The organism is Bartonella sp. AP7XZML, assembly GCF_042195745.1.
Taxonomy (GTDB): domain Bacteria; phylum Pseudomonadota; class Alphaproteobacteria; order Rhizobiales; family Rhizobiaceae; genus Bartonella.
In genome coordinates this window covers 1-57,671 of sequence record NZ_JBHIOT010000024.1, presented here as the reverse complement: position 1 = coordinate 57,671, position 57,671 = coordinate 1, and the positions used below count along the sequence as shown (strand labels likewise).

Here is a 57,671-nt window from a genome sequence, read left to right as displayed (position 1 = left end):
TTCTCTTGATATGGGGGGACTTGTTGCAGGTACACGTTATCGCGGTGATTTTGAAGAACGCTTAAAGCAAGTTATTAAAGAGTTTGAGCTGTATCCAGATGCTATTTTATTTATTGATGAAATTCATACCTTAATTGGAGCAGGAGCGACATTAGGGGGAAATATGGATGCAGCAAATCTTTTGAAACCTGTGTTATCTTCTGGAACTATGCGATGTATTGGTTCGACGACTTACAGAGAATATCGCAAATTCTTTGAACAAGATCGTGCTTTAGAGCGTCGTTTTCAGAAGATTGATATTAATGAACCTTCTGTTACAGATGCGATTAAGATTTTGCAAGGGATGAAGCCTTACTTTGAAGATTTTCATCAGATTAAATATACAGATCAGGCGATGAAGGCATCTGTAGAATTATCTTCACGTTATATAATTGATCGTAGGTTACCTGACAAAGCAATTGATATTATTGATGAAAGTGGCGCAGCGCAAAAGCTTTTGCCACAAAAACAACGCAAGAAGAGTATAGGTGTTAAAGAAATTGAAGCGACTGTTGCTACAATTGCAAGAATTCCATCAAAAACAGTTTCCCGGAATGATCAGAAGATACTGAGTAAGCTTGAAAGAGAACTCAAACATGTTGTTTATGGTCAAGATCAGGCAATTTCCGTCTTAGTTTCATCCATAAAATTGGCGCGAGCAGGTTTACGCGAACCGGATAAACCAATAGGAAGTTATTTATTTTCAGGACCAACAGGTGTAGGAAAAACTGAAGTTGCAAAACAGCTTGCATCATCTTTAGGCATTGAATTATTGCGTTTTGATATGTCAGAATATATGGAACGGCATACGGTAGCACGTTTAATCGGAGCACCTCCAGGTTATATAGGGTTTGATCAAGGAGGTCTCCTTACAGATGCGGTTGATCAGAAACCTCACGCAGTTCTATTGCTAGATGAGATTGAGAAAGCGCATCCAGAGTTATTTAATATTTTATTGCAGGTAATGGATTATGGTAGATTAACAGACCATAATGGTAAGAAAATTGATTTCCGCAATGTTATTTTGATTATGACAACCAATGCTGGTGCTTCAGATATGGCAAAATCAGCTATTGGATTTGGGAAAGTACATCGTGATGGTGAGGATATAGAAGCAATCAATCGGTTATTTACACCAGAATTTCGTAATCGGTTAGATGCAATTATTCCGTTTGCACCGTTATCTCATTTAATCATCAATCAGATAGTGCAAAAATTTATTTTTCAGCTTGAAGCACAATTAGCTGATCGGGGAATTTGTTTTGAATTAAGCCCTTCTGCAACTTTATGGCTTTCTAATAAAGGATATGATTCTCAGATGGGAGCACGCCCATTAGGGCGTGTTATACAAGAATATATTAAAAAGCCATTAGCTGATGAAATTTTATTTGGAAAGTTACGCAATGGTGGGACCGTTCGCGTATTGACACAAAAATCAAATGGTAAAAAAGAAAGCTTACAGTTAGAAATTTCATCTTCCGATATATCTGTAAGTTCAAAGAAAAGTAAAATGGAAAACTTTACAAAAAAACGTGTAGGAAAAAAAAGCACAACAACTTAAGAGTGTGTTATAAAGCTGAACGGATTTTTTTTGCATTCTCTTCAAGTATTTCTGGAGACGTTATCATATCATTATGAGGAGTAAGCTCTATTCCCTCCATACGTGGTATAATATGAAAATGAAGGTGATAGACGGTTTGTTGACTAGCTGCTTCATTAAATTGCATGACAGTTATGCCATCTGCTTGAAAGGCTTTTTTGACAGCATTTGCAATTTTTTGAACAGCTTTAATAACAGGAAATAATGTTTCAGGATCTGCATCAAGTAAGTTTCTAGAGCCTTTTTTAGGAATGACCAGCGTATGACCTGGTGCCTGTGGCATGATATCCATAAATCCAATAACATCATCATCTTCGTAGACACGAACAGAAGGGATTTCATTGCGAATCAATTTAGCAAAAATATTGTTATTGTCATAAGCTTGTTTCATACAAATATTTCCTTTTATCGTAAGTTTAAGATTCTAATTTAAAAACGAAAAAATGCAAGGTTTATCAGAGTGTAAGACAAAGAAGTATTTTGACTTCAGTTATATTTAGGATAATGCACTGTCTTAATGAAGGTTTAGATTTCTATGATGGCTTCAACTTCTACAGGAACATCCATAGGAAGAGAGGCAACACCAATAGCAGAACGGGCGTGTTTTCCAATTTCACCAAGGATATTGACGAATAAATTAGAAGCTCCATTGGCAACAAAAGGAATATCGGTAAAATGAGAATCTACAGCCACAAAAACAGTAATTTTGACCACACGTTTTATTTTATTTAAGTCACCCAGAGTTGCCTTGAGTTGCGCGAGAATATTGAGAGCGCAAGCTTCAGATGCTTTTTGGGCTTGTTCGGTATTCACAGTTGCACCAACTTTACCGATGGCTATTGGTTTTCCATTAATAAGAGGGAGTTGTCCAGAAATAAAGAGTTGATTGCCACTTTGTGAAGTGGTGATGTAATTGGCAAGGGGGGAGATTACTTCAGGAAGAGTGATTCCAAATTTTTCTAAGTTTTTTTCAATCATATTGGTCATAATTTTAACTCCATAGCTGCTCTATAATATATTCATTGCATAATCTATTTTTTGATTTAAGAAAATGTGTGGTTAATTGAGAAATTAACCTTTTTTGCCTTATTGTATGATGTTATGCAACGGGGATAAAGTTCGGAAGTTGGGAATGATTAGATCATTATTTATAATAATTTTATATATTGTTTTTTTATGTACCGCGAGAGCTGAAGAGCCCATTTTTATTGTGCCTCATCGAGCAATTTATGATTTTCATCTCGATAGTGTTTCTCATGAAATGACAATTTCTGCGATGTCAGGACGAATGGTTTACGAGCTTACTGGTTCGGCATGCCAAGGCTATAGCACACGTTTTCGTTTCATTAGCCGTGTTCACATTGAAGATATGCCAGTACGTTTGACGGATCAACAGACGACGAGTTATGAAACAGGAGACAGCCGTACATTTCGTTTTAATATTACAGATCAAGAGGGAGAAGAGGTTGTGCATCGTGCCGAGGGGGTTGCGGAGCGTACGCAAGATGGTATCACAGTTACCTTAAAAAAGCCAAAGGAAAAAGAGTATAAGCTTGCAATGGCTGAATTTCCAATGATGCAACTAAAAAATATTATCCGCCATGCAAAAGCAGGAGATCATTTTTACAATGTTACTGTATTTGATGGGACAAATAAAGCAGATAAAGTTATAAAAGAAAGTATCGTCATAGGGGAAAAGAAGACGCTTTTATCTGATAGCGAAACGGAAAAAGTAAGAAAATTGGATGAAGAAGAATATTGGCCTGTTACAATTTCTTATTTTGATGATGGAGAAAATAAAGATGGTTTGCCGGTTTATCGTAGCAGTTTTCTCTTACATGAGAATGGTGTCATGCGTGATCTTCATATAGATTATGGAACTTTTTCAGTGCGTGCAAAATTGAACAGTCTCGAATTCTTGGAACTTGGAAAAGATCTTAATCAATGTGAAAATGCAAATATTAAATGATTAAAGAAAATAACTTGAAAAAGAATCAAATATTAGTATGTTTGCGCTATTCCACACGCGGTGTCTGGGTGTTTGCAAATGATCTGTGAGAAACTTCTAGCAAGCATCCGCCGGTAGCAGGTCTTCCTGCTTTTTCCGCGGAGGTTGAACCGGAAAGGATAAGATTTATGGCACTACCCGATTTTACTATGCACCAGCTTTTAGAAGCCGGTGTGCATTTTGGTCACCAGACTCATCGCTGGAATCCCAAAATGACTCCCTATATTTATGGTCAGCGTAATAATATCCATATTATTGACCTTGCTCAGACCGTTCCACTTTTACACCAAGCACTTAAACTTGTTTCAGATACTGTAGCGCGTGGTGGTCGTATTCTCTTTGTTGGTACGAAACGGCAAGCATCTGACATTATCGCAGATGCGGCGAATCGTTCTGCTCAGTATTACGTTAATGCACGTTGGCTTGGCGGCATGCTCACAAACTGGAAAACGATTTCCAATTCGATCTATCGCTTGCGGAAGCTTGATAAAATTCTTGCTGCTGAAGCGCAAGGCTTTACTAAAAAGGAACGTTTAAATCTTGAACGTGATCGTGAAAAGCTTAATCGTGCGCTTGGTGGTATTAAAGATATGGGTTCTGTTCCAGATCTTATCTTCGTTATCGATACGAATAAAGAAAATATTGCACTCCAAGAAGCAAAACGTTTAGGTATTCCAGTGATTGCTATTATTGATACCAATTGTGATCCCGATGACGTAACACATCCAATACCAGGTAATGACGATGCTTCACGTGCAATTTCTCTTTATTGCGATCTTTTTGCCCGTGCTGCTCTTGATGGTATTGCACGCCAGCAAGGAGCAATGGGTATCGATTTAGGAGCTCAAGTTGATGCACCTGTGGAGCCTATTTTGGAAGAAAATGCAGTTTCAGAAGTTTCTGAATAATATAAAATGCCTAATTAAGGTACTTTTATTGTCTAAAGAAGAAGTTATAGGCGTGCAGAGGGGTTTTGCACGCTTTCACTGTTACAAAATAAAGAGGCAAATATGAGCATTACTGCTGCACAAGTAAAAGAACTTCGAGAACTATCTGGCGCTGGTATGATGGACTGTAAAGCCGCCCTAGCAGAGACCAACGGTGATATGGAAGCTGCTGTTGATTGGCTTCGTAAAAAAGGAATAGCTAAAGCAGATAAAAAGGCTGGTCGTACAGCAGCTGAGGGATTAATCGGAGTCGTATCAAAAGATTCACATGCAGTTTTGGTTGAGATTAATTCTGAAACAGATTTTGTTGCACGCAATGATGGATTCCAAGACATCGTGCGTAAAGTAGCAACTGCTGCCTTAGATACATCAGGGGATGTTGAATCTGTTTCTGTTTCTCTTTATCCAGGCTCTGAGAAGACTGTAGAGCTTACGATTAAAGATGCAATTGGTACAATTGGCGAAAATATGACATTTCGTCGTTCCGCTAAATTGTCTGTTGAGAATGGTGTTGTTGCGACTTATATACACAATAGTGTGGCTGATGGGCTTGGAAAACTTGGTGTTTTGGTTGCGATTGAAACAACAGGAAATAAAGAGGCTGCTCTTGCTTTTGGTCGGCAGGTCGCGATGCATATTGCGGCAACCAATCCATTAGCACTTACAGCACAAGATGTTGATGCTGCTGCTGTTGAACGAGAAAAAGCAATTTTTTCAGATCAAGCACGTCAGTCTGGAAAACCTGAAAATATCATTGAAAAAATGGTAGAAGGACGTATGCGTAAGTTTTTTGAAGAGGTTGTTTTGCTTTCTCAAGCTTTTGTTATGAATCCTGATATAACTGTTGAGGCCGCTTTAAAGGATGCTGAGAAATCAATTGGTGCTCCAGCAAAAATTACAGGCTTTATTCGTTTTGCATTAGGTGAAGGTGTGGAAAAAGAGGAGTCTGATTTTGCTGCAGAGGTTGCTGCTGCTGTAAAAGGCTAGTTATTGCAAACTCTTGATCAGAGATTTAAAGTCATATCATTGGTTGTAGAATCTCTGAGGGGAACAATGTAATTGTTGAGAGGGCGTCACGTGAAAAAAGTGGTGCCCTTCGTGATGTCAAAAGCAAAAAGTAAATGGGCTTTTGGGGAGATTATTAATGGCATTAGCACTTCCGTATAAACGTATTCTTTTAAAGGCTTCTGGTGAAGCTCTTATGGGAGGGCAGAATTTTGGCATTGATGTTTCTGTTGTAGACCGTATTGCCGCTGATATTGCAGAAGTGCGCACAATGGGGATAGAAGTTGCGGTTGTTATCGGTGGGGGAAATATTTTTCGTGGCGTTGCTGTTGCTTCGCATGGTGGGGACCGAGTGACAGGTGATCATATGGGAATGCTTGCAACTGCTATTAACTCTTTAGCATTGCGAACATCTTTGACAAAATTAGGGGTTGAAACTGTTGTACTCTCTGCGATTGCTATGCCACAAATTTGTGAAAGTTTCTCGCAACGTAAAGCAATAGCTTATATGAATCAGGGAAAAGTTGTTATTTTTGCAGGTGGTACAGGAAATCCATTTTTTACCACTGATTCTGCTGCTACTTTACGTGCAGCAGAAATTGGTGCGGATGTCCTTCTTAAAGGAACACAAGTTGATGGTATTTATTCAGCAGATCCAAAAATAGACCCTACGGCTAAGCGTTTTGACCAATTAACACATGTTGAAGTTTTGCAATGGGGATTATCTGTTATGGATTCAACGGCGGTCACTTTAGCACGTGAGAACAATGTACCGATTATTGTGTACTCCATTCATGAAAAAGGCGGTTTGGTTAAGGTCTTGAATGGAACAGGACGCTTTACAATAGTATCGGAATAAGGGTAAGCTTCAAAGGACAATTGAAGGAGACAGAAATATGAATGTTACATCAATTATGGATGATCTGAAACGTCGCATGGATGGTGCCATTACGGCTTTTAAACATGAATTAGGTGGTTTGCGGACTGGACGTGCATCGGCCAGTTTATTAGAACCGTTGACCGTTGAATCTTATGGTTCTGTTGTGCATATAAATCAGGTTGCTAATATTTCTGTTCCCGAACCTCGGATGCTTTCTGTTTCTGTATGGGATAAAACGATGGTCGGAGCTGTAGAGCGCGCTATTCGCGATTCTGGTCTTGGTTTAAATCCCATAACTGATGGTACGAATCTACGTATTCCTTTGCCTGAGTTGAATGAAGAGCGCCGTAAAGAACTTGTAAAAATTGCGCATCACTATGCAGAGCAAGCGCGTGTTGCTACACGTCATGTTCGTCGGGATGGTCTGGACAATTTGAAAAAGTTAGAAAAAGATGGTGAAATTGGACAAGATGAAGCCCGTAGTTCGTCTGAAAAAGTTCAAAAACTCACGGATGAAACTATTGCTGATATTGATAAAATTTTAGCCGTAAAAGAATCTGAAATTATGCACGTTTAAGACGATTTTGTCACTAGAAAAAGGATATTTATTCCCAGCCTGTAAATTGTTTCTAGGGATAATAGGAGGGGTGGTGTGTTCTGTGATAGCAAGGTATGATGCAGGAAGGTATTCTATCATTTTGATATGGGAGAGACTGATTTGAAAGGGCAGATGTTTAAATTTTTTAATCTGCGTGGTAAATCATGCCCTTTGCTGGAAGACACTATTTAACAGCATAGTGTGGGCTTTTAGTTGAGTACGTCTTTGTTAAACTGCATAATGAAAGCATTATTAGAAATTATTCAAATATTCTAAGATGAAGGTTGGGGAAAGAATATAATGCAAAAAAACAAGTCTAACCTTTCTCTCATTTCTCATTATAAAACATGTGAGTATAATTGATCAAGCAGATGTTATGTGGCGTAATTCATTTTTTAATGACGAATAGTTGATAGAAAAGTGTTTTTATACGAAACCTATATTAGTTAATTTGTATGGCGCAGAGGTAACTGCTTTTTCATTTTATATTTGAGAAAATATTAAAAAAATATTTTATAATTTTGACGGAGATTTTTGAAGCTGTTTTCATTGATTATTAGTTTCATAAGCGCTATCTTAGTAGACTGAATTATTTATGATAAATTATAAGAGAAATTATACAGGTATGAGATAAAAATACTGCGTAGGGGAGTTTTTCTTGCGTTAATTTTAGAGCTTGTATTTTCTATTTTTATTGTTTGGATGTTGTTTTGTCTAATTTGGTTTATCGTATTCTGACAGCTTTTGTTTTTGGCATTATTGCGTTGTATCTAACATGGTTGGGAGGAAACTTCTTTTTTTTATTTGTATGGTGTATTGGCGGTTTTGTTCTTTATGAGTGGATGAGTATTACTAAAGAGAAATGGTGTATTTTACAAAAAATATTAGCAAGTATCTTTTATTTAATCTTTGGCTTTTTTTTAGTATTGAGTGTATCTGCTTCATTGATTTTTTGTGTTTTAATCGTTTTAGCTACAGTGTTAGCTATTATATCTATAAAAAAGAGTGGTTGGGTTTTTTGTGGTTTTTTATATGCATCTTTTCCTGTTGTTGCTTTATGCTTTCTACGGGATCATGAAATGTTGGGGTTCCAAGTTGTTATTTTCTTATTTACGATAGTGTGGGGAACAGATATTGGTGGTTATTTTATCGGACGTGCATTAGGGGGCCCTAAATTAGCACCACAATTTTCTCCTAATAAAACATGGTCAGGAGCACTTGGTGGTACATTTGTCGGAGTTTTCGGTGGTATATGGGTTGCTTTTGGATTTTTTGATATAAATTTAGCCAGTTTTTTTGTGCCACTCCTTACACTTGTTTTGTCAATTGTTTCACAATTGAGTGATTTAGGGCAATCATGGCTCAAAAGACGGTTTTCTGTTAAAGATTCTAGTTCTTTATTGCCTGGACATGGTGGTTTTATGGATCGTATAGATGGATTGGTAGGGGCAGCTTTTCTTCTTTATTTAATTGGTTCATTTATGTCTGATATGGATGCGCCTTTTAATCTTTTTAGTATGATCTAATTGGGAGAAGATAGTTTGGAACTTTTAAATCATATCGTCACTATGGGTGATTTTCTTTTAAGAAGTTTGAGTATTCTTTTCATCATTATGATTATCATTTTTGTGCACGAATTTGGGCACTATCTCATTGGTCGGTGGTGTGGTATTAAGGCGTTAATTTTTTCGCTTGGATTTGGACCAGAAATAGCGAGTTATACAGATAAGCATGGCACGAAGTGGCGTTTAGCACTTATCCCCTTAGGAGGTTATGTAAAATTTGTTGGGGATGAGGAAAAAATCGATACGGAATCATCCCAATCATCTCTGATTGTTGATGGTTCATTTGCTAGTGCGCATGCTTGGAAAAAAGCAGCAACTGTTTTTGCCGGTCCTTTCTTCAATGCCCTTTTTACTGTTGTTATTCTAACATTTTTTTTCTTTATCTATGGTCGTGTAGCCATTGAGCCCGTTGTTGGTTCTTTGGTAAAAGATAGCCCTGCTCTTCAATCCGGTTTGGAATTAGGTGATCGTTTTGTTGAAATGGATGGACGACGGGTTGAAAGCTTTGAAGATTTGATGAATTATGTAGCTTTTCACGGAAGAGAACCCATAGAGTTTAAAATAGAACGCATGGGGCGAGTCTTTACAACGATGATTACCCCGAAAGTCGTTGAGCGAGATGATGGATTTGGTAATCGAACACGAAGTGCTATGATAGGTGTAGGTGTTCCTGTTGATTTAAATAATCCTGCACGTTTAGATCCAACTTATATAAAACATATTCGCTATGGTTTTGTAACAGCTGTAAGAAAAGCGTCAGATCGTACTGTGTTTATCGCCACTCAAACCGTTCTTTTTATGAGTCGTTTAATAGGAGGCAAAGAGGATCGTTGTCGGCTAAGTGGACCTTCTAAAACCGTTAAAATTGCTTGGAAAGTGAGCGAGACAGGTTTTATCTCTTTGTTGAATTTGGCAGCTTTTCTTTCAATAAGTGTTGGGCTTATTAACCTTTTTCCGATTCTACCGCTTGACGGTGGGCATCTTTTATTGCATGTCATTGAGGTCATTACTGGGAGGAAAATATCTGCTAAAATTCAGGGAATCGTTTTTCGTTTAGGTTTTTCCATTCTTCTCCTTTTTATGATTTTTGTCTTTTTTAATGATTATTTTTGTTGGTTTAGCTAATTAAATTATGGAAAACGCTTTATAAATTAAGTAATAATAGCAAAAACAAATTGAAGGTTGTTTACCATGTCTACAAAATGTTGTGGCGTTGTACATTATAATGAGTAATTAAGGAATGAAAAGTCTCGCTGTAAAAAGGTTGTTATGGCAGTTAGCTTTTAAGGCATCATGTCCAAGGAACGAGAGTAAGGTAAAAAAGCCAATGACTACGAATTCAAAGTTTTTAAATGCAGCATCTGTATTGGTGTTAAAGATGGGGATGATTGCCCCAGCAACGGTTTTTATGTCAATTGCTGCGGTCGGAGAAATACAAGCGTCTGTAGTCCGCTCTATTGAGGTTCGTGGGAATAAGTTTGTAAGTTCTCAGGCGATTCGAGACAATATGGGGATTAAGGTTGGGCAAGGTGTTTCCAGTGGTGATGTTGATAGAGCTGTGAAGAACCTTTTCGAATTGGGTTTATTTTATGATGTTAAAATAAATCCGGTGGGTGATAAATTGGTTGTATTCGTAAAAGAATATGAGGTTGTCAATCAAATATTGTTTCAAGGAAATAAATCTTTTAAAGACCCAGATCTTAAGCGGTTTATTTCTTTAAAACCGAATGAGCCTTTTAATTCTGCTAAGCTTTCTGCTGATATAAATACAATTCGTGAGGCTTATAAAACTCTTGGTCGTAATAATATCACTGTTAACGTTCAAACGATTAACCTTGGAAAAGGGCGGGTTAATGTGGTATTTAATGTCGTTGAAGGGAAAAAAACAAAGATTGGTGATATCACTTTTAAGGGAAATAATGTCTTTGGAAGTCGCCGTTTGCGTGATGTGATTTCAACAAAAACTTCGGGAATTTTTTCGAAGTTGTTGGGAGGTGATGTTTACAGTGAAGAGCGCCTCGCTGTTGATGAAGAAGCTTTACGTCGCTTTTATTATAACCGTGGTTATGCAGATTTTCGTGTAGTTTCTTCTAAAGCAACTTTTGATGCAGCAAGCAATACGTATAAAATTTCTTTCGTTCTTGATGAGGGTGCGCTCTATAAAATTAGCGATATTCAGGTTGAAAGTGATGTTGATGGAATTGACGTTAAATCTGTGAAAAGGATACTTAAAACCCAGCCAGGTAATGTTTATAGTGCAGAAGATATTGAACAGTCTGTTGCAACTATTAATAACAAAGTTGCTGATTCGGGATATGCTTTTGCTAAAGTTGAACCGCGGGGAAATCGTAATTTAGCAAATCATACAATTTCAATTTTATATAATATTGAACAGGGAACACGTGCTTATATTCAACGTATTGATATACGTGGCAATGAGAAAACGCGTGATTACGTCATTCGCCGTGAGATTGATTTAAACGAAGGAGATGCTTACAATCAAACTTTATTACAGCGGGCAAAACGTCGTCTAGAAAGTTTAGGTTTCTTCAAAGCCGTTAATATTTCAATGGTTCCTACAGATCAATCTGACCAAGTTGTTTTGGTAATAGATGTCGTTGAAGCTTCAACAGGAGATCTCTCTCTTTCTGGAGGGTATACAACAGGGGGAACAAGTCCTGGTATGTCACTTGAAGTTTCTGTTACTGAACGTAATCTTGGGGGACGTGGTCAATATGTTCGTTTAGGGTTAGGTGCGGGGCAAGAAAAATCTCGTAATTATAATTTATCATTTGTTGATCCTTATTTCTTAGGGTATCGTTTATCTGCTGGTGTTGATGTTTTTCGTAGTACTTATCGTGCTGATAAAGCCTATGATGTACGGCAGACAGGTGGATCGCTGCGGTTTTCGTTACCTATTAATAATCAATTATCTGCTAATGTAGCTTATTCTTATGTGCAGGAAGAATATGATTTTGGCGGAGAGTATGATTTTGACAAAGAGAGTGACATAATAGAATTATATGGGAAATATTCTGGTGCGATTGTTCAAGCTGCAAAACACAGCCCTTGGAAACGTTCATCAATTAGTTATGGTTTCACCTATAATACGATTGATGATATGAGATCCCCCCATGATGGGTGGTACGTGCATCTGCTTCAGGAATATGCAGGGCTTGGTGGGAGTGCAAAGTTCTTGAAGACCACGGGTAAGGCGATGATGTACAAGACTCTTTCTGACCAGAAGGATATCGTTGGTTTGCTTTCCTTTGGGGGTGGTTATATCCACGGAATGGGCCGAGATGGTGTTCGTATTTTCGATATGTTTAAAGTAAATTCTGATATGATTCGAGGGTTCAAATATAATGGAATAGGTCCGCGTCAGGTTTCCAGTAAGGGTGAGGTTTATTTCTTGGGGGGAACGACATATATGAATGCGACTGCTGAAGTACAGTTCCCTATCCCTGTCGTGCCTGAAGGATTTGGGTTGCGCGGTGCTTTATTTGCGGATATTGCCACGCTTTATGGCAATAATTATAAAGCCGTTTTTAAGGGTGAACCGTCTGTTACCAATACCAAAAGTGCTTGGCGTTCATCTGCAGGTGTGAGTTTGATGTGGGATTCTCCGTTTGGTCCTTTGCGTTTTGATTATGCTTGGCCAATAACGAAGCAGGAAGGTGATCGTTTGCAACAATTGAACTTTGGTATTTCTACGAAGTTCTGATTTGAGCGATTTTAAGAAGGAAAAACTTGAAGAGAATAGCTTAAGCTGGGAGAGAAAGTGTTTTGATGGCGGATACATTTTTTTTTACGCCGTCCCGACGATTGACAGTTGCAAATGCTGCTGAGTTGACGGGTGCAAAGCTTCTTAATCCAGAGTTTTCTCATAAAGTTATCAATACTCTTTCTTCACTTGAGAGTGCTGTGGAAGGTTCGCTTGTTTTTGTAGAGCATCGGAAGTTTTCTGATGCTTTACTGGACAGTTCTGCTGTTGCTGTTTTGTGTACGAATGAGATTGTTTTTAAAGTTCCCGAAACTATGGCAATTTTGGTGACATCCACACCACAGCGTGACTTTGCTCAGATTGGTCGTATTTTGTTTCCAGATTCTGTCAAGCCAATGCCTTGGTTGGGGCAGAAGGGGATTTCATCGCATGCGCATATTCATCCAACGGCTAAGTTGGCACATGATGTGTGTATTGAAGCGGGAGCTGTTATTGGTAAAAATGTTGAGATTGGTGCAGGAACTCTTATTTCATCCACAGCTGTTATCGGTGAAAATTGCCGTATTGGATGTGACTGCTATATTGCTCCTAAGGTAACAGTTCAGTGTTCTATAATAGGTGATAAGGTTCAGCTTTATCCTGGTGTTTGCATTGGGCAAGATGGTTTTGGTTATGTTGGGGGCGTTTCTGGAATCGAGAAAATTCCACAGCTTGGTCGCGTTATTATTGAGGATGGTGTAGAAGTTGGTGCGAACACGACAATTGATCGTGGAACATTTCAAGATACTGTTATTGGTGAAGGAAGCAAGATTGATAATCTTGTACAAATTGCCCACAATGTAAAAATTGGCCGCTATTGTCTTATTGCCGCTCAATGTGGCATTGCGGGAAGTACATCTATAGGGGATATGTCTCAGCTTGGCGGAAGTGTGGGAGTAGCTGATCACATCATAATAGGTAAATCTGTTCAGATTGCTGCTCGTAGTGGTGTTATGAATGACATTCCGGATGGCGAAAAATGGGGAGGTAGTCCAGCGCGACCATTTAAACAATGGTTTCGTGAAGTAGCGGCATTGCGCAGTATGGGAAAAGTTAAAAAGGAGAAACGCTGATATGATCAGCAGTGAAAAAACTAAAAACTTAGAGGCTGTCGATATTGAAAAACTATTATCAATATTACCGCACCGTTATCCATTTTTATTAATTGATCGTATCGTTGATATTGATGGTGAACAAGAAGCGATTGGTATTAAAAATATAACGATTAACGAGCCACATTTTATGGGACATTTTCCCTCAAAGCCTGTTATGCCTGGAGTTTTGATTTTAGAAGCTATGGCACAAACGGCAGGAGCAATAGCACTTTTAAATTTAGGCAATAAGCAAACAAATTTAGTTTACCTTATGACGGTTGATAATGCGAAATTTCGTAAGCCGGTTATGCCTGGTGATCAGCTAAAAATCCATGTTCAGCTTTTGAAAAAAAGATCTGGTATGAGACGTTTTTCATGTGTTGCAAAAGTAGAAGATGTTCGCGTCGCTGAAGCAGAAATTGCTGCGATGATTGTCGAAGAAGCATAAACGATATTTGATGGGAATTAAAAAATGTCCGGTACGAAAATCCATCCAACTGCTCTTGTGGAGAAGGGAGCGCAGCTTGGTGAGAATGTACGCGTTGGACCATTTTGCCATATTAGTTCAGAGGCTGTTATTGGTGATGAATGTAGTTTGACAAGTCATGTTGTAATAATGGGAAAGACAACGTTAGGAGCCAAGAGTAAAGTATTTTCTCATGCCGTTTTGGGGGCAGATCCGCAAAATAATAAACATAAAGGAGGGGCTACAACTCTTTTTATTGGTAAGAATTGTACGATTCGTGAAGGTGTAACAATGCATAGGGGTTCCGATTCGAGTGTAGGAATGACAGTTGTTGGTGATAATTGCCAATTTTTTTGTTATGCGCATATCGCTCACGATTGTTATGTAGGCAATCATGTAACATTTGCCAATAACGCAATGATTGCTGGTCATGTTACTATTGGTGATTATGTGATTATTGGTGGTGGTGCTGCTGTTCATCAATTTGTTCGTGTTGGACATCATGCATTTATCGGCGGCGTATCTGCACTGGTTGGTGATCTGATACCTTATGGAACAGCTGTTGGTGTGCAGGCAAAACTTGCTGGACTCAATATTATTGGCATGAAGCGTGCAGGACTTGAGCGTCAAGATATTCATGCACTCCGTCATGCGGTTGCTATGCTTTTTGATCATAGCAAACCATTTAAAGAGCGTGTCAGTGATGTTGCTTCTTTCTATTCTTCTTCTCAGTCTGTTTCTGAAGTTGTTAATTTTATTAAAGAAGAAGGAAAGCGTTTTTATTGCACACCAAAATTTGAAGGTGTTAGAATAAAAGAACATAAGGATTAAAAATGCCTATTTGGGGAGCCAGAAGTTTTCTTTCCGGCCGTACTGCTATTATAGCAGGAAATGGTGTTCTACCGATTACTGTTGCGCAGACTCTTGAGAAGAATGGAGAAAATCCTTTTCTTGTGCTTTTGCATGGTGAGGCAGATTCTGTTCTTTATCGCTATGAGCATTGCGAGCTATCAATTGTAGAGTTAGCACGACTCGTTAAAATTTTAAAAGAGGCTGGTGTATATAATGTTGTTTTGGCAGGTGGTGTGAAAAAGCGTCCACTTCTTAAACAATTGCGACTGGACTGGACAACATTTTTAGCTCTTCCTAAGTTAATCGGAGCTTTGAAGAGGGGAGACGATGCGTTATTAAAAGCTTTTATACGGGTTATTGAAGCACACGGTTTTTGTGTTATTGGTGCTCACGAAATAGTCCCAGATCTTTTAGCTCCTATAGAATTTAATTTAACAGTACGGCGCGCTACTCCAAAAGAGAAAAAAGATATTTTTTTAGCAGTAGAAGCAGCAAAGCTTTTAGGTCAATTAGATATCGGGCAAGCCGTTGTCGTTGTCCAAGGAAGGGTGGTTGCTCTAGAGGGCGCTGAGGGAACTGATAATATGTTGTGGCGTATTTGTGAAATGCGAGAAAGAGGGCAAATTCCCCTTAAAGGTGGCATTCTTGTAAAATGCGCAAAACCACAACAGGATAATCGCGTTGATTTGCCATCAATTGGGCCCGCGACAATAATGAATATTGCAAAGAGTGGTTTATCTGGTGTTGCGGTGGAGGCAAATAGAAGTCTAATATTATCAGTGAAAACAACAATAGAAAAAGCCAACAAATATTCTTTATTTATAGAGACATTTGAAAAGTTTGGTCATGAATAATTGTTTCTTAAAGATTGCAGTGGTTTCAGGTGAGGAATCTGGTGATTTACTTGGGGCCGATCTAATTTCTTGTTTATCACAACAGATAGGATGCAATATTCATTTGATTGGTGTTGGGGGGAGCCATTTAAAGGCATTAGGCTTAAAAAGCTTTTTTGATTCCCATGATATTGCTTTAATAGGTTTAAAGGAGGTGTTGAAAAAACTACCATTGTTGTTGCTACATATTCGCAATTTATCCAAATTTATTGCACAAGAACAACCTGATTGTTTAATTATTATTGATAGTCCTGATTTCACGCATCGTATTGCAAAAAAGGTACGTGCTTTAGCGCCTTCTATTCCTATCATTAAATATATTGCACCAACCGTTTGGGCATGGAGGCCAGAGCGTGCAAAAGCTATGTGTGGATTTGTTGATCATGTTTTAGCGGTTTTTCCTTTTGAAGAAAAGATTATGCAAGATTTGGGAGGCCCTGCCACGACTTATGTTGGACATCGTCTTTTGACATATCCTCCCCTTTTGAGAGTTCAGTCAGAAAAAAAAAGCCAATTAGAACAAAGAAATTTGATCGATACACAAACATTATCGCCTGCATTAGTTATTTTGCCAGGATCACGCAATTCAGAAATTCGTTCCTTAATGCCTATTTTTCGAGAAACAGTAGAGATTCTTGTACAACGTATTCCTCATTTACGTATTATTTTACCAACCTTACCTCATTTGGTAGATAGAATCCGCGACTTTGTGCAGGGCTGGAAAAGCAAGATAGAAATTGTAGTTGGTGAAGATGAAAAATGGCGTGCTTTTGCACAAGCAGATGTTGCTCTTGCTGCACATGGAACTGTTTCACTTGAATTAGCCTTAGCAAAAGTTCCTATGGTTCTTTGCTATAAACTTGATTTCTTTTCTAAATTATTTATTTTTCCTAAAATGATGTTATGGAGTGCTGCTCTTCCAAATATTATTGCTGATAAGCCTATTGTTTCGGAATATTTGAATGAATTAATCCGTCCTGGCATGTTAGCAAGACAGGTAGAACAACTTTTGGCTAATCCTTTATTGCGACAGGCACAACTTGATTCCTTTGAGATGGTAGAACAGAAAATGAAAACTGAAGTACCATCGGGGGTTGTTGGCGCACAAACAATTATCACTCTTTTAAAAAGCAGGAATAAAATTGTATAAATAAAGCAATATTTTAATGATTAATATTTAATTTTAGCAAGAAAATTACAAGCACGTTGGCTTTTAGGATTGGTAAAAAATTTTTCAGAGGCTGCATCTTCAACAATTTTTCCATTTTCTAGAAAGAGTATTCTTTCTGAGACTTTACGTGCGAAGCCCATTTCATGGGTAACACAAAGCATTGTGATCCCTGTATCGGCTAATCGAGCCATCACTTCCAAAACTTCTCCCACACTTTCTGGATCAAGAGCAGAGGTTGGTTCATCAAAAAGCATGACTTCGGGTTCCATACAAAGTGCACGGGCAATCGCAACACGTTGTTGTTGCCCACCAGAAAGTTGTAAAGGATATTTTTCACAGTGTTTTTCAATACCAACATGCGTTAAGTAACGAATTGCCCGTTCCTGTGCTTGTTGTTTGGAAAGCCCTTGAACGGTCATAGGTGCTAAAATACAATTTTGTATAACGCTCATGTGGGGAAATAAATTAAAGTTCTGAAAGACCATTCCTATCTTACGAAGAACATTTTTTTGCTGTTGTATAGGTGCAGTATGGATATCAACGTTATGGATACAGATTGAACCTTTTTGTGCTTGTTCTAATTGATTAATACAACGAATTAACGTTGATTTTCCTGATCCGGATGGTCCACAAATAACGATATGTTCACCAGCTTGAACATTAAAGTTGATATCATGTAGGACCTGAAAGTTTCCATACCATTTATTTAGATTTTGGATAGAGATCACAGGGTTTTTACTGGGAGAGATCGATTTATTATTTTTCAAATTCATCTTATTTTATTCTTTCATTGATGAAGAACTTGATTAATTCAACATTTTGGTTTGGTAAAGTTTTTTATGATCATTTTATTTACCGTAAATATCGAGTGAGGCGCTGCTCGATAAAAACAATAAAACGATGAATGAGTTCAACGATAAAGAGATAGATAAGAGCAGCCCAAACGTAAACTTGAAAATCGAAAGTCCGTGAATAAGCGAGTTTAGCAACCCCCATTAAATCATAAACAGTAATAAGTGAGGCAACAGCACTGGATTTAATCATTAAAATCAACTCATTTCCTAAGGGGCGTAATGCTACAATCATTGCTTGTGGAAGAATAACTCTAAAAAATGTGACAGAGTTGCTTAAACCTAAAGCTTTTGATGCTTCGCGTTGTCCAGTTGTTACGGATAGAAAACTTCCTTTAAAGATCTCAGATTGATAGGCAGCAGAATTGAGTGTAAAAATAAAAAGACAACAATACCACGCGTTTTGAAAAAACCACCATAGCCCCACTTGTTGCCAAAAACTGTTCATTGAACCAAGCCCATAATAAAAAAGAAAGAGTTGAGCTAATAAAGGAGAGCCACGGAAAAAATAGACATAAGCATTTGCAAAATATTGTAAAAATGTATTCTCTGATAGACGTGCAAAAGCGATAATCATACCAAGAAAAAGGCCTAGAGAACAAGAAATAGAAACAAGTTCAACAGTAACAATAAAGCCATTAATAAATTTGGGTCCATAATGACTTAAAAGATCAGGATTAAAAAGAAAATAAAGCCACTCAGGAATCATTGACTTAGCACCTTTTTATAGCCTATTTGAGTGTATGTTTCCAAATGGCGTAAGATTGCAGTAAAAACCGCTGAAAATAACAAATAGAGTAAGCATGCTACAAAATAAAATAGCATGGGTTTATTGGTAGCCGCGACAGCTAAATTCGTTTGTCGCATGAGGTCAACAAGCGCGATTGTAGAAACAAGGGATGTATCTTTCAGTAAAGTAAGCCAATTATTAGAAAGTCCTGGCAAGGCATTTCGGATGAGTTGAGGGAAGACAATACGAAAAAATGTGGTTGTTCGTGAAAGGCCTAAAGCTTTAGCCGCTTCATATTGACCTTTATCAAAAATATTAAATGCTCCAAGCCAAACTTCACAAGAAAAAGCTGCAAGAACCATACTAAGAGCAAGAACACCAGCAACAAAAGCATTGATACTGAACATGATTTCAAAATTAAAATAGTCAAATAAATTTTGAATAAGGCTTTGTAATCCGTAGTAAACTAAAAACAAAGTTAAAAGCTCTGGTAATCCACGAAACACCGTTGAAAAGAGACGTGCTAGAGCTTTAGCTATCTTAATATTGGATCGAATCATTACTGCATTGAGAAGTCCTAGAGGAAATCCTAGAAGTCCACAACATAATGCCAATGACAAAGTCATTCCTGCACTGGAAAGTATAACCGCTCCCCATCCACCATTGCTAAATGATAGCAATGCTAAATTTTCAATCATTCTTGTATTCCTCATGAAAGAGTTAGATAATATTTTTTAGCAATAACCAACGGGTTTCATTAAAATATCATATTGATATTTAATAAACATCACTTGTAAAATATTTTCTCATAATTTTTTCATAAGTTCCATCCAAACGGATTTCTTTTATTGCTTCATTGAACTTATTTTTAAGATCATTATTATTTTGACGGACTGCAATTGCAACAGGAAATCTTGTTTCTTCTAGAGTTCCCAAGAGGAGACAACAATCTTTTCCTTCATTTTTAAGCCAATTTAATGCTTGTAATTTATCAACAATAATCACATCAAGTCGATGATTTAAAAGATCACGATTCACTTCTATTGTGGAAGGATAGAGTTTTATTTTCACCTCTTCAGAGGCAAAATGATCTTCTGCATAGAAAGCTTGTGTTGTATTTGATTGCACACCAAGATTTTTACCTCTAAAGTCTTTTGTCGAGATTTCTTTAATTCCCGAAGCTTTGGTAACAATAACAGCCAGTGCTGTATCGTAGTAAGGATCTGTAAAGTCAATTTTTTGTAAGCGCTCTTGTGTGAGAGAGAGGGAAGCAATGATAGCATCATATTTTTTTGCAATAAGTCCAGGGATCATTCCCTCGAAGTCTTGTGTAACAATAGTACACTCAACATTCATTTTTTTACAAAGTGCATAAGATATATCAATATCAAGTCCCTGCAATTTATTATTTGAGTCAATATAACTGAAGGGAGGATAGGTGCCTTCACTCGCAATTTTTAATGTTTTCGCATCAGCCAATTGGGTGAATAGTACGGCGCTTATTATAAGAGCTCCTGCTAATAGTTTCATGATGTTCTCCTATTGGATAAGCGGGCAATATGAAATCATTATGTTTTTATAATCTGTAAGCTTTTTGGGAGCAATTCAAAAATTTATTGATGTTTATTTTAGATCATTATGTTGGGCATTATTGATAAAAAAAGAATAAATATTTTATTGCTTGTATGATAGCTTAATTTTCACGAAATGATTGATTTGAATCATTTCATGAGTCAAAACTGAGATTTTTTTTGAAAATAAGGCTATTCAATTTGAACATAAAGAAAAAATTAGATTTTGATACGATAAAAATACAACCTTATTGTTGTCATTAGATTCTACAAAATGTTTAGATCTCAAGGAGCAATTAAAAGTTATTTTGATAAATGTAAATTTTCTTATAAAAATGCCGAATTTCCAATTATACCTGCATGTCCAATAAAGAGTTAAAGATACCCCTTAAATATACAGATTGAGTTTTAATTCATAGTGCTATCTAATTGATATCGAAAGTAAAATATTTTCTCATAATTTTCTCATAGGTTCCATCGGCGCGGATTTCTTCTATTGCTTTATTAAAACTGTTTTTAAGATCATTATTATTTTGACGGAGTGCAATTGCAATAGGAAAATTTGTTTCTTCTAGAGTTCCCAAGAGGAGACAGCAGTCTTTTCCTTCATTTTCAAGCCAATTTAATGCTTTTAATTTATCAAAGATGATGATATCAAGCCGATGGCTTAAAAGATCACGATTAACTTCTGTTGCTGTAGGATAAAGTTTGATATTAACTCCTTCAGAGGCATAATGATCTTCCGCATATGCAGCTTGTGTTGTACTTGATTGTACACCAAGGTTTTTACCTCTAAAGGCTTGTGTTGAGATTTCTTTAATTTCCGAATTTTTGGTAACGATAACAGCGAGTGCTGTATTGTAGTAAGGATCTGTAAAATCAATTTTTTGTAAGCGCTCTTTTGTAGGAGAGAGGGAAGAAACGATAGCATCATATTTTTTGGCAAGAAGACCGGGAATCATCCCCTCAAAGTCTTGTGTGACAATAGTACATTCAACATTCATTTTTTTACAAAGCGCATAAGATATATCAATATCAAACCCTTGCAGTTTGTTATTTGAGTCAATATAACTAAATGGCGGATAAGAAGAATCGCTTGCAATTTTCAGCGTTTGAGAATTGGCCGATAGGGTAAACAGTGTCGCGCTTATTATAAGAGCTCCTGCTAATAATTTCATTATGTTCTCCTATTAGATAAGCTGGCAAATATGAAACCATCATGAATTTTTATAATCTGTAAGCTCTTTTGGAGCAATGTAAAAAATTTATCTATGTTCATTTTGCTATCATTATGCTGAATATCATTATCAAAAAAATAATTTCTTTTTATCAAGTATGGGAATAAAAAATACAGGAAAGAAAGTCACCTCTTATTGATTATAGGGTAATTTTTAATAATTTTATTTAAAAATCAATAATTTATCTTTAAAAGAAAAACTATCAACTTAAATACAAAGAAAATTTCAGCTTTTAACAGGACAAAATGTAAAAGTGTTTTTATTCTAATTAGAGAAGCACTTAATGTAAGCTTTTTGCAATTTTATCTGAAGAAGATAGAAAGAAAAATTCTGACATTGCTAGATTTTAATATGTAATAAGGCTTTTAAACATGGGGGAATGATAGGGAATACATTTCCATTAAAGATAATGAGGATTATAAGGTAAAATTTTCAATTTCTTTTTGCTAAATGTTTGGCTAATTTGCAGAAGAGTATTCTCAATTTCTTTACAGAGCTAAAACTTAGAATTTTTTAGTAAATTTTTATGATGATGTTATCTCTGTAGAAAGAGTTTTAAAATCACGTTTTATAAAAATTTTTAAAGGATGTTTTTTGATTACTCTCAATAAAGCTTCAGTAAATTGAAGCTTTATTGATTTCTTTTTTTAATTTGCACGTTCATCTATAGGAACATAGTCACGCATAGCATAGCCTGTGTAGAGTTGTCGAGGACGACCAATTTTTTGTGCAGGGTCTTCAATCATTTCTTTCCATTGTGCCACCCACCCGACACTGCGCGCCAATGCAAAAAGGACAGTAAACATTTCAGTTGGAAAACCTAGAGCTTTTAATGTAATGCCGGAATAGAAATCAACATTGGGATAAAGCTTTTTCTCAATAAAATATTCATCACTTAAGGCAATTTTTTCAAGCTCTATTGCAATATCAAGAAGAGGGTCATCTTGAATGTTGAGTTCTTTTAAAACTTCATGACAGGTTTTTTGCATGATTTTTGCACGTGGATCATAATTTTTATAGACACGGTGCCCAAAGCCCATAAGGCGGAAAGGATCATTTTTATCTTTTGCACGTGCAATAAATTCAGGAATTCTTTTAATAGAACCTATTTCTTGTAGCATTTTTAGGCATGCTTCATTGGCACCACCATGTGCTGGTCCCCAAAGGCATGCAACACCTGCTGCAATACAGGCAAACGGATTAGCACCTGAGGATCCAGCAAGACGTACCGTAGATGTAGAAGCATTTTGTTCATGATCTGCATGAAGGGTAAATATTTGATCCATCGCCCGAGCAAGCACAGGGTTTGTTTTATATTCTTCACAAGGAACAGCAAAGCACATATGGAGGAAATTTGCAGCATAACTAAGATCATTACGTGGATAAACAAATGCTTGTCCAATACTGTATTTATAGGCCATAGCAGCAAGCGTTGGAACTTTTGAGATAAGACGAACAGAAGCAATCATTCTCTGGTGAGGATCTGTAATATCAATAGAGTCGTGATAGAACGCAGACATAGCGCCAAGGCAGGCAACCATGACGGCCATAGGATGAGAATCACGACGGAAGCCATGGAAGAAGCGTGCAAATTGTTCGTGGACCATGGTATGCTGCATAATACATCGATCAAATTCATTTTTTTCTTGCTGTGTTGGGAGTTCACCATAAAGTAAAAGATAACAACTTTCGAGAAAGTCTCCTTTTTCAGCCAATTGATCAATAGGATAACCACGATAAAGCAATATGCCTTTATCACCATCGATATAAGTAATTTTTGATTCACAAGAAGCTGTTGAAGTAAAACCAGGATCATAAGTAAAAATATCGGTTTTTTTATAGAGAGAAGCAATTTCAATGACTTCAGGTCCACTCGTGCCTTTACGCAAGGGAAGCTCTACTTTTTTATCATTTACAATAATATATGCGTTATTCTCAGACATTCGGTATTCCTTTCAGATCCTTCACTTCTAAAAATTAAGACTCTGCTTCATCAGAGTGGGGGATGTATAACTGAAGCTTTTCTTACTTATTTAAGGGTAGATTGCCTCTAAAAGTGAGTACATGCAATCTAAAAATATTTCCTTATTGATCATTATTACTCAATAAGAAATGTATTTCAATGATATAACATAAAAAACTCTTTTAGGGCACGTTGAGATATCTGTATAGACCCTTATTTGAGGAAATATACTCAGTGTCCATCATGGGCATATTGTTGTGATAAGTTGGTCCTTGATGCGATGAAGGGATTCATCGCGTCCTAATAAAATAAGAACATCCAAAACACCTGGTGATGTTGCACATCCTGTAAGAGCTGCGCGAAGTGGTTGGGCGATAGATCCAAATTTGAGATTCTGTGTTTGTACACAAGAGCGAAGTGTTTCATCTAGAGTTTTTGTATCCCAAGAGGGGCAAGCTTTCAGAGCAAGATAAAGATCGTTTAAAATGGTTCGTCCATTTTTATCTAAGAGTATTTGAGCTTTTTCATCAAGTTGTAAAGGTCGTTGCGTAAAAATGAAGGAGGCATTGTCAATCAGTTCGCACAGTGTTTTTGAACGTTCTTTCAAATGCGGGATTGCTTTTAAAAATTGAACACGGCGTTTTTCATCAAGTCTTTCAATAATTTGTGCTCCCCTATCGGTTTCTGGTAGAATATTAAGAGCGGCATCAAAAAGTTCTTGATCATTACTCATACGCATATAGTGTCCGTTGATGGAATCGAGTTTTTTGAGATCAAAACGAGCAGCACCTTTGTTAATATCCTCAATATCAAACCAAGAAATCATATCTTTAAGTGACATCAGTTCGTCATCACCATGACTCCAACCTAAACGGACAAGGTAATTGCGCAAAGCAGCAGGAAGATATCCCATTGTTCGGTAGGCATCAACACCGAGCGCACCATGTCGCTTTGATAATTTTGCACCGTTTTCACCATGGATAAGAGGAATATGGGCCATAACAGGAATGTCCCATCCCATTGCTTTAAAGATAATCGTTTGTCGGGCTGCGTTGGTAAGATGATCGTCACCACGTATAATATGTGTGATGCCCATATCATGATCATCAACGACAACAGCATGCATATAGGTAGGCGAACCATCAGAACGTAAAATAATAAAGTCATCGAGATCTTTATTAGGAAAACGGACTTCACCTTGAACACGGTCATGTATGATCGTTTCTCCATCTTGAGGGGCTTTGATGCGAATAACAGGCTTAACACCTTTAGGAGCTTCAGAACTGTCACGGTCCCGCCAACGTCCATCATAACGGGGTGGGCGCCTTTCTGTACGGGCTTTTTCACGCATTTCAGCTAACTCCTCAGGTGAAGCATAACAATAATATGCTTTGCCATTCTTGACCAACTGTTCAGCGATTTGGCGGTGACGTTCTGCACGTTCGAATTGCGAAATAGGGGCGCCATCATAACTAAGACCCATCCAGTGCAAGCCATCTATAATAGCCTTTACAGCTGCTTCTGTTGAACGCTCTCGGTCTGTATCTTCAATTCGTAAAAGCATTTTTCCACCGGTATGTTTTGCATAAAGCCAATTAAAAAGAGCAGTACGAGCACCACCAATGTGAAGGAAGCCAGTGGGTGAAGGGGCAAAACGAGTAATAACAGACACGAATATTTTCCTTTAAACTAAGATATTACTTATGGAATTTTATAGAAAAGTCATGTTAGCATAAGTGATGGGGCGTGCAATAGCCGTATTGCGAGTTAAAGTGGGGGACTGATGTTTTATAAAAGTAAAGAGGGTTTATCCGAAAAATCTGTTACAGAAAGAAAAAAGCCATGTCAGATAGGGCAGAGTGTTTTTTCTAGGTATGATGATGCAAAGAACGGTAGCTATAATCAACAAAAACTTTTTTTATTGACACTCTTAAAAGAAGTAATCATTTTTTTTCGCAAATGGTTAGAAGATTGTATTAATAAAGAAGTTTCTTTTGGTATCCTTTTTTCGCTGATTTTAGTTTTTTTTGCCCTAGGAATCATTTTCTATTTTCATTTAGAGTGGGAACCAAGTTGGGGACAATTGGGGGCGTTGGTCAGTATTTTTCTGGGAATATTCTATATTGCACGTTTTTATCGAAAAATATGGATTCCCGTGGGGTTTCTGTTTTGTATTATATTGGGTGTTTTAGCGGCAAAAATAGAAACGTGGCGTATTGCAACACCCATGCTAAGCAGTGACATTGTCACTACATTGACGGGAAGAATTGTTTCTATTGAGTCAGGTGCCAAAGGAGGATTTCGTTTAGTTTTGGATATTTTGAATACAGAAAATCCCTTATTACGCCATAGTCTTCATCGTGTTCGTTTATCGGCAAGATATTTGCCATCTGGCTTAGCGATTGGTGATGGATTGCATGGAAAAGTTAAGATTCGTGCATTCTCTGGGCCGGTGCGTCCAGGAGGCTACGATTTTAGTTTTCATAATTATTTTAAAAGAATTGGAGCACAAGGCGTTTATTTAGGAAAACCAAGAAAAATATCCGTTTCGCAGCCTGATGGAATATTCGCTATCATTCTACAGAAAATTGAAAATTTACGCACGAAGATGACACAAAGAATCCGTATAGCCCTTGAAGGAGAAAAGGGGAGTGTTGCAGCTGCCCTCATAACAGGGCAGCGTGCTGGTATTTCAAATGAGACAAATGAAGCATTACGTACAGCTGGATTAGCTCATATTTTATCAATATCAGGTTTACATATGGCGTTGTTAAGCGGCATAGTTCTTTTGAGTATCCGTAGTTTTTTAGCATTTTTTCCAGTTTTTTCTTCCTATTATTCCAGTAAAAAATTTGCTGCTATCGTTGCTTTTATGATAACAGCTTTTTATTTGTTATTGTCGGGCTTAGCAATATCAGCGCAAAGAAGTTTTGTGATGATTGCTGTTATGTTGGTTGCTATATTGTGTAATCGCTCTGCTATAACAATGCGTAATTTTTCCATTGCAGGGTTGATAACTCTGGCGATGACACCCCATGAAATATTAGGTCCTAGCTTTCAAATGTCCTTTTCTGCGACTGCTGCTTTGATCGCTTTTTTTGATTGGTGGAGTGGAAGATCATTTTTTCGTAAAAGAAAAACAACTCCCTCTTATGTTGGAGGGGGAGTGATAAATTTTGTTTTCTTATCGATTCTTTCAACATGTGCTTCTTCCTTTGTTGCAGGGAGTGCAAGTGGAATTTATGCTGCTTATCATTTTTCTAATATGGCATCTTTGAGCATTATCAGTAATGCCTTTGCTTTGCCTGTCATCTCAATTTTTGTCATTCCCTTTGGATTAATCGCAGTTCTTGCAATGTTAGGAGGATTCGAATGGCTTCCTCTTCAAATTATGGGTTTTGGAGTTGATCTTGTAATAAAGATTGCACATGCTATCAAGGCTATTTCTCCTGATTTGAATCCTGGCTTTATGCCGTTATCAGCGTTAGTTTTATTGAGCATAGGCTTGGTTGGACTGACTTTTTGCAAAACACCCATCCGGCTCTTTTTTAGTTTGTTTATTTTGGCAGGTATTTCTATTTGTGTATTGCATTCACCTGTACAACTGATTATAGCAGATAATATGCGCCTCGTGGGCGTTATTCATGATAAAAAATTATATATTGATCGTTACCATATTTCTAAGTTCACGACATCCATATGGAAAAAGTCATTTCGTGTGAATGAAACGATTAAACCAACAAAATATGGTCCTTCGTTACACGGACAATTTATTTGTGATTATCATGTATGTACATCTTTATTGGATAATGGATTAAAAGTGATCGTTTTACAGAGAGAAACAGATCAATGTGTAGAGGCAGATATTCTCATTCAGACATTTGTGATGCATAATCCAACTTGTTACAAGAAGGCAAAAATAGTATTTATACCTCAACAATTGTTATCACGAGGAAGCGTTATGATGACCAAAGGTGGAGATATTATTTGGTCTTCGCTAGGGTTTCATAGACCATGGAATATGCACAGACAGCATTCATAAAAACATATAATCAGTCATATTTTGCTTCACATTTGGATAATGACAAAACAAAAAATAACAGAAGACTTTTCTCATAATATTTTACGGTATTTAAATTGGTAAGTTTATCAACGTCATTGAAACGAGATAATAATCTACAGTTTTCTAGAAATAGATGATTTTTTATATCTGATCATTTTAATTTTTTCAAAAAAATTGATATGTGCATCTTTGTGCATCCTATTGATAGCACAAAATAAATCAAAAATTCTTATTGAAAGAGAAAAATGCTAACAAATATTCTCAAAGAAATAAAAAAGATAATTGTTGATTATTCTATTTTATTCTTATCATATATTTCTATAACGAGTAACATCTCTTCAAGCAAGAGATGATGGTCAATTTAAATAGATTGCGTCAAGAGGTTATCTTTTATTATCATTATTATCGGTGGTAATAGGGGTGATAAATGCTGCTTATACGGATAGAAGGCAAAGTCATTCATGAATGTTCAGCAGTTAAAAAAAATGGCAGCTATTAAAGCGCTTGAGTTTGTTGAAGATGGTATGCGGCTTGGTATCGGATCTGGTTCGACAGTCAATGAATTTATTCGTCTTCTAGGTGAGCGTGTTGCGGATGGTTTGCGTGTGACTGGTGTTGCTACTTCAAAATATTCTGAACAACTCTGTCATAAGTTTGGAGTGCCTGTTAGCACTTTAGAACAAATACCTGAGCTGGACCTTGATATTGACGGAGCAGATGAAATTGGTCCTGAGATGATGCTCATTAAAGGGGGAGGGGGAGCATTGTTGTATGAAAAAATTGTAGCGTCGGCATCTCGTGCAATGCTTGTCATTGCGGATGAAACAAAGGTGGTAAAAAGACTTGGTGCTTTTGCACTACCAATTGAAGTTAATCCATTTGGTATCCACACAACATGCAGAGCCATTGAAAAAGTCGCTGATGATTTAGGGCTTTCTGGAAAAATTGCATTGCGAATGAATGGAAAAAATCCTTTTGAAACAGATGGTGGCCATTTTATTCTTGATGCATTTTGGGGCTGCATTTTGCAACCAAAACCATTATCGGATGCACTTTTTGCTATTCCTGGTGTTGTTGAGCATGGCCTTTTTTTGGGGTTGGCTTCACGTGCAATTGTCGCTATGGCTGATGGTCAAATAAAAGTTTTAGAACCGTTTGATTTTTAGAAAAGGCATTTACATGATGATATATTAGCACAGTAAAAAAGGGTCTTAAAAACTTTAGGTAGAATAACGAATTAAAATTATAATTAGCGATCGGGGTAATCATTAAATGAAAATAATATTTTCTTTTCAGCGTTTTGTCGTATATTTTAGTGCAATTGCTATTTTTGTTGTGAATGTTGGCATGGCTTATGCACAAGGTGTGAGTGATCAACATTTAGATTCAGCGCGAAAGGCAATCAGAGCTATTCATGCAACGGATCAATTTGATAGCTTTTTACCAAATGCGGTCCATGATTTCAAAAATGAACTGATTAGCGATGATCCGAATTTGGCAACAGCTATTTCTGATATTGTTGATAAGCAGGCGCTTGCTTTAATTAAAAGGCGCTCTGATCTAGAAAAAGAGATTGCTCACGTATATGCAAAATATTTTACTCAAAAAGAGCTTGATGCGATAACAACATTTTATAATTCTGATACCGGTAAAAAGTTTTTGACAGAAGTCCCCAATATTGCACGTGATTCTTATTCAGCATTTGATATATGGCGTACTGCTCTTATGCGGGATCTTGTAGAAAATGTGAAAAAAGAGATGTCTGAAACACTTAATTTGAATAATTCTACTATGCCTACAAATATGCCTATAAAATCAGAATCTTCAGAAAATAAAAAATAGCTTGATCGATATCATGACAACAATGGGCAATTTCTGATTTTTTTAATAGCGGCGGTTTTCCCGCCGTTTTAAATATTTTAATGAGAATAAGTCTTTTTAGAATACTGCTTTATAAAAAAGGCTTCTTCAAAAGAAAAAAAGACTTTCATTTGATAATAAAAGATCTTAGCCTACTCTTGCAGATGTATAAGAAGGAATAATTCGTGGGCTCTTTTGACTTTGATTTATTTGTTATTGGAAGTGGTTCTGGTGGAGTGCGTGCAGCACGGCTTGCTGGAGGTCTTGGCAAGCGGGTCGCTATAGCAGAGGAATATCGTATAGGGGGCACTTGTGTTATTCGTGGTTGCGTTCCCAAAAAACTTTATGTTTATGCATCACAATATGTAAAAGAATTTAAGAAAAGTGTTGGTTTTGGGTGGGAATATGCGGATCCAATTTTTAGTTGGGAAAAGTTGGTTGCAGCTAAAAATAAAGAAATATCAAGGTTAGAAGGGTTGTATCGTAAGGGATTAGAAAATAACAATGTGCATATTTATGAAAGTCGTGCTACTTTTATAGATGATCACACATTAGAGCTTTCTGCCACGGGTGAGCGGGTAAGTGCAGAAAAAATTTTGATTGCAACAGGGGCAAAACTTGCACCAAATACGTCCATAGAAGGCGGTGAATTTTGCCTTACTTCTAATGAGATTTTTGACCTTAATCAACTCCCAAAATCAATAGTGATTGTTGGTGGAGGGTATATTGGTGTTGAATTTGCTAATATTTTTCATGAATTAGGTGTAAAAACAACACTCCTTCATCGTGGTGATTTAATCCTTCGTAATTTTGATCATGATTTGCGGCAATTGCTCAGCGATGCAATGATTGAAAAAGGGATTTCTATTCTCTATGGCATAACAATTTCTAAAGTGCAGGCTGCAGAAAATTGTTATGAAGTTGTTTTATCAAATGGGAAAATAATCAGAGCCGATCAGATTATGTTGGCTACGGGGCGTGTACCAAATACAACGGGTTTAAGACTTGAGCGGGCAGGTGTTAAGGTGAATGAATTTGGTGCAGTTGTTGTTGATGAGAAAATGACAACAAATATCCCCCATATTTGGGCTGTTGGTGATGTAACAGGTCATATTCAATTAACACCCGTTGCGATTCATGATGCAATGTGTTTTGTTAAGACAGCATTTGAAAATATTCCAACAACACCTGATTATGATTTAATTACAACAGCAGTTTTTTCACAGCCAGAGATTGGAACGGTTGGTCTTTCAGAAGAGGAGGCGGTAAAGCGTTATAAGCGTCTTGAAATTTATCGTACAGTTTTTCGTCCTATGCGTAATGTTCTTTCTGGTAGTTCAGAGAAAATGCTTATGAAACTCATTGTTGATGGTGAAAGCCGTATTGTTGTGGGCGCTCATATTTTAGGGGAAAATGCTGGTGAGATGGCTCAGCTTATAGGGATATCTCTCAAGGGTAAGCTGACGAAGGATATCTTTGACGAGACGATGGCAGTGCATCCAACGATGGCAGAAGAATTGGTAACGATGTATAAACCAAGTTATATATATGAAAATGGGAAGAAAATAGAAAGTTAAACAGCATATATTGCGGTAAAAAGCTTTTGATATGCTAATCTGTAAGATTAATCTTTAGAGAGAGTGTAATGATAAAAGAATGGGCGCCTGACACTTGGAGAACAAGGCCAATTAAACAAGTTCCGACTTATCCGGATAAGTCTATGTTAGAAGATGTTGAGCGAAAACTGAGAAGGTATCCTCCTTTAGTTTTTGCCGGTGAAGCACGTGATTTAAAAAATGAATTAGCAGCCGTTGCGAAAGGCCAAGCTTTTTTATTGCAAGGTGGTGATTGTGCCGAAAGCTTTGCAGAACATGAAGCTGATAATATTCGTGATTTTTTTCGTGTATTTTTGCAAATGGCGATTGTTTTGACCTTTGGTAGTTCTAAACCGGTTGTTAAAATTGGTCGTATTGCTGGTCAATTTGCAAAGCCTCGCTCTTCTGATATTGAAAGAAAAGAGGGAGTTGAATTTCCTGCTTATCGTGGGGATATTATTAATGGCATTGAATTTGAAGCCGGTTCTCGTATTCCAGATCCGCAACGGATGTCTATGGCTTATCGCCAATCTGCGGCAACACTTAATCTATTGCGTGCTTTTTCACAAGGTGGCTATGCTAATTTAGAAAATGTTCACACATGGATGTTGAGTTTTGTTTCTAACAGTCCGCAGGGAGAACGTTATGAATTATTGGCAGAGCGTATTTCTGAAGCAATTGATTTTATGCGTTCTATAGGGATTACATCCAAAACACATTCTTCATTGCGTGAAACATCTTTTTATACCAGTCATGAAGCACTGTTGCTTGGTTATGAAGAGGCTTTGACTCGGATTGATTCAACTTCAGGAAATTGGTATGCAACATCTGGTCATATGTTATGGATTGGTGACCGTACGCGTCAGATTGACCATGCTCACGTTGAATATTGTCGCGGCATTAAGAATCCTATAGGATTAAAATGTGGTCCTTCCATTGAGCCTGATGAGCTTTTAAAATTAATTGATATTTTAAATCCTGAAAACGAGTTGGGGCGGCTTACTCTCATTACGCGCTTTGGTTATGATAAAGTTGAAAGTTATCTGCCTAAACTCATCCGTGCCGTTGAACGCGAGAGGCGTGCGGTTATATGGTCATGTGATCCAATGCATGGCAATACAATTACTGCCAATGGTTATAAGACGCGTCCTTTTGATTATGTTTTAAAAGAAGTAGAGAATTTTTTTGCAGTGCATCGTGGAGAGGGAACTTATCCAGGAGGCATTCATATTGAGATGACAGGTCGTGATGTTACTGAATGTACAGGAGGGGCGCACGCCATTTCTGTGGACGATTTATCTGATCGTTATCATACGCAATGTGATCCACGGTTAAATGCAGATCAAGCGTTAGAATTGGCTTTTCTTGTTGCTGAACTCCTTAAAAAAAATCGCGTGACTGACTCGTTAGCAATTGCTGCTGGGGGGTAGGCAAAAATTTGCCTAATATTTTTAGGTCATTATGGCAGAAAAGAATTTTAAAAAATGATGTTTCCGATGATGAAGAATAAAGTTGTGGTTGCTAAACTGATGAAATGATACAAAGGCTTATGAAAAATGATTTTCGGGTATCAATTGCCCAATTAAATCCTATTGTCGGTGATATTGAGGGGAATTTTTCTTTAGCTGTCATGGCGCATCAAAAGGCCAAAGAAGAGGGGGCTGATCTTGTTTTATTCACGGAACTTTTTATAAGTGCTTATCCGCCGGAAGATCTTGTTCTAAAACCTGCTTTTACAAAAACATGTGAAGAGACTGTTGAGAAATTAGCAAAGATAACCGTAGGCGGACCAGGAATTGTCATTGGTCTTCCATTAAGGCGCAATGGTAATATTTACAACGCTGTCATGGTTCTTGATGAAGGGAGAGTCATTGCCGAATGTTTGAAGTTTGATTTACCTAATTATGCTGAATTTGATGAAAAGCGTTTATTTTCTTCAGGTCCACGTCCTCAGCCTATTGTCTATCATGGAATTAAATTAGGAATAGTCATTTGTGAGGATCTTTGGAATGATTCCTCTCTTAGTACAGAGCTTAAAGATAAAGGAGCGGAAATTATTCTTGTCCTTAACGGATCTCCTTATTATCGTAATAAAACATTAAAACGTATAGACGTTGTTCATACACAGGCTCTACAATCTGGAGTGCCAATTATCTACGCTAATCAAGTAGGTGGTCAAGATGAGCTCGTTTTTGATGGTGGGTCTTTTGCCTTGAATGGACAAGGCAAAAAGATATTTCAAATGAAACACTTTGATAGCCATATTGCTTTAAGCCATTGGCAAAAAACAACGACGGGATGGCACTGTATTTCAGGTCCTAATGAAAGTCTTCTCAATGGATTAGCGGCTGATTATCAAGCTTGTGTTTTGGGGTTGAAAGATTACGTTAATAAAAACGGCTTTAAGGATGTTATTCTTGGTCTTTCAGGAGGAATTGATTCAGCCCTGTGTACGGCAATGGCGGTGGATGCTCTTGGTGCTGAGAGGGTTCGCACCATTATGATGCCCTATCATTATACTTCGCAAGAATCATTAAAAGATGCCAAAGAATGTGCTGATCTTTTGGGATGTCGTTATGAAATCATACCGATTGCACAACCTGTTGAGGCTTTTTTAAAGACAATGGCACCTGTTTTTTCAGGGTTACCCTCTGACGTCACAGAGGAAAATCTTCAAAGTCGTATACGCGGTACACTTTTAATGGCGCTTTCAAATAAATTCGGCTCAATGGTGGTAACGACAGGCAATAAGTCAGAAATGGCTGTGGGATATACAACACTGTATGGGGATATGAATGGCGGGTTTAATCCTCTTAAAGATATTTATAAAATGCAGGTTTATGCATTAGCAGAGTGGCGCAATAAAAATCACTTGCACAATTTGAGAGGACCAGAAGGAATGATCATTCCATCCAATATTATAGAAAAAGCACCCTCTGCAGAGCTGCGGGAAAATCAAAAAGATGAAGATTCTCTTCCGCCTTATCCTATTTTAGATGATATATTACAATCTCTTGTAGAAAATGACATGAGTATTTGTGATATTGTTAAACGTGGACATTCACGAGAAACTGTTGCGAAAGTTGAACAGCTTCTTTATGGTGCCGAATATAAAAGGCGTCAATCTGCGCCTGGTGTAAAAATCAGTTACAAAAATTTCGGACGCGATCGTCGCTATCCTATAGTCAATCATTTTCGCGATAAAAATTGAGTATTATTTTATGGTTAAAGTTCGTTTTGCTCCCTCTCCAACAGGTTATATTCATATTGGCAATATCCGTATTGCGCTTTTCAACTGGCTTTATGCGCAAGCGTATAAGGGAGAATTTATTTTACGCTATGATGATACAGATATTGAACGTTCTAAACAAGAATATATCGATGCTATTGCTGTTGACCTTGAATGGCTTGGTATTCAACCAGATGCAATTTATTACCAATCCAAGCGATTTAATCGATATGATGAAGTGGCAGAAATTCTCAAACAACGTGGCCTTCTTTATCCTTGTTATGAGACAACAGAGGAATTAGAGCGGCGTCGTAAAATCCAGCTTTCACGCAAATTGCCTCCTGTTTATGACCGTGCAGCATTGAAGTTGACAACAGAAGAGAGAAAAAACTTTGAATCACAAGGTCGTAAACCCCATTGGCGTTTTCTTCTTCCTAATTTTGAAAGTGATCCTTTACACACAAAGCGAACAGAAGTTTGCTGGAATGATGCAATAAAGGGAAAGCAGACGATTGATTTAGCTTCTCTTTCAGATCCTGTTCTTATTCGTGAAGATGGAACCTATCTTTATACATTGCCGTCTATTGTTGATGATGTAGATATGGCTATTACGCATATTATTCGTGGGGATGATCATATTACAAATACAGGCGCTCAAATTGCTCTTTTTAAAGCTCTTAATGCAGAATTACCGGTTTTTGCTCATACCAATTTATTGGCGACAGTTTTAGGAAAAGGATTTTCAAAACGTAATAATGATCTTTCTATTCGTTCTCTACGGGAAGAAGGATTTGAATCTATAGCTGTTCAATGCCTTGCCGTTTTGATTGGGACATCGCAAAATGTGCGTCCCTATCCCAATCAAGCTGCGCTTTTAGAGCATTTTAATCTCCAAGATACGTCAATATCCGTTGCAAAATTTGATATTGCTGATCTTCTTGCTTTGAATAGTCATCTTGTCCATGAGTTAACCTATGAGGAAGTAAAAATGCGCCTTAAAAAACTTTCTATTGAGGGAGATAAGGCGGAATATTTCTGGAACGCGATAAGAAGCAATATTAATAAAGTCAATGAAGCTGTTTTTTGGTGGAAAATCATTCATGATGAACAGAATTTTGATACAGTAGCACTAGAGGATCGTGCTTTTGTGCACCAATCACTCGATTTCTTACCTGAAGGTGCTTTGAATGAGGAAAGTTGGAAAATTTGGACAACAGCATTAAAAGAAAAAACAGGTCGAAAAGGAAAAGCTTTATTTATGCCATTACGTCAGGCACTTACGGGCATGGATCATGGACCTGAAATGGGAAAAATTTTGCAGCTTTTAGGGCGTGAAAAGGTAACGGAAAGGCTCTCTAGGAAATAAGAGCGGATTTTTTAAAAGTATTTCGTTCATTTCACTCTTAAAGAGAGTAAAGAACGGGTTTATTTACACGTTTTTATAAGCATGAAAGCAGGAATATCATCACCAAATCCAATGGGCGTGTAATTCTTATTTTTTCGTGAGCGTTGTTGCTCAGATGGCTTCTCCTTATTATTTGCATTTTTGATATATTCTGTTTTATTCTCTTCTACAGATTTTTTAGTGTGAGCAACAGTCTCTTTTGGAGCAGTTTTCTTTGATGGTTTTGAAGATTTTTTCTTTACAACAATATCTTCTGTTTGATCATCGGCTATTAAAGTTGAGAGATCTCCATTGAGCCATTCAATTTTTTCATTACTCATTTCTTCGATGGCATTGATATATTTTTGATCAGCTTTTGTGACAATTGTAAAAGCTTTTCCGCTGCGATTTGCACGCCCTGTACGACCAATTCGATGGATATAGTCTTCAGCATGTGTAGGAACATCATAGTTAAATACATGACTTACAGCTGGAATATCGAGTCCACGGGCAGCAACATCAGAAGCAACAAGAAGTGTAAGTTTATTATTTTTAAAATCAGCTAGGGTGTTCATGCGCGAATATTGGTCCATATCTCCATGAAGTGCCCCTACATTAAAGTTATGTTTGATGAGCGATCTAAAAAGTTCAGAGATATCTCTCTTTCGATTACAGAAAATGATTGCATTTTGAAGCTCTGCACCTTCATTTTGGATAAGCTCTCGTAAAACCGCTCTTTTATCCCATGATTTATTTCCAGATTTGACAAGCCGTTGTGTAATTGTGGTAGCTGTTGAGGATGCTTTTGTAACTTCAACAGATACAGGAGAATGTAAAAATTGTTTCGTTAGTTTTGTAATTTCTGGCGCCATTGTTGCAGAAAAGAACAAAGTTTGACGCGTAAAAGGGGTTAGCTTACAGATGCGTTCAATATCAGGAATAAAGCCCATATCCAACATGCGATCAGCTTCATCAATCACAAGGATTTCAACGCCCATCAGGAGCAGTTTACCGCGCTCGCAATGATCAAGAAGGCGCCCTGGTGTTGCTATAAGAACATCAGCTCCCCGTTCAAGTTTGCGATCTTGGAGTTCAAAAGAAACTCCACCAATCAAAAGAGCAACATTTAAACGATGATTTATTCCGTATTTATCAAAATTTTCTTCAACTTGAGCTGCAATTTCTCTTGTTGGTTCTAAGATGAGTGTACGGGGCATTCGTGCTCTTGCACGACCTTTTTCAAGGAGAGTGAGCATAGGCAATACGAAAGAGGCGGTTTTACCTGTTCCCGTTTGGGCGATTCCTAAAACGTCTTTTCTTTGAAGGACATGCGGAATTGTTTCACTTTGAATAGGTGTCGGAGCTGTATACCCCGCTGATTTCACCGCATTAATAACCTTTGCGGAAAGACCTAAATCATCAAAACTGTTTAAAGATGGTATCATTTTTTTATCAACTGCTCTGTGATTTTAACTGCGCTATCTAATGATGATTATAACCAATATTCTACACTCTTTAAAAGTGTTAAGATGTTTTCACAAAAAAAACTAACTATAACAATCATATACATATAAAACGCATAATACAATCATTAATAGCGAAATTGTTCTGATAAAATGCGCTCATCCCATGAATGATTTGAGTCAAAAAGGATTGAAGCTGTTACTTCTGTTGCCATTGAAATAGTAACTGAATGGACAGATTTAACTTCAATATTATCTGCAGCAGCGTTTACAGGGCGTTTGTCAGGTTCAAGCATATCAAAGCGCACTGTTACTGTATCGGGAAGCAAAGCTCCATGCCAACGCCGAGGGCGAAAAGGGCTAACGGGAGTGAGGGCCATAAGGGGAGCCATAAGAGGTAAGATAGGTCCTTGTGCTGATAAATTATAGGCGGTTGATCCAGCTGGTGTAGCGACGAGGACACCATCACAACTTAATTGTTCCATGCGTACGTTGTTATCAATGGTGATGCGAATTTTTGCCGCTTGATAAGATTGCCGAAAGAGGGATACTTCATTAATTGCAAGCGCCTCGATAGAATCTTGACATTCAGATTTTGCAATCATGCGCAGGGGATGGATTTCTTTTTTATGTGCGGCAGCAATACGATTGGGCAATTTTTTTTCATGAAATTCATTCATAAGAAACCCTACAGAACCTTGATTCATACCATAAATAGGTTTGCCTGTGTTCATGACATCTCGTACGGTTTGTAACATTGTCCCATCACCACCGATTGCAACAACAATATCAGTTTCTTCCAGAGAAGAATGACCATAAACGGAAATTAATTTATGGGTAGCTTTGATAGCCTCCTCAGTTTCTGCGGAAATAAAATGAAAGCGACTTGGTAATGTAGCCATTTAAAAATTATCCTGATACTTATAATTTATGTTGTAACTTATTTTTGAGAGTTTTGAAGTTGTAATAAAAGCTCTTTTTATAATAAAAAGAGCATTGAATAAAGAGAAGTTATTTCAAGGTAAAGTATCATTAAAAAGTAAAAGGAATGCGTCGTTAGATAAACTACAAACGAGTAATTTTTTTATTAGAATGATAATTTAGCATTGAAGCTAAGAGTATGATTAGTTAAAAGACCATAACTGATTTTAATAATCAGTGTGAAGCACCCGTAGCTCAGCTGGATAGAGCGCTGCCCTCCGAAGGCAGAGGTCACAGATTCGAATTCTGTCGGGTGCACCAAATTCTTCAACTTCATATCATCCCAAATAACAATATTACCTAAAAAGAAGCCAATTTCCTCTTTATGAAAATGGTTATTCGAGTTGTTTATTAAGTTTTGCAGCGAATAAGCAAATAATTTTAAGAGAAGTAAAATTTACGGCTGCGTATATAATTTTTCGGTTAGCCATTTTGAACATCGAGATAAAAAAGCAAGATTATCTAAATGTGCTTTCAATTTAACTATAAACATTTATAATATAAAAATACATATTAATTCAATATGTTATTGTACAACTGATCTGGCGATGTTGATAGTAGATCGCTAAATATATTGTTTTGAGCATTAAAATAGATAGCTAAATTTGCTTTTATTCTATTTTTGGAGTTAAAGGTCGTTATGGTGATATGGAACGCAGATGAGGAATATCACCAGTTAAAGGAATAATAAGGGGGAAAAAACAACCGTCAAGATTTGAATTGTTTCAAAATGCTGTATTCGATATGGTTTTGATATGGGTATCTGGTGATTTCTCTATACACCAATATTGCCAGTTATGTTGGGTGAGGGATTGTTTACTTTTAATCAACTTTCTTATATACTAAACGCTAATTATGGTGGTTATTTAGTTGGGAGTATGTTCTTTACGTTTGGCAGAATTGGGATTATATTTCTTGCTCCTCGCATACTATCTTGTGCAGCTATAGTAATGAGTGCACTTAATTATTTTCATGGCGTTAACACTTAGTCCTTTTGATCCGTTTTGCTGCTGGTGTTGCGAGTGTAGCAATGATGGTTTTTGGTTCTATTATGGTCATGCAGCATAGCCATATGGGCGGGTTATTGCTTCGCTTTATGCAGGTGTAGGAGTTGGTATTCTACTACTAGGTAATGAATATGTTATTATTAGTTTGAACAGAGCGCTTGATGCAACAAACATTTGGTTTGGAGCTGGCTTAATGTCTGTTCAAAACTTTTAAAAACATACAGGTTTAATTATGATAACTATATCAAAAAACACCTCCGTTATTTCTTTCATTGCAAATGAAACCGCTCCTGTTAATCAGAAAAAACCATCCAAAATATGAATAGATCAATCAAATGGATTTCGTGACTGGTAATATATATATATATATATATATATTATCGCATTCGTGCTTTAAACGATTTTGGTGATGTAAAAAAAGGCGATCTAGATGCTTTTATTGAAAATGAAAGCAATCTCTCTCATGATGGTAATTGCTGGGTTGCTGATAATGTCTGTGTTGTAAAATCTGGTTGTGTTTATGAAAATATAAGGGGCTATGGCAATGCTGCCATTGGTGGCTATGTGTATGGCAATACCCTTATATGTGATAAAACCCATGTGTATTTTGGTGTTCATGTTTATGACAATGCTCATCTTTCTTATAACGTTTGAGTTTATCATTAAGCGCGGGTTTATGGGAATGCAAAATTATCCGGTAGTGCACGTATTCATAGCAATGCCGCGGTTTATGATCATGCGGTTGTTAGGCAAGGTTTACGGCAATGCTAGCGTGGGGTGTCATACTAAGGTCTACGGCTCTGTTTATGGCAATGCCAAGATCTCCTGATTATATCGTGATTAGAAGTAATGTATATGGCAATGCAAGAATAAAAAGACATAGCGATTTATATTCGGTTCCCATAAATTGTGAGGTTTATGAAAGTGATGATGTTATCAAGATTGATAAGCAGAATAAATGACAGACGTGGAGGGTGCTTCTTTGATGGTTATAAACGCATCATAAAAGAAAGCTGTGCCAATTGATATGACGCTGCTTTTAAATAGAGGTACTACAGATCATACAAAAGAAGTCAATAATGAATGCATGTATACAAAACGTATCACATTGCAAACGCTCTATTCTATTGATTAAAACTGATCAAAAGGAACGTAAATAACAGATATGATCTTTAATCACTCATTTGAATTACAGAACCTATAAACACTTTATGTATGGCTATAAAGCGTATTAAGAATAACGCTCGCATTTTTGAAGTGGTCATTTGACATAAAGTACATTATCAAAATGTCTCAACGCTTGGTAGGTTCATATCAAGACAATCAAGAGAAAATGCGTATTAAGTGAATATTTGTAACAAAACCCGTTGTTTACATTTACGAACATTGGTTTTTAAAAGCAGCTTTTCATAAGACAATAAACAACCGCTTTTTATAAAATCTAAGGCTTTTAAACTGTTATAAATCTAGGTTTCAAACGTATTTATAGAGATATCATTTTATGTCTCTAAACGTTTAAACGTTCATTTAGTGAGGTTCTCATAAGCGTATTTTCACTTTGCATTTAAACATAACTTCTTTTCAAATAAGCCGCTCTATATTTGGGCTGGCAAAATTAACCAGCCCAAATTTGAGCTCGTTAACTTTAGAGTAGAGCAGTCTTTAATATTGTCGCTTTTGACTCAAAATTGAGTAAAACACCATGCCTTTGTAATATGATTGCAATCCTTTTGAAATTTATCTACTTATCTTTGTCTTAATAAGTATCCTCAAATTTGAGGGGATTTCATTTGGTTTCGTATTTTTAAACTGTAACTTTTAAAACGTTTTTTGCTTGTTTGCCTGCGTTATATCATTAAAAATCTTTTGATTTCTACGACATAACATTATCAATTTCATTACCTGTTGTGATGATAGTATCTATATAATGTCTGCTTATTATTGACTAACTTTTTAGTAAGCGGCGCTTTAAAATCGACTTGTTTTTAAATCCTTTTATGTGCCCTTAATGAATTAAAACCTATTCTATGATAGTTTCAAATGATTATTTCCTTTAAGGTTTAGCTCAAAAAAGAGTAAACCCCATACCATTTTTAAAACGCATGCAATTTATGTTATCGATAATTTCAAACGATTACGTTTTTAATAATGCGATTTGTGTGTGATAAAAACGTATCATAAAATTTATGAACTGTTATGAATGATAGCTGCGTTCACTTCATTTGAATGTTTACATGCGTTTTATGGTCTATCCATACATGGTAATTGTTTATGAAAAATGGTTAATTAAATCACGTATAAAAGTGTAGATTTTAAATGGGATTCATATAAAATAATTTGCACACAAACTATTGACTTTATTATATTTTTTTATGAATAAGATTCCATCTCGTTTAGACGTTACAAAAGAAATCACCAAAGGCCTTATTGATAAGATTCTTCTCTTACACGGCGTTATCACTTTTGTTTGCAAAAATCTGCTTCGCTTTTGACTTTTGATATGGATAAAACCTCTTTTGAGCTAGAGCAAAGAATTTTTTAATCATGGAGAGTGCAACAGTGCTCTTCAAAATCTTGATTGGTCTGTTGAAAAAATTAAAGAGGTAGATAATTATTCAGCACGTTATCAACTACCAGATTGTGAAGTACAAATTCTTTATAATGACGCAATTATCAAAGGTTATCCGTAATTTGATGTTGGAGTTTCGATTAGTACTGGTATTTTAGCTGCTGCCTGTATGGTAATTGATCCCTATCAATTCTCAGCACTTACAAGATCTACAACTTGATTTTTATAAAAAGGGGTTGAGAGTTTGTGAAGAAGGAATATATGCAGATTGGTTGGAATTAAGCTTGATTATGTCTTGAAATAGGCGATAGAAAGAATTGATCTTCATAAATGCTTTTATTTCAGATATGGAGCACCATCTTGGCGAAAGAATGAAGTTGGAGGTACATAAGGTTATCAAGGTAGACTATGCTGATTATAGCTTACTTCATATTGGTGCACTGGCTTTATTGGGTGATGTTGCAACCTTACAATCTTATTATCAAAGTTTCGGTGCAGAGGATCATTTAGGCTTTGATGAAAATACCCAACAGCTTCATTTTGAACGTGCATTGGCTTTTAGTCAAAGAAGTAGTCAAATCTAAGCAACTCAGCTACGTTTTCATTGCGAAAGTAGTAAAAAATATGAACCATCTGGAAGAAAAACAAAGTTCTTAATAAGAGCTTTCCAGAGAGGTGGAGTTTCATTCTTGGAAGGAAAAAATAGCTAAATTTATCGAAACAAAAGCTAAGGAATAGCTCCTTAAGAAATATCAAGAAGATCTAAAAAGATTATAGGAGCCAGAGTCTGGTTTAAAGATGCCATCATCAGTTGAGTAAACTCAACAATGGTGGAGTTTTATCCATTGGCGGAAATCTGATGTTTGAAAGAGGCTTTCTTGATGTGAAGGTAATATTGTAATAAATAATTATTATAAATCAATATGTTGTATATATTCATTGTTTTGAGATTAATGACCATTGACAAATAATTTTGCACCATTTTCTCTCTCCCAGCTTTTCGTCAATCATCAATGAAAATTTTTTATAATGGAAAGTTCATTGATAATATAACTTTTGTATGTCATTATTTTACGCTTAAAAAAAATATAAAAATAATGAAATGCAATTGAGTTATCAACTGCTTATTCTTTTCAATTTTTAATCATAAAAAAATCTTTTTATTCATTTTGCTTATAAAAAGAATTAGCTTTTTTCTGGTGATACAAGTGGAGAAATAAGGATTTTAGATATGTTTCTGCGTTCCATTTCAATCACTTTAAAGTGTAAACCATCAGTTTCAAAGCTTTCTCCCTCATTTGGTAAATGACCAAACTGCCAAAGCATAAAGCCTGCCAGAGTCGTATAACGATCTGCTTCATCCACAAGGTTACGCCCAAGATAACCACTTAAACGGCGGATATCAGCATATCCCTCAACAAGAAGACTGCCATTTTCAAGTTGTTCTGCGATCATGAGTTCTTCATCGTCATCAGGAAAGTCTCCTGCAATAGCTTCAAGAATATCGGTTGGTGTTGCAATTCCTTCAAAAGATCCATGCTCATCAACAATAATTGCAAGCTGAATCGAAGAATGACGTAATTGCTCCATCAATCGTAAAACACTTGTGTTTTCATGAACAACGAGGGGTTCTCGCATAGCTTTTTTCCAATTAATCTTTTTTCCCTCAGCCAAATTCAAAAGAAGATCTTTTGTCAACGCAACGCCAACAAATTCATCCACTTTTTCACGCGCAAGAATTAAGCGGCTATGTTTAACCTTTTGTAATTCTTCACGCATTTCATTTTCATCAGAATTTAAATCTAACCACTCAATTTCATTACGCGGCGACATGATAGAGCGAACAGGGCGATCAGCTAAATCGAGAACACCACGAATCATCTCCTTTTCTTCTGGTCTAAACAACTCAGAAACTGCGGCCTGTTCAGCAATAACATCTACAGTCTCAGCAAGGTGACTATCTTTGCTTCCTCCTCCTAAGAGCCTCAAAACAGCATCAGCTGTTCTACTGCGTAGATCATTCGTTTTAATCATTTTTTCACGGTTACGACGTCCAATTTGATTAAAAGCTTCGATGAGAACAGAAAAACCAATAGCAGCATACAAATACCCTTTTGGAATATGAAAACCAAATCCTTCAACAATGAGAGTAAAACCAATCATCATCAAAAAACCAAGACAAAGGATTACAATAGTGGGATGACGATTAATAAAACGCATAAGAGCACCAGATCCGCACATCATTACTCCCATAGCAGCTATGACTGCGATATACATAACTGCTGCCTGCTCTTTTGCAATCATACCTGTTGCGGTAATAATACTGTCTAGTGAAAAAACGGCATCCAGCACCACGACTTGGACGATTACTTGCCAAAAAACAGCATAACCAACGCCTGTTTTTCTTTCATGTGATACTCCTTCTAACCTTTCATGTAATTCTAGCGTTCCCTTTGCGAGCAAAAAGGCTCCACCACCGATTAAAATAAAGCTATGCCAACTAAATACAAAAGATGAAAGTGAAAGAATGACCCTATCGAGTCTCATAACCCATCCAATAACGGTAAGAAGGAAAAGCCGCATAATTAATGCTAAAGTAAGACCTATAAAGCGTGCGCGGTCACGCAAATGCAGTGGCAATTTTTCAGCTAAAATTGCAATAAAGATAAGGTTATCTATTCCTAAAACAATTTCGAGAAAAACCAGCGTGATCAAACCAAACCACGCATGGGGATCAGTGATCCATTCCATCATTCCTTACCTTTTAGAAGCTTAAAAGCGCGCGATTGACAAAAAAAATTCATAGGCTTTTATTCGTATATTGGATCATGAACATTGAATGTAAAAAACTTATATTCAAAGAAAAAAACAGCACAATATTGCTTGAATGCATGTAATTGTTGATAAAACAAAATGATGCCCCATCCCGCTTACAACCACAAGAAGGTTCATCTAATTTTCGCTCGGGCATTATGCTCGATAATCCTCTAACTATAGGTTCTGTATAACAATCAGAACATTTATTTATAAAGCTTCCTATAATGGGTTTATTTTTATATAAGATCAAGTGGTGAATATCATATTTTTAACCTTACAGACAATGAGTTTATATAACAAACAACAAAATATCTGGACATCTATCCTTAGGAGCGTTATAGAAACGCTCATTCTCGTCTTTTGAGAAGCTTATGGGTGATTAGCTCAGTCGGTAGAGCAGCTGACTCTTAATCAGCGGGTCGTGGGTTCGATCCCCTCATCACCCACCATTTTATTTTATACCGTAAATAACTTATTGATTGCGTAATTTTTTTTTAAGGTACGAGTTGCTAAATAAAATTGGGCAGTAGGATTTCCCCATATCTGTTTGTTTAAAAGTGAAGATTGTTGATATAGCTTAGTCATCGGTGTTTGTACTTTTTAGGGGACTCAAAGAACTTCCAAAGGACATTTAAAGATCTTTTAATGCGTATTGTTTCTTTTTTTAAGTTGCAATTGGTAAGGAGAAGCCTCTTACCGACAATTGTGTTATTTAAAGGGGTATAAAAATCAACAGTTTTCACTTCTTTTAATATAAATTGATTAAATTTTTTTTGGATTTTTAGCATATTGTTTAAAGACAGAAGAAACTTTACACTTTAGTTGTGTCAGCAGCATGGATATTTTTTGATAACTCTCCCGCTTAAACAAAAAACTTCTGTAATAATCATCAGTATTCCAAGAGGGTAAATCAAGATAAAATAAAGTAGTTAGCTGGACATACAAGTAATAAAATTAGATCAGTTTAATTGTTTAAAGCTAATACCTGTTAAACGAAAGACAATAAACTTTAATGAGGCTTAAAGTTTTAAAATATTAAGCTGTGTGGTTACGCTATGCTGTCTTTCCGTTAGCTAAACCTCTAAAAATATAAATATTAAGAAAGCCACTCAGATTCATTATAATATATTGATTTATAAAGAATTGATTATTCTTTATTAAAAAAACTTTACTATCATAAACTTCTTTTGTTTCAATCCCTCTTATAATGAATTAATTAAAATCATTCATTTTTGCATCATAAATGGGATTAACGTGTGGATAAAGACTATTGAAGAAAGGCATAAAAATAATTCTTATTAATGTTCTTAAGTGCTAAAAGTTATCATAACATTGGAAAAATAGTATAATGGCGCAGGCTTACTCTTTTATTAAGTATAAAGATGATGGTGCAACAATAGCTTTACTATTATACCATTTATGGGTATTGTTGTGTAATGGAGAAGAGCGTTGAAAGAGGTTTCTTAAAAAAGATATGTAAATTGGCAACACGATGGTGTTTTGTTCTTTTATAGGTACATAAAAAAAGAAGTCATTGATAGCCTTTTATTTATTCAGGTGGTGTTTTGGGGGCTCTTTTCCAATATTGTTGCGCCTCAAAAATGACGACCACAAATAATGAAAGGATGAGCGGTATAATCAAATAAAACATTCTAAAGACAATAAGTGCTGCAATAACATCGGTTGGATTTATATTGGGCATGCCTGTTATGAAAAGAGCTTCAAGAACTCCTACTCCTCCTGCTGGAGCATTAGAGAGAAGAGTTATCGTAAAAGACGCTAGGAAAACACCAAGAACAGAGATAAAATGAATATCTGCGTTATGTGGGAGAACAGCATATATAATTCCTGCTGCTCCTAAAAGCTCTAGAGGGCTAATGAGAAGCTGTTGAATAACAATTTTCAGTCGTGGATAGGAAAGTTGAATTTTCTTCCCCAAGCGTAAGGGTTTTAACTGAAGCCAGCTGCCAAACGTATAAAGTGCTATACAGCTGAGTAAAATTGCTCCAGCCGTTGTTCCGAGCCATTCAGGAAGTTCTTTATGAATGAGGGTGATAATTTCGGGTTGCAGCACCAAAACGATTCCCAAAAGTAAGATTGTGCCGATTACAAAAGTAAAAGAGCAAAAACCTACTAATATTGCGATTTCTGTTCCGTTTAATCCTTTCATTTTATAGGCGCGATAGCGTACAACGGCACCAGAAAAAACTGAAGCACCGATATTGTGTGAAAGAGCGTAGGTTGTAAATGAACATATAGCGATAAAAATCCAAGAAATTTTATGGCCTAGATGTTGCAAGGCAATTCGATCATATCCAGCAAGAGCAGCATAAGCTAGGAGAGAACATAAACAGGCTAATAACCAGTGCTGTGCATTTAAATTGCTCAAGCGCTCCAATACATCCCCAAATGAAATGGCAGAGAGCTTCATGTAAAGAATTCGAATAGATACCAGCATTGCTAAGATACCAATCAATGGCCATATAAATTGCTTTATTTTCACGATTCTGTATCCATTTTATGTTTTCTGTAAATTTTCATGATTGAGCATATTCCTTACAGATCTTCGTTCTGTTATATACTCTATAATGCCATTGGCAATTTCTTCATCATCTGTTACTACAACATCAGCACCTAAATCAATGAGATATGTTGTTTCTGTGTCGGATAATGCATGTGTGATTATCTGGATATCTTTCTTCATATCACGGATATTCACGATACATTCTCCTACTTCAATGGTACTTCGCATTGTAATAACAACTTTATGTGCATTATTTATATTTGCTGCGTTCATTATTTCTTGTTGAATGATATTGCCGCAAATAGCCTCAAAGCCATCTGCAATCGCTTTATCAGAGAGGCGTTTTGATTCTTCTACGATCACTATAGGTTCACCTCTATTTATTAAAGATAATGCAACACACTTACCGATACGACCATAGCCAATAATTACGATATGGTTGTTTTTTAAGGTCATCGGTAAAAAATCTTGGTCAGGATCTTGTGGATCAATATCAATAATTGTTTGGGTATTTTGTGAAGATGCAGAATTTTTTTCTAGACATTTTTTAATTTTATTACAGGCAATGAAAACAAGAGGATTGAGCAAAATAGAAAAAATTGCTCCTCCAAGAATTAAATCATGAGCGTCATTGTTTAAAAGTCCTAAGCTTAAACTTAAACCAGCAAGGATAAAGGAAAATTCTCCGATTTGGGCAAGGCTTGCAGAAATAGTCAAAGCTGTTGCATTAGAATAGCGAAAAGCTTTAACGATGAAAAAGGCAACAGCAGATTTTCCGATTACGATAATGAATAAGGTTGCTAAGAGAGGGAAAAAATGAGTTAAGAGTTTCTCGGGGTCAAATAACATGCCTACAGAAACAAAAAAGAGAACAGAAAAAGCATCGCGCAGTGGTAAAGATTCTTCCGCGGCACGGTGGCTTAATTCTGATTCGCTCATGACCATACCAGCAAAAAAAGCACCAAGAGAAAGAGAAACTCCAAATAAATGAGCGGCTCCGAAAGCTACTCCTAATGCAATAGCAAAGACGCTAAGACGAAATAATTCACGTGATCCCGATTGTGCGCTCATTTTTAAAAGCCATGGGATAACGCGTCGCCCAATGACGAGCATAAGTGCAATAAATACAATTACCTTCAGGATGGTGAGACCAAAAATACCCCAAATACTTAAATCCAACCATTGAACAAGAGGATCCAACGCTTCTTTTTTGGTATTGCTGAGGGCACTTGCCAAGGAAGGGATGAGGACAAGTATAAGGACCATTGCTAAATCCTCAATAATCAACCATCCAACGGCAATGCGTCCTTTTTCTGTTTCAATAAGATGACGTTCTTGCAAAGCACGTAGCAGGATAACGGTACTTGCTATGGATAAAGCAAGACCGAAAATCAAACTACCACTAAAGCCCCATCCCATAATCAGACCAAGGCACAAACCTAGAAAAGTAGAAAATGCCATTTGTGCAATAGCAGCGGGGACAGCAATAGCTTTGACAGATAAAAGGTCTTTTAATGAAAAGTGGAGCCCAACACCAAACATCAGCAAAATAATACCAATTTCAGCAAGTTGATTAATGATGACGGAATCTATTTTAAATCCGCCTGTATTGGGTCCTACAATAACACCAGCTAACAAATAGCCTACAAGGGGTGAAATACGTAAACGGCTAGCAATCATTCCCAAGAGAAATGCTAAACATAAGCCTGCAACAATAGTTGTGATAAGTGGTGTGTCGTGGAGCATGGATTATTTACTATTCTTGATCAAAAAGCGAATGAATGAAAACGACTATATTTCTATGAGAAGAGAGGCGAGATGTACCATACGCATTAAAGGGCATTTTTATTTCACTTTGATATTTGCACGATTATTTCGCTCACGCCACCAATTTCCTAGCAGGAGTAAAATAGGAGCAGCAATAAAGATAGAGGATGATGTTGCAATAATAATCCCAAAGACCATGGGTAATGCAAAATTATGAACAGCACTTCCACCCCATATCGCCATGGGGAGCATCGCAAGAATTGTTGTGGCTGATGTAAAAAAACAACGTACAAGAACCTGATTAATTGACAGATCAATCAGCTCGCGCAACGGCATTTTTTTATAAAGACGCATATTTTCGCGCATCCTATCATAGACGACAACTTTATCATTTATAGAATATCCAACAATTGTTAAGAGTGCGGCGATAGCCGTTAAATTAAAATCAAATTGAAATAAAGCAAAAAAGCCAATCATTTTTGTGGTGTCTAGAATGAGAGTGATAATTGCTCCAATGGCAAAGAACCACTCGAAGCGTAACCATATATAGAGAGACATGGCAATAGCCGCAAGAATAACAGCAGTAAAAGCAGCTGTGGCAAGCTCACCTGAAATTTTGGGACCAACAACTTCTATTTGATCGAATGTGGTATCGGGATAGATATTTTGTACAGCTGTTTTGACCTTATCAATGGCGGTGGTTTGTTGTGCTTCGCCACCGCTTTGTTTCTGCATGCGAATTAATACGGTATTTTCGTTATCAATATTTTGCAAGGTAACTTCACCAATATTAAGAGTAGAAAGCTTGGAACGCAGAGTTGCTAGATCTGCTGGTCCTTTCGTGGCAATACTCATTTGGCTTCCGCCAATGAAATCAATACCAAAATTCAATCCAGGCTTAAAAAAGAGAAAAACTGAAGCCATTGATAAAACAATTGAGACGCCAATACCAATGAAACGTGCTTTCATAAAGTGGAAAGTTGTGTTTTGTGGCATGATGTTGAAAGCAGAGTGAATATGCAATTTTTTAATCTTCCATTTACGAACGATCCAAATCATGATGATGCGTACAATGGTGATATTTGTAAACATGGAGATGATAATACCAAGCAACATTGTTACGGCAAAACCACGAACGGGACCGGTCCCGAACCAAAATAGTAAGACGGTCGCTATAATTGCTGTAACATTTGCATCAACAATGGTTGCAAAAGCGTGTTTAAATCCACGATCTAGGGCTGCAAAAGCACCCACACCTTTTCGACTTTCTTCACGGATACGTTCATTGATAAGGATATTAGCATCAACGGCAATACCGATGCCTAAAATAATACCAGCAATACCAGGCAGCGTAAGTGTAGCTCCCAAAAGACTCAGTGCAGAAAATGTTAAAATTGTGTGCAGAGCTAGTGCTATATTGGCAATTAATCCCCAAATACGGTAGAGAAGAAAAATAAAAATTGCAACAAGAATAAAGCCAATTATGCCGGTGTAAAGTCCCATTTGGATAGCATCAGCACCAAGATTTGGACCTACGGTTCTCTCTTCAATGACTGTGAGTGGTGCGGGGAGGGAACCAGCACGAAGCAGAGCAGCCAGAGTTGAGGCTTCTTTGGGGTCAAAGTTTCCTGTAATTTGACCTTGTCCATTGGGAATGACACTATTGATGGTCGGAGCGGTTAAAACTTTATTATCCAGAACAATGGCAAAAGGACGGTTAATATTTTGTCGTGTTATATCGGCAAATATTTTTGCGCCAGCGGAATCTAGCGTAAATGAAATAATGGAACGTCCTGGTATTTGGGGGTCAAAACCTGCACGGGCATCTTTCAGGACATTTCCATCTAAAGCAATTTGATCATAAATTGCATAATGTTGTGTTGCATCAGTGTATCCAGGGAGAATAGAAACACCTATAGGGGGATTATTGGGGTCCACATTAGAAGGAACAAGATGAAAACTCATCTTAGCGGTTGTTCCTAAAAGATCACGCAGTTGTTTTGGATCTTGTAGTCCAGGCAATTGGACCATAATACGATCATTTCCGACCTTTTGGATGGCTGGTTCTGAAACACCAACTTGATCTATACGACGACGGATGATTTCTAAGCTTTGTTCAATAGCATTGCTGACACGGTCTTTTATACCAGCTTCTGTTAATGTGACGCGGAGAGTTTCATTTTGAGCACTGATCGTGATGTTATGTTCTGTTGTGCCAAAGCTACTGTATATGGGGGTTATTAATGTTTTCAAAGCAGAGAGTGCTTTTTCAGTTTGCGATGGGTCAGAAATAAGGGCAATAACGCTATCTTCAACGATACGCACACTTGAGGTGCGGATTTGTTTTTCACGCAATACATTGCGCACATTGCTTAAAACTATATGTAACTGATCGCGTTTTAACGTTTTGCTATCAACCTCGAGCAGGAGAGAAGAGCCTCCTTGAAGGTCAAGACCAAGTGCTACACGGGTGTCGGGTAAGAATTTCGAATTTTTAACTTGTTCGTGTGAAAATAAATTGGGTAAGGCAACATAAATGCTGCTTAAAAGAATAAAACAATAAAGGGTAGTTAACCAACCAGGTGTACGCATGATATATTCCGTAAATAGGCAATCTAACAGTTATTCAAAGTTAAAAGCACAAGTAAAATAAGATGATCGTTTTTATATTCAAGGAAGAGAATTAAGTATGTTCATTGGGAGGAGCGCGTTTATTTGAGAAATATTGTGTTTTAACGTTACGAAATCGTGTGTCAACAGCTGGAATCTTTATTAAAAAGAAATCCAATGTTAGGATTTTTTGAAAGGTCCTCATAAAAATAGATTCTGTATGGAGTGTTACAAGTTTTTTGTTTTCAGTTGTGGTAACATTCACCTGATCACACTTATGATGTAAATCAAATCTATTCGTTTTAATGACGTTATTGGTGTGTGATTGTTTGATTAAATAAGCACGCGTTTCTAGGTTGCTCGTCAAGAATACACCTAAACTGGATAGAAAAATCCAGGTTGTCAAAGGAAGAAAATCTTCTTTTTTGCAATAAAGGTGCAAAAAAAACATGCTAGAGTGCCTTCTTTAATCTTATTGAGTTCAGCTTATTTATCATTCTTTTATCTTATTACCAGTATTATAGGATAAGGGAAAGCTTTTATAAGATTATTCTATAAAAGTTGAAAATATCTACTTTATACCATATTTAAAAGAGAAAAATAAAATCCCTTTTGTGCTCATAAGGTAGATATGTATTCATTTTGTAGAAAAAACATCCACATACTTTTCCTTCTTTTGGGGATTATCTTTGTATTTAATTCTGGTGCATGGGGTAATAAGGGGGCACAAAATACAATTGTCGAACAAACGATAGCTTCTTATTCAGTTGATGAAATTATTCTGCAACAACAGTTGATTATTAAGACTCTTGAAGAAAATACTGAAACTTTAAAAAGAGATTTTGACAGAAAGCCAGAAGATGAGCGTGCTTTAGAAGAATTACGGTTACGTGCACAAGATATCAGTGAACGTGCTATTGAGGCAGCATTTGTTTTGCGTCCTCCTCTTAATGAGATTAATACACTTCTTGATCAATTAATGGAGCTCCATCGTGACGTGAAAAAACTGAAAAGCTCTGTGAAGGAATATTCCTATTTGATAGAGCAAAAAGCTAAAATTAACAGTATCATGCTTCGTTTTGAAGCAATTTTCTTAGCGGCAAATAGAATAGCTGAACTTTCTATTTCTCAATCTCGGGAGCTTTTTAAACGCACGCTTACGTATAGGCTTGAGTTTTCGATTCCGATGGTTAAACATCTCGTCCAAAAAACAAAAGAGGCTTCATCAGATTTTCTTGTGTTGTTAAATTCTTGGTGGAATTTTATATTTTACTTCAAGTTTTTACAACTATTTCTTTGCTTTTTAATTCCACTTTTTATTACTTTGGGACTTTCGTATTTTTCTCAAAAAGTTCTTGTTCATGTGTATTGCCACTTTACGAAGTCTAATGAGGAAATATCTTATTTACAACGCTTATTGATCGCCTTTATTTCAGTTCTCTTACCTTCACTTGTATGTATTCTTTGCGTTTATCTTGTGTTGTTTTTGTTTCGTAGTTTTAACTTAGATCCAGGTAAGCTTACAACAGTTTTTGATATGATAGGTTGTCAAATTATTTTATTATTTTTAATCAATCGATTAGCGGTTGTTCTTCTATCATCGAATAGGCCCCATGTAGGTCTTCTCAAGATTACATCATCGTCTGCTTATCAATTAGTGATTTTACTCACTTCTTTAGGGGGTATTTTGGCATTTGACGCTGTTCTTGATAGTATTTATCAAATCATTTCAGCGCCTCTATCTTTGACAATTGCTAAAAGTTTTATTGCTGTTTTTCTTGTAGCGATATTGCTATTTATAATATCATTTGTACCTTTGCGGTTTAGACGTAGGCGTGTTCAAGAAGAAAAAAAAGAGCCATACTTTTGGCCATTTTATATACGCATTCCTCTTATTGGCTTGGGGTTACTGCTCTTTGTATTGAATTTTTTAGGTTATGTTGGACTTGCGCGTTTTATTACGCAGCAAATTATGATTGATGGAGCATTTTTAGTTCTCATGTATTTAGGAATACAAAGCGCTCAAGCACTTGGAACTAAAGACCAATTTATGAAAACAACGGTTGGTCATCTTTTGATGCAGAGGTTTCATTTAGAAGAAAAAACGATGAATCAATTGGGAGTTTTTATGAGCGTTTTTCTCAATTTATTTGTTGTTATATTTTGTGCAATGCCAATTGCTGTACAGTTTGGATTTTCCTATTCTGATTTAAAAGCAGTTTTGTGGCAATCGGTGACCGGTTTTCAGATTGGAAATATTAGTCTTTCTTTGATTTCTCTTGTAACAGGAATTATTTCTTTTTGTGTTTGCTGGTTTCTTATTCGCCGATTTATTGGTTGGTTAGATAATGTGGTGTTGGTTCATGGAGAGTTCGATTCTGGTATACGTAATTCTATCAAAACAGTGATAAGTTATGGAGGCGTTGTTGTATCTGCTTTGACCGGATTATCAATGGCAGGTTTGGATCTTAGAAATTTCGCTCTTATTGCTGGAGGACTTTCACTTGGTATAGGTTTTGGTTTACAGAATATTGTCCAAAACTTTGTCTCTGGACTTATTATTTTAGTTGGAAGACCATTTAAAATAGGGGACTATATAGAATCTGGATCAGTAGGGGGTGTTGTTAAGCGTATTAGTGTGCGTGCAACGGAACTTGAGACAATTCAGCGTAAGACGATTATTATTCCCAATTCAAGCCTTATTAATAACAACGTTAGTAATTGGACACGACGTAATAAAGTAGGACGAATTGATATACCCGTTACTGTATCATCTAAGGTTGCTCCAGAGCATGTTGCTGAAATTTTGTTAGAGATTGCTTCTGCGACAGAAGGCGTTTTAAAAAATCCTATCCCACAGGTGAGTTTTACAGCATTTGATCGTAAGAGCTTTTCCTTTAATTTGGCTATTTATGTGCCTAATATTACCTCATCTTCTCATGTAACCAATGCTCTTCGATTTAGGCTATATAAGCGTTTTGCTGAGGAAGGAATCTTAGAATGCTAAAATATACTTATGTTTTGATTACAGTTATTCTATTAAGTATTTTTACCATAACAGCTTTTGCTGCAACAGTGAAGAATACTGATTTAAAGATACAATCTCTTATTGTTGTTGAAGGAAGTATACCTTCAAAAATTTCTTTAAATACTCATCAAACAATTACAATTTGTATGAAGGGATGTTTTATAACTTTTCCTAATAAAGACCGTTTTGCAATAAAGGCAGATGATAATATAGAAATCAGTAGGGGAAGAGCAATTTTTAAATAAAATGATTGAGATTTTTTGTTTGGGGACAAGATTTAGAAGGATAATGATATTGTGTGTAATTAATAATCTCATCCTTTAGAAAATGGTAAAAAAAAGGTATGATTGTAGTATAAAATGGACGTTTTTTTATACTATGTAGAATCTACAGTATGCATTTGGGATGTAAGAATATTGGGGTATTTATAGTATTGTTAATGAACATCGATTTTCTAAAAATAATTACATCATTTTTAGAATTTTTTCATAAAAAAGGCATAAAATATACTATTTTGTGATTTTTTTGCGGTATTTTAAATACAAAATGTTTTATATTTCCTCCTTTTGAAAAGATAATAGGTATTTTTATTAAATCTTTATTATTTGAAGTAATAATTATTATAATATTTTAAAATTTATTTGATAATATTAAATTTTGATGTAATGATATATTAGTATAGTAATAGATTTAAATGTAACTATAAAGGAGTACATGCGATTTTGCGGCATAAGATTTTATAAAACTTTGTTTTTCTAAATGTGATTTTTGATTATATTTAAATTTAGCAATGGGGTATAATTTTATGAATACAAAATTTATAACAGCATCTGTTTTTTCTTTGATTTCACCTTCTATAGTACAGGCTGCAGATGTGGTGGCTCACGAAGAGCCAGTACATGTTGCCTCAGAAGTTGTTGCTTCTTCACCTTTTTCTTGGGGAGGTGTTTATTTCGGGGGGCAAGTTGGTGGCTTTTCAAGTAAGATTTCTGCAACAGCGCCTGATGTTAATATTCCTCTCTATCCTGATGAGGAGAGTAAAAGTAAACCATGGGTGCCTGTCGAGAAACAGCATATGCCCGATCTTTCTGGGTTTATAGGTGGTTTTTATGCGGGTGTTAATTTTGATCTCGGTAATAATTTTATTATGGGGATTGATACGGATATCATTTTAACGGAAAAAAAGGATACAAAAACAAGATTTCAGGCTGATGAAACGAGTGCAGGTGGTCCTGACACTGGTGGATCGGGCACTGAAGGATCGGGTAGTGATACTGAGGAATTAGGTACAGAAGAAAAAAGTCGAAAAAAGGCAAAAATTGTCAGGAGAAAAGGTAGAGGCTTTTCTCGCTCTTCTGCAGAGGATAAAGAAGAGAAAGACAGTTTAACGTTTAATCATACGTTAAAACAAAAATGGACAGGGGCTACACGGGTGCGTGTTGGGTTTTCTGCGGGGCGTGTGATGCCTTATATTGCTGGTGGTGTTTCTTATGGACAGTTTCAGGATATTTTGTCGACAGTAATTACGGGAGGTGAGCCATTTAATAGGACATCGGATGTAACAAAAACGATGATTGGTTATACTCTCGGTGGTGGTGTTGATTTTGCAATGACAGATCATCTTGTTGTGCGTGCGGAATATCGTTACTCAGATTTTGGTAAAAGGAAATTCAAAGACGAGATTGAAGTTAAGTATAAGACGAATGATTTTCGCGCAGGAATAGCTTACAAATTCTAATTTTGTAGGATAAAGGAGCTTAAATTTAAGAGGTCCTATTTCTTTGATAGGGCCTTTATTTTTTAATTTTATGCATTGTAAACACTATTTTATGGTGAAAAAAGGGGGGCTTTGACTTTGAGTGAGAATGAGGAGGTAAGGAAGAGTTACTCAGATTCTTAATTGTTAAGAATAAAAAATTTTTAGTTCACGAGGTGTGGTTGAAACATTTGTTGGCAAAGAAGGATTGCTTCGTCTTTCATATTATTACAGTTATCACTTTATAATACCGTTATAGAGTTGCAAACAGTAAACTTAAAGAGAGTTTTTACTATCTAAGTAATGAGAAAATAAAGAAAATTTACGTCGAGCAGGGGGGTATTTCTTTACGAGAAATTGCCTCTAGTACTTTTGAAGCGAAAAAAAACGAATTGAAAAATGAAGGAAAAGCAGCAAACTGGTTAACACCTCTTGAGTTACATGTTTTTCCTAAACTTGGTGATACGCCAATCATTGAACTGACGCAAATTGATATAAAAGGATGCATTTCTCCCATTTGGAAGACAAAAAACGAAACAGCAAGTAAAGCTTTATCCCGCTTGAATATAGCTATAAAACATGCGGTGGCACTTAGTATAGATGTGGATATGCAATTAAAAGCAAAAGCTTTATTAGAAAAGTTTATTCAAAATACCCCAAATATTCCAGCTATGCCATGGAAAGAAATGCCTAAGTTTTTTCAATCTTAAAATGATGAGCTTGTATCACATCTAGCTTTAAAACTTCTTATTTTGACGGTTTTTTTTATACCAATCAGGCATATTTAGAGATTTATGGATCAATATGGATTATCCCAAAAGAAAATATGAAGAGAATTGTTGGAAAGGTTTCTGATTTTCATGTGCCGCTTACAGCTGAAGCGCTTGCTGTTATTGAAAAAGCAAAAAAATGGTTTTTTATTTGTTGAGAGTTTTGGAAAGCCTATATCTAATGTAGCACTTTCTAAATTCATGAAAGACAAAGGTTTTAATTATAGACTTCATGGTTTCAGATCGATTCTGCGGGACTGGATAGCAGAGACAACGTCAACACCATTTGAAATTGCAGAATCTGTTCTTGTGTATTCAGTTGGGAATTCAGTGACAAAGGCTTACATGCGGACGGATTTTTTAGAATAGCGCCGTGTCCTCTTAGAACAATGGGCGTCTTTTATATCTGGAGAGGCTTGATAATTGTTATGTCTATTGTCGCGTCAGGTGTCTAAGAAACATTTAAGCGATTAGCGGATAGATTACGATATAATCTCTCTTTCCTCGCTTTAAAAGCGGGGAGGGGGTAAAGCTTTCAGTTTTTGGTTAGCCACTGTTTTATAATGTGCAAAGATATTGTCTATCGCATCCATAATACGTGAAAAATCAAGGGCTAATAAGAGTATAATGAGTACAATCCATTTCGTATAACGCGACATCACTTTTACACTTTTGTAGGTCATGATGATTTCTTGAAGGATTTCTTTTTCTGCTTCTGTAAGCTTTGTATCGTCTTGTGTTTTTTTTCTAGCCATGTTTCCACCCACATACGCGTTCACCTAGATTATTGTGCTTTAAGATTTCTCTTTCTAAGTTGGAACTGATGGTGTTCAGATCTTTCTTATCTAAATAAATTGGCAACCAGCCAACACAAGAGATATACTTATTTGTCCTGCAACCAATGAGAGAGAGCAGCACGCACATCAGTATCATTTTTCTGATTAACTTCATTTTCCACCTCCAGCCGTGTTGTTGCTGCCTTTAAGGTTTTTTCTGTTTGCTTTTGCCGTTCTG

The 57,671-nt window shown here is 36.5% G+C and carries 45 protein-coding genes, 2 tRNA genes and 1 pseudogene (1 of these 48 running past the window's edge); 31 read left to right on the top strand and 17 right to left on the bottom strand.

Going from position 1 to position 57,671, the window contains the following annotated elements; translation table 11 throughout:
- Positions 1-1,600, top strand: the 3' portion of a protein-coding gene (gene clpA, locus ACFILT_RS02895; RefSeq protein ID WP_375613468.1) for an ATP-dependent Clp protease ATP-binding subunit ClpA. It extends 752 nt beyond the left edge of the window; the window shows 1,600 of its 2,352 coding nt (coding positions 753-2,352); its start codon lies beyond the left edge, outside the window; the stop codon is at positions 1,598-1,600.
- Positions 1,601-1,607: 7 nt separating this feature from the next.
- On the opposite strand, the gene ACFILT_RS02890 is transcribed toward clpA, so the two are convergent.
- Together ACFILT_RS02890 and ACFILT_RS02885 are read right to left on the bottom strand one after the other, a co-directional pair.
- Positions 1,608-2,030: an HIT family protein gene (locus ACFILT_RS02890; RefSeq protein WP_375678423.1), complete on the bottom strand. Its 423-nt coding sequence runs from the start codon at positions 2,028-2,030 to the stop codon at positions 1,608-1,610.
- A gap of 134 nt (positions 2,031-2,164) precedes the next feature.
- Positions 2,165-2,626, bottom strand: a complete 462-nt coding sequence (locus ACFILT_RS02885) for a RidA family protein (protein ID WP_375607219.1) — start codon at positions 2,624-2,626, stop codon at positions 2,165-2,167.
- 145 nt (positions 2,627-2,771) lie between these two features.
- Here ACFILT_RS02885 and ACFILT_RS02880 point away from each other — a divergent pair, with 145 nt between their 5' ends.
- From ACFILT_RS02880 to lpxB, 13 genes are all read left to right on the top strand, one after another.
- Complete coding sequence (locus tag ACFILT_RS02880; protein ID WP_375620783.1) at positions 2,772-3,608, top strand: cell envelope integrity EipB family protein; 837 nt, start codon at positions 2,772-2,774, stop codon at positions 3,606-3,608.
- Positions 3,609-3,775: 167 nt separating this feature from the next.
- Complete coding sequence (gene rpsB, locus ACFILT_RS02875; protein WP_375678422.1) at positions 3,776-4,555, top strand: 30S ribosomal protein S2; 780 nt, start codon at positions 3,776-3,778, stop codon at positions 4,553-4,555.
- A 102-nt stretch (positions 4,556-4,657) separates the two neighbouring features.
- Positions 4,658-5,581, top strand: a complete 924-nt coding sequence (gene tsf / locus ACFILT_RS02870; protein WP_375678421.1) for a translation elongation factor Ts — start codon at positions 4,658-4,660, stop codon at positions 5,579-5,581.
- Between the two features lie 157 nt (positions 5,582-5,738).
- Positions 5,739-6,458, top strand: a complete 720-nt coding sequence (gene pyrH, locus ACFILT_RS02865) for a UMP kinase (RefSeq protein WP_375679539.1) — start codon at positions 5,739-5,741, stop codon at positions 6,456-6,458.
- Between the two features lie 37 nt (positions 6,459-6,495).
- Entirely contained in the window at positions 6,496-7,056 is a 561-nt protein-coding gene (gene frr / locus ACFILT_RS02860; RefSeq protein WP_375678420.1) for a ribosome recycling factor, read from the top strand.
- 731 nt (positions 7,057-7,787) lie between these two features.
- Positions 7,788-8,603, top strand: coding sequence for a phosphatidate cytidylyltransferase (locus tag ACFILT_RS02855; RefSeq protein WP_375613469.1), 816 nt, complete (start codon positions 7,788-7,790; stop codon positions 8,601-8,603).
- A 15-nt stretch (positions 8,604-8,618) separates the two neighbouring features.
- A complete protein-coding gene (locus ACFILT_RS02850) occupies positions 8,619-9,767 on the top strand; it encodes an RIP metalloprotease (protein WP_375613470.1) in 1,149 nt (382 codons plus the stop codon).
- Positions 9,768-9,969: 202 nt separating this feature from the next.
- On the top strand, positions 9,970-12,366 hold the full coding sequence (bamA, locus tag ACFILT_RS02845) for an outer membrane protein assembly factor BamA (protein ID WP_375678419.1): 2,397 nt from the start codon (positions 9,970-9,972) through the stop codon (positions 12,364-12,366).
- A 65-nt stretch (positions 12,367-12,431) separates the two neighbouring features.
- The gene (gene lpxD / locus ACFILT_RS02840; protein WP_375612127.1) at positions 12,432-13,478 is read left to right on the top strand and encodes a UDP-3-O-(3-hydroxymyristoyl)glucosamine N-acyltransferase; all 1,047 of its coding nucleotides are present in this window, start codon (positions 12,432-12,434) and stop codon (positions 13,476-13,478) included.
- A gap of 1 nt (position 13,479) precedes the next feature.
- Positions 13,480-13,947: a 3-hydroxyacyl-ACP dehydratase FabZ gene (gene fabZ, locus ACFILT_RS02835; RefSeq protein WP_375612128.1), complete on the top strand. Its 468-nt coding sequence runs from the start codon at positions 13,480-13,482 to the stop codon at positions 13,945-13,947.
- 24 nt (positions 13,948-13,971) lie between these two features.
- A complete protein-coding gene (lpxA, locus tag ACFILT_RS02830) occupies positions 13,972-14,796 on the top strand; it encodes an acyl-ACP--UDP-N-acetylglucosamine O-acyltransferase (RefSeq protein ID WP_375609506.1) in 825 nt (274 codons plus the stop codon).
- A 2-nt stretch (positions 14,797-14,798) separates the two neighbouring features.
- The gene (locus ACFILT_RS02825; protein ID WP_375612129.1) at positions 14,799-15,671 is read left to right on the top strand and encodes an LpxI family protein; all 873 of its coding nucleotides are present in this window, start codon (positions 14,799-14,801) and stop codon (positions 15,669-15,671) included.
- Positions 15,664-16,860 (top strand): lipid-A-disaccharide synthase, encoded by a 1,197-nt coding sequence (gene lpxB / locus ACFILT_RS02820; protein ID WP_375678418.1) that lies wholly within the window; start codon positions 15,664-15,666, stop codon positions 16,858-16,860. The genes ACFILT_RS02825 and lpxB overlap by 8 nt, the downstream gene beginning before the upstream one ends.
- A 20-nt stretch (positions 16,861-16,880) precedes the next feature.
- On the opposite strand, the gene ACFILT_RS02815 is transcribed toward lpxB, so the two are convergent.
- From ACFILT_RS02815 to gltX (ACFILT_RS02785), 7 genes are all read right to left on the bottom strand, one after another.
- Positions 16,881-17,654, bottom strand: a complete 774-nt coding sequence (locus ACFILT_RS02815; RefSeq protein WP_375678417.1) for an amino acid ABC transporter ATP-binding protein — start codon at positions 17,652-17,654, stop codon at positions 16,881-16,883.
- A gap of 79 nt (positions 17,655-17,733) precedes the next feature.
- Complete coding sequence (locus ACFILT_RS02810; protein WP_375612132.1) at positions 17,734-18,441, bottom strand: ABC transporter permease; 708 nt, start codon at positions 18,439-18,441, stop codon at positions 17,734-17,736.
- Entirely contained in the window at positions 18,438-19,160 is a 723-nt protein-coding gene (locus ACFILT_RS02805; RefSeq protein ID WP_375678416.1) for an ABC transporter permease, read from the bottom strand. Before ACFILT_RS02805 ends, ACFILT_RS02810 begins: the two co-directional genes overlap by 4 nt.
- 79 nt (positions 19,161-19,239) lie before the next feature.
- Positions 19,240-19,992, bottom strand: coding sequence for a transporter substrate-binding domain-containing protein (locus ACFILT_RS02800; protein ID WP_375679538.1), 753 nt, complete (start codon positions 19,990-19,992; stop codon positions 19,240-19,242).
- A gap of 466 nt (positions 19,993-20,458) precedes the next feature.
- Positions 20,459-21,211, bottom strand: a complete 753-nt coding sequence (locus tag ACFILT_RS02795; protein WP_375678414.1) for a transporter substrate-binding domain-containing protein — start codon at positions 21,209-21,211, stop codon at positions 20,459-20,461.
- Between the two features lie 707 nt (positions 21,212-21,918).
- Positions 21,919-23,214, bottom strand: a complete 1,296-nt coding sequence (gene gltA, locus ACFILT_RS02790; RefSeq protein ID WP_375618359.1) for a citrate synthase — start codon at positions 23,212-23,214, stop codon at positions 21,919-21,921.
- A gap of 261 nt (positions 23,215-23,475) precedes the next feature.
- Positions 23,476-24,906, bottom strand: a complete 1,431-nt coding sequence (gene gltX / locus ACFILT_RS02785) for a glutamate--tRNA ligase (RefSeq protein WP_375679537.1) — start codon at positions 24,904-24,906, stop codon at positions 23,476-23,478.
- 111 nt (positions 24,907-25,017) lie between these two features.
- Between gltX (ACFILT_RS02785) and ACFILT_RS02780 the strand changes: the two genes are divergently transcribed.
- The 7 genes from ACFILT_RS02780 (at position 25,018) to gltX (ACFILT_RS02750) (ending at position 35,347) form a co-directional block, all read left to right on the top strand.
- The gene (locus tag ACFILT_RS02780) at positions 25,018-27,276 is read left to right on the top strand and encodes a ComEC/Rec2 family competence protein (protein WP_375679536.1); all 2,259 of its coding nucleotides are present in this window, start codon (positions 25,018-25,020) and stop codon (positions 27,274-27,276) included.
- Between the two features lie 482 nt (positions 27,277-27,758).
- Positions 27,759-28,463 carry a ribose-5-phosphate isomerase RpiA gene (gene rpiA, locus ACFILT_RS02775; RefSeq protein WP_375679535.1) on the top strand — a complete coding sequence of 235 codons (705 nt, stop codon included), beginning with the start codon at positions 27,759-27,761 and terminating at the stop codon, positions 28,461-28,463.
- Between the two features lie 106 nt (positions 28,464-28,569).
- Positions 28,570-29,139, top strand: coding sequence for a DUF2059 domain-containing protein (locus ACFILT_RS02770; protein ID WP_375612140.1), 570 nt, complete (start codon positions 28,570-28,572; stop codon positions 29,137-29,139).
- Positions 29,140-29,342: 203 nt separating this feature from the next.
- Complete coding sequence (gor, locus tag ACFILT_RS02765) at positions 29,343-30,734, top strand: glutathione-disulfide reductase (RefSeq protein ID WP_375620794.1); 1,392 nt, start codon at positions 29,343-29,345, stop codon at positions 30,732-30,734.
- A 68-nt stretch (positions 30,735-30,802) separates the two neighbouring features.
- A complete protein-coding gene (locus ACFILT_RS02760; RefSeq protein WP_375653083.1) occupies positions 30,803-32,182 on the top strand; it encodes a class II 3-deoxy-7-phosphoheptulonate synthase in 1,380 nt (459 codons plus the stop codon).
- Between the two features lie 119 nt (positions 32,183-32,301).
- The gene (locus ACFILT_RS02755) at positions 32,302-33,963 is read left to right on the top strand and encodes an NAD+ synthase (protein WP_375679534.1); all 1,662 of its coding nucleotides are present in this window, start codon (positions 32,302-32,304) and stop codon (positions 33,961-33,963) included.
- Between the two features lie 10 nt (positions 33,964-33,973).
- Entirely contained in the window at positions 33,974-35,347 is a 1,374-nt protein-coding gene (gene gltX, locus ACFILT_RS02750; protein ID WP_375678407.1) for a glutamate--tRNA ligase, read from the top strand.
- 59 nt (positions 35,348-35,406) lie between these two features.
- On the opposite strand, the gene ACFILT_RS02745 is transcribed toward gltX (ACFILT_RS02750), so the two are convergent.
- Both ACFILT_RS02745 and ACFILT_RS02740 read right to left on the bottom strand, forming a co-directional pair.
- Positions 35,407-36,810 (bottom strand): DEAD/DEAH box helicase, encoded by a 1,404-nt coding sequence (locus ACFILT_RS02745; RefSeq protein WP_375620798.1) that lies wholly within the window; start codon positions 36,808-36,810, stop codon positions 35,407-35,409.
- 146 nt (positions 36,811-36,956) lie between these two features.
- Positions 36,957-37,730: an NAD kinase gene (locus tag ACFILT_RS02740; RefSeq protein ID WP_375612145.1), complete on the bottom strand. Its 774-nt coding sequence runs from the start codon at positions 37,728-37,730 to the stop codon at positions 36,957-36,959.
- Between the two features lie 263 nt (positions 37,731-37,993).
- Here ACFILT_RS02740 and ACFILT_RS02735 point away from each other — a divergent pair.
- The 5 genes from ACFILT_RS02735 to ACFILT_RS02715 all read left to right on the top strand — a co-directional run bounded on the left by ACFILT_RS02735 (position 37,994) and on the right by ACFILT_RS02715 (position 41,969).
- Positions 37,994-38,070 (top strand) — tRNA-Arg (locus tag ACFILT_RS02735).
- Between the two features lie 536 nt (positions 38,071-38,606).
- Positions 38,607-38,798: a hypothetical protein gene (locus ACFILT_RS02730; RefSeq protein WP_375678406.1), complete on the top strand. Its 192-nt coding sequence runs from the start codon at positions 38,607-38,609 to the stop codon at positions 38,796-38,798.
- A 94-nt stretch (positions 38,799-38,892) separates the two neighbouring features.
- Positions 38,893-39,030 (top strand): hypothetical protein, encoded by a 138-nt coding sequence (locus tag ACFILT_RS02725; protein WP_375678426.1) that lies wholly within the window; start codon positions 38,893-38,895, stop codon positions 39,028-39,030.
- A 408-nt stretch (positions 39,031-39,438) separates the two neighbouring features.
- Positions 39,439-39,645, top strand: coding sequence for a hypothetical protein (locus ACFILT_RS02720; protein WP_375620801.1), 207 nt, complete (start codon positions 39,439-39,441; stop codon positions 39,643-39,645).
- 2,111 nt (positions 39,646-41,756) lie between these two features.
- Positions 41,757-41,969, top strand: coding sequence for a DUF6990 domain-containing protein (locus tag ACFILT_RS02715; RefSeq protein ID WP_375679533.1), 213 nt, complete (start codon positions 41,757-41,759; stop codon positions 41,967-41,969).
- A 601-nt stretch (positions 41,970-42,570) separates the two neighbouring features.
- Here ACFILT_RS02715 and ACFILT_RS02710 read toward each other — a convergent pair.
- On the bottom strand, positions 42,571-44,139 hold the full coding sequence (locus tag ACFILT_RS02710) for a TerC family protein (RefSeq protein WP_375678404.1): 1,569 nt from the start codon (positions 44,137-44,139) through the stop codon (positions 42,571-42,573).
- A gap of 436 nt (positions 44,140-44,575) precedes the next feature.
- On the opposite strand from ACFILT_RS02710, the gene ACFILT_RS02705 reads away from it, so the two are divergent.
- A tRNA-Lys gene (locus ACFILT_RS02705) sits at positions 44,576-44,651 on the top strand.
- A gap of 1,100 nt (positions 44,652-45,751) precedes the next feature.
- Here the strand turns inward: ACFILT_RS02705 and ACFILT_RS02700 are convergent.
- From ACFILT_RS02700 to ACFILT_RS02685, 4 genes are all read right to left on the bottom strand, one after another.
- Positions 45,752-46,705 (bottom strand): YbhN family protein, encoded by a 954-nt coding sequence (locus tag ACFILT_RS02700; RefSeq protein ID WP_375613484.1) that lies wholly within the window; start codon positions 46,703-46,705, stop codon positions 45,752-45,754.
- 15 nt (positions 46,706-46,720) lie between these two features.
- Positions 46,721-48,472, bottom strand: coding sequence for a YbaL family putative K(+) efflux transporter (gene ybaL / locus ACFILT_RS02695; RefSeq protein WP_375679532.1), 1,752 nt, complete (start codon positions 48,470-48,472; stop codon positions 46,721-46,723).
- A gap of 99 nt (positions 48,473-48,571) precedes the next feature.
- Positions 48,572-51,085, bottom strand: coding sequence for a protein translocase subunit SecD (gene secD, locus ACFILT_RS02690; protein ID WP_375679531.1), 2,514 nt, complete (start codon positions 51,083-51,085; stop codon positions 48,572-48,574).
- 91 nt (positions 51,086-51,176) lie between these two features.
- Positions 51,177-51,554 (bottom strand): hypothetical protein, encoded by a 378-nt coding sequence (locus tag ACFILT_RS02685; RefSeq protein ID WP_375613487.1) that lies wholly within the window; start codon positions 51,552-51,554, stop codon positions 51,177-51,179.
- 180 nt (positions 51,555-51,734) lie between these two features.
- On the opposite strand from ACFILT_RS02685, the gene ACFILT_RS02680 reads away from it, so the two are divergent.
- The 4 genes and pseudogenes from ACFILT_RS02680 to ACFILT_RS02665 form a co-directional block, all read left to right on the top strand.
- Positions 51,735-54,110 (top strand): mechanosensitive ion channel family protein, encoded by a 2,376-nt coding sequence (locus tag ACFILT_RS02680; RefSeq protein ID WP_375678402.1) that lies wholly within the window; start codon positions 51,735-51,737, stop codon positions 54,108-54,110.
- Positions 54,104-54,376 (top strand): hypothetical protein, encoded by a 273-nt coding sequence (locus ACFILT_RS02675; RefSeq protein WP_375678401.1) that lies wholly within the window; start codon positions 54,104-54,106, stop codon positions 54,374-54,376. The genes ACFILT_RS02680 and ACFILT_RS02675 overlap by 7 nt, the downstream gene beginning before the upstream one ends.
- Before the next feature lie 560 nt (positions 54,377-54,936).
- Entirely contained in the window at positions 54,937-55,869 is a 933-nt protein-coding gene (locus ACFILT_RS02670) for an outer membrane protein (protein WP_375678399.1), read from the top strand.
- Between the two features lie 368 nt (positions 55,870-56,237).
- A pseudogene (locus ACFILT_RS02665) lies at positions 56,238-57,026 on the top strand (tyrosine-type recombinase/integrase); the annotation flags it as partial.
- A 140-nt stretch (positions 57,027-57,166) separates the two neighbouring features.
- On the opposite strand, the gene ACFILT_RS02660 reads toward ACFILT_RS02665, so the two are convergent.
- Positions 57,167-57,412 carry a hypothetical protein gene (locus ACFILT_RS02660; protein ID WP_375679530.1) on the bottom strand — a complete coding sequence of 82 codons (246 nt, stop codon included), beginning with the start codon at positions 57,410-57,412 and terminating at the stop codon, positions 57,167-57,169.
- Between the last annotated feature and the right edge of the window lie 259 nt (positions 57,413-57,671).

Excerpts from the sequence above, each read along its gene's own strand:
- ACFILT_RS02890 (WP_375678423.1), bottom strand. The coding sequence starts at position 2,030 with ATGAAACAAGCTTATGACAATAACAATATTTTTGCTAAATTGATTCGC.
- ACFILT_RS02885 (WP_375607219.1), bottom strand. The coding sequence starts at position 2,626 with ATGACCAATATGATTGAAAAAAACTTAGAAAAATTTGGAATCACTCTT.
- ACFILT_RS02880 (WP_375620783.1), top strand. The coding sequence starts at position 2,772 with ATGATTAGATCATTATTTATAATAATTTTATATATTGTTTTTTTATGT.
- rpsB (WP_375678422.1), top strand. The coding sequence starts at position 3,776 with ATGGCACTACCCGATTTTACTATGCACCAGCTTTTAGAAGCCGGTGTG.
- tsf (WP_375678421.1), top strand. The coding sequence starts at position 4,658 with ATGAGCATTACTGCTGCACAAGTAAAAGAACTTCGAGAACTATCTGGC.
- pyrH (WP_375679539.1), top strand. The coding sequence starts at position 5,739 with ATGGCATTAGCACTTCCGTATAAACGTATTCTTTTAAAGGCTTCTGGT.
- frr (WP_375678420.1), top strand. The coding sequence starts at position 6,496 with ATGAATGTTACATCAATTATGGATGATCTGAAACGTCGCATGGATGGT.
- bamA (WP_375678419.1), top strand. The coding sequence starts at position 9,970 with ATGACTACGAATTCAAAGTTTTTAAATGCAGCATCTGTATTGGTGTTA.
- lpxD (WP_375612127.1), top strand. The coding sequence starts at position 12,432 with ATGGCGGATACATTTTTTTTTACGCCGTCCCGACGATTGACAGTTGCA.
- fabZ (WP_375612128.1), top strand. The coding sequence starts at position 13,480 with ATGATCAGCAGTGAAAAAACTAAAAACTTAGAGGCTGTCGATATTGAA.
- lpxA (WP_375609506.1), top strand. The coding sequence starts at position 13,972 with ATGTCCGGTACGAAAATCCATCCAACTGCTCTTGTGGAGAAGGGAGCG.
- ACFILT_RS02825 (WP_375612129.1), top strand. The coding sequence starts at position 14,799 with ATGCCTATTTGGGGAGCCAGAAGTTTTCTTTCCGGCCGTACTGCTATT.
- lpxB (WP_375678418.1), top strand. The coding sequence starts at position 15,664 with ATGAATAATTGTTTCTTAAAGATTGCAGTGGTTTCAGGTGAGGAATCT.
- ACFILT_RS02815 (WP_375678417.1), bottom strand. The coding sequence starts at position 17,654 with ATGAATTTGAAAAATAATAAATCGATCTCTCCCAGTAAAAACCCTGTG.
- ACFILT_RS02810 (WP_375612132.1), bottom strand. The coding sequence starts at position 18,441 with ATGATTCCTGAGTGGCTTTATTTTCTTTTTAATCCTGATCTTTTAAGT.
- ACFILT_RS02805 (WP_375678416.1), bottom strand. The coding sequence starts at position 19,160 with ATGATTGAAAATTTAGCATTGCTATCATTTAGCAATGGTGGATGGGGA.
- ACFILT_RS02800 (WP_375679538.1), bottom strand. The coding sequence starts at position 19,992 with ATGAAACTATTAGCAGGAGCTCTTATAATAAGCGCCGTACTATTCACC.
- ACFILT_RS02795 (WP_375678414.1), bottom strand. The coding sequence starts at position 21,211 with ATGAAATTATTAGCAGGAGCTCTTATAATAAGCGCGACACTGTTTACC.
- gltA (WP_375618359.1), bottom strand. The coding sequence starts at position 23,214 with ATGTCTGAGAATAACGCATATATTATTGTAAATGATAAAAAAGTAGAG.
- ACFILT_RS02780 (WP_375679536.1), top strand. The coding sequence starts at position 25,018 with ATGTTTTATAAAAGTAAAGAGGGTTTATCCGAAAAATCTGTTACAGAA.
- rpiA (WP_375679535.1), top strand. The coding sequence starts at position 27,759 with ATGAATGTTCAGCAGTTAAAAAAAATGGCAGCTATTAAAGCGCTTGAG.
- ACFILT_RS02770 (WP_375612140.1), top strand. The coding sequence starts at position 28,570 with ATGAAAATAATATTTTCTTTTCAGCGTTTTGTCGTATATTTTAGTGCA.
- ACFILT_RS02760 (WP_375653083.1), top strand. The coding sequence starts at position 30,803 with ATGATAAAAGAATGGGCGCCTGACACTTGGAGAACAAGGCCAATTAAA.
- ACFILT_RS02755 (WP_375679534.1), top strand. The coding sequence starts at position 32,302 with ATGAAAAATGATTTTCGGGTATCAATTGCCCAATTAAATCCTATTGTC.
- gltX (WP_375678407.1), top strand. The coding sequence starts at position 33,974 with ATGGTTAAAGTTCGTTTTGCTCCCTCTCCAACAGGTTATATTCATATT.
- ACFILT_RS02745 (WP_375620798.1), bottom strand. The coding sequence starts at position 36,810 with ATGATACCATCTTTAAACAGTTTTGATGATTTAGGTCTTTCCGCAAAG.
- ACFILT_RS02740 (WP_375612145.1), bottom strand. The coding sequence starts at position 37,730 with ATGGCTACATTACCAAGTCGCTTTCATTTTATTTCCGCAGAAACTGAG.
- ACFILT_RS02730 (WP_375678406.1), top strand. The coding sequence starts at position 38,607 with ATGTTGGGTGAGGGATTGTTTACTTTTAATCAACTTTCTTATATACTA.
- ACFILT_RS02720 (WP_375620801.1), top strand. The coding sequence starts at position 39,439 with ATGACAATGCTCATCTTTCTTATAACGTTTGAGTTTATCATTAAGCGC.
- ACFILT_RS02715 (WP_375679533.1), top strand. The coding sequence starts at position 41,757 with ATGAAGTTGGAGGTACATAAGGTTATCAAGGTAGACTATGCTGATTAT.
- ACFILT_RS02710 (WP_375678404.1), bottom strand. The coding sequence starts at position 44,139 with ATGATGGAATGGATCACTGATCCCCATGCGTGGTTTGGTTTGATCACG.
- ybaL (WP_375679532.1), bottom strand. The coding sequence starts at position 48,472 with ATGCTCCACGACACACCACTTATCACAACTATTGTTGCAGGCTTATGT.
- secD (WP_375679531.1), bottom strand. The coding sequence starts at position 51,085 with ATGCGTACACCTGGTTGGTTAACTACCCTTTATTGTTTTATTCTTTTA.
- ACFILT_RS02685 (WP_375613487.1), bottom strand. The coding sequence starts at position 51,554 with ATGTTTTTTTTGCACCTTTATTGCAAAAAAGAAGATTTTCTTCCTTTG.
- ACFILT_RS02680 (WP_375678402.1), top strand. The coding sequence starts at position 51,735 with ATGTATTCATTTTGTAGAAAAAACATCCACATACTTTTCCTTCTTTTG.
- ACFILT_RS02675 (WP_375678401.1), top strand. The coding sequence starts at position 54,104 with ATGCTAAAATATACTTATGTTTTGATTACAGTTATTCTATTAAGTATT.
- ACFILT_RS02670 (WP_375678399.1), top strand. The coding sequence starts at position 54,937 with ATGAATACAAAATTTATAACAGCATCTGTTTTTTCTTTGATTTCACCT.
- ACFILT_RS02660 (WP_375679530.1), bottom strand. The coding sequence starts at position 57,412 with ATGGCTAGAAAAAAAACACAAGACGATACAAAGCTTACAGAAGCAGAA.